At 69.7% G+C, this 57,671-nt stretch carries 50 protein-coding genes (2 of these 50 cut by a window edge); 28 read left to right on the forward strand and 22 right to left on the reverse strand.

The features are described 5' to 3' along the window. From IE325_RS05535 to IE325_RS05555, 5 genes are all read right to left on the reverse strand, one after another. Positions 1-746 carry the 5' portion of a DUF475 domain-containing protein gene (locus tag IE325_RS05535; protein WP_190068581.1) on the reverse strand. 403 nt of this gene lie to the left of the window's left edge, so the window shows 746 of its 1,149 coding nt (coding positions 1-746); it begins with the start codon at positions 744-746; its stop codon lies beyond the left edge, outside the window. Between the two features lie 126 nt (positions 747-872). Beyond that, positions 873-1,448 (reverse strand): TerD family protein, encoded by a 576-nt coding sequence (locus IE325_RS05540; protein ID WP_190068582.1) that lies wholly within the window; start codon positions 1,446-1,448, stop codon positions 873-875. A 187-nt stretch (positions 1,449-1,635) separates the two neighbouring features. Then, the gene (locus IE325_RS05545; protein WP_062724311.1) at positions 1,636-2,211 is read right to left on the reverse strand and encodes a TerD family protein; all 576 of its coding nucleotides are present in this window, start codon (positions 2,209-2,211) and stop codon (positions 1,636-1,638) included. A 113-nt stretch (positions 2,212-2,324) separates the two neighbouring features. Further along, entirely contained in the window at positions 2,325-2,783 is a 459-nt protein-coding gene (locus IE325_RS05550) for a peroxiredoxin (protein WP_190068583.1), read from the reverse strand. Positions 2,784-2,899: 116 nt separating this feature from the next. Next, the gene (locus tag IE325_RS05555) at positions 2,900-3,334 is read right to left on the reverse strand and encodes a DUF3052 domain-containing protein (RefSeq protein ID WP_190068584.1); all 435 of its coding nucleotides are present in this window, start codon (positions 3,332-3,334) and stop codon (positions 2,900-2,902) included. Positions 3,335-3,698: 364 nt separating this feature from the next. Here IE325_RS05555 and aceE point away from each other — a divergent pair, with 364 nt between their 5' ends. Continuing rightward, entirely contained in the window at positions 3,699-6,446 is a 2,748-nt protein-coding gene (gene aceE / locus IE325_RS05560; protein WP_190068585.1) for a pyruvate dehydrogenase (acetyl-transferring), homodimeric type, read from the forward strand. An 87-nt stretch (positions 6,447-6,533) separates the two neighbouring features. Beyond that, positions 6,534-7,376, forward strand: coding sequence for a potassium channel family protein (locus IE325_RS05565; protein WP_190068586.1), 843 nt, complete (start codon positions 6,534-6,536; stop codon positions 7,374-7,376). A gap of 242 nt (positions 7,377-7,618) precedes the next feature. Here IE325_RS05565 and IE325_RS05570 read toward each other — a convergent pair whose 3' ends face one another. Then, a complete protein-coding gene (locus IE325_RS05570) occupies positions 7,619-9,238 on the reverse strand; it encodes an MFS transporter (RefSeq protein WP_190068587.1) in 1,620 nt (539 codons plus the stop codon). Between the two features lie 67 nt (positions 9,239-9,305). Between IE325_RS05570 and IE325_RS05575 the strand changes: the two genes are divergently transcribed. From IE325_RS05575 to IE325_RS05585, 3 genes are all read left to right on the forward strand, one after another. Further along, on the forward strand, positions 9,306-9,932 hold the full coding sequence (locus IE325_RS05575) for a TetR family transcriptional regulator (RefSeq protein WP_190068588.1): 627 nt from the start codon (positions 9,306-9,308) through the stop codon (positions 9,930-9,932). 93 nt (positions 9,933-10,025) lie between these two features. After that, a complete protein-coding gene (locus IE325_RS05580) occupies positions 10,026-11,243 on the forward strand; it encodes an alpha/beta hydrolase (RefSeq protein ID WP_190068589.1) in 1,218 nt (405 codons plus the stop codon). Between the two features lie 57 nt (positions 11,244-11,300). Further along, positions 11,301-12,167 carry a DUF4429 domain-containing protein gene (locus tag IE325_RS05585; protein ID WP_190069192.1) on the forward strand — a complete coding sequence of 289 codons (867 nt, stop codon included), beginning with the start codon at positions 11,301-11,303 and terminating at the stop codon, positions 12,165-12,167. Positions 12,168-12,176: 9 nt separating this feature from the next. On the opposite strand, the gene IE325_RS05590 is transcribed toward IE325_RS05585, so the two are convergent. Further along, positions 12,177-13,199: an aldo/keto reductase gene (locus IE325_RS05590; RefSeq protein WP_190068590.1), complete on the reverse strand. Its 1,023-nt coding sequence runs from the start codon at positions 13,197-13,199 to the stop codon at positions 12,177-12,179. Beyond that, positions 13,196-13,669 (reverse strand): MerR family transcriptional regulator, encoded by a 474-nt coding sequence (locus tag IE325_RS05595; RefSeq protein WP_187284505.1) that lies wholly within the window; start codon positions 13,667-13,669, stop codon positions 13,196-13,198. Before IE325_RS05595 ends, IE325_RS05590 begins: the two co-directional genes overlap by 4 nt. Before the next feature lie 327 nt (positions 13,670-13,996). On the opposite strand from IE325_RS05595, the gene IE325_RS05600 reads away from it, so the two are divergent. Continuing rightward, positions 13,997-14,812 (forward strand): serine hydrolase domain-containing protein, encoded by an 816-nt coding sequence (locus tag IE325_RS05600; RefSeq protein ID WP_190068591.1) that lies wholly within the window; start codon positions 13,997-13,999, stop codon positions 14,810-14,812. Here IE325_RS05600 and IE325_RS05605 read toward each other — a convergent pair. Both IE325_RS05605 and IE325_RS05610 read right to left on the reverse strand, forming a co-directional pair. Beyond that, on the reverse strand, positions 14,784-17,030 hold the full coding sequence (locus IE325_RS05605) for an MMPL family transporter (protein ID WP_190068592.1): 2,247 nt from the start codon (positions 17,028-17,030) through the stop codon (positions 14,784-14,786). The two genes, IE325_RS05600 and IE325_RS05605, sit on opposite strands and share 29 nt — an antisense overlap. Before the next feature lie 84 nt (positions 17,031-17,114). Further along, entirely contained in the window at positions 17,115-17,768 is a 654-nt protein-coding gene (locus IE325_RS05610; RefSeq protein WP_190069193.1) for a pirin family protein, read from the reverse strand. Positions 17,769-17,952: 184 nt separating this feature from the next. On the opposite strand from IE325_RS05610, the gene fasR reads away from it, so the two are divergent. The 5 genes from fasR to fabF all read left to right on the forward strand — a co-directional run bounded on the left by fasR (position 17,953) and on the right by fabF (position 22,882). Beyond that, positions 17,953-19,158 carry a fatty acid biosynthesis transcriptional regulator FasR gene (fasR, locus tag IE325_RS05615; RefSeq protein ID WP_190068593.1) on the forward strand — a complete coding sequence of 402 codons (1,206 nt, stop codon included), beginning with the start codon at positions 17,953-17,955 and terminating at the stop codon, positions 19,156-19,158. An 89-nt stretch (positions 19,159-19,247) separates the two neighbouring features. Then, entirely contained in the window at positions 19,248-20,159 is a 912-nt protein-coding gene (locus tag IE325_RS05620) for an ACP S-malonyltransferase (protein ID WP_190069194.1), read from the forward strand. A gap of 15 nt (positions 20,160-20,174) precedes the next feature. Then, positions 20,175-21,173, forward strand: a complete 999-nt coding sequence (locus tag IE325_RS05625; RefSeq protein WP_190068594.1) for a ketoacyl-ACP synthase III — start codon at positions 20,175-20,177, stop codon at positions 21,171-21,173. 103 nt (positions 21,174-21,276) lie between these two features. Further along, the gene (locus IE325_RS05630; RefSeq protein ID WP_004001566.1) at positions 21,277-21,525 is read left to right on the forward strand and encodes an acyl carrier protein; all 249 of its coding nucleotides are present in this window, start codon (positions 21,277-21,279) and stop codon (positions 21,523-21,525) included. A gap of 85 nt (positions 21,526-21,610) precedes the next feature. Next, positions 21,611-22,882 (forward strand): beta-ketoacyl-ACP synthase II, encoded by a 1,272-nt coding sequence (gene fabF, locus IE325_RS05635; RefSeq protein ID WP_190068595.1) that lies wholly within the window; start codon positions 21,611-21,613, stop codon positions 22,880-22,882. Between the two features lie 66 nt (positions 22,883-22,948). On the opposite strand, the gene IE325_RS05640 is transcribed toward fabF, so the two are convergent. Beyond that, a complete protein-coding gene (locus tag IE325_RS05640; RefSeq protein WP_190068596.1) occupies positions 22,949-23,443 on the reverse strand; it encodes a DUF3145 domain-containing protein in 495 nt (164 codons plus the stop codon). Between the two features lie 254 nt (positions 23,444-23,697). Here IE325_RS05640 and IE325_RS05645 point away from each other — a divergent pair, with 254 nt between their 5' ends. Together IE325_RS05645 and IE325_RS05650 are read left to right on the forward strand one after the other, a co-directional pair. Continuing rightward, positions 23,698-24,573 (forward strand): SGNH/GDSL hydrolase family protein, encoded by an 876-nt coding sequence (locus tag IE325_RS05645; RefSeq protein ID WP_190068597.1) that lies wholly within the window; start codon positions 23,698-23,700, stop codon positions 24,571-24,573. Positions 24,574-24,583: 10 nt separating this feature from the next. Beyond that, positions 24,584-25,567 carry an aldose epimerase family protein gene (locus IE325_RS05650; RefSeq protein ID WP_190068598.1) on the forward strand — a complete coding sequence of 328 codons (984 nt, stop codon included), beginning with the start codon at positions 24,584-24,586 and terminating at the stop codon, positions 25,565-25,567. Between the two features lie 79 nt (positions 25,568-25,646). Here IE325_RS05650 and IE325_RS05655 read toward each other — a convergent pair whose 3' ends face one another. Next, the gene (locus tag IE325_RS05655; RefSeq protein WP_190068599.1) at positions 25,647-28,082 is read right to left on the reverse strand and encodes a beta-glucosidase family protein; all 2,436 of its coding nucleotides are present in this window, start codon (positions 28,080-28,082) and stop codon (positions 25,647-25,649) included. Between the two features lie 102 nt (positions 28,083-28,184). Here IE325_RS05655 and IE325_RS05660 point away from each other — a divergent pair, with 102 nt between their 5' ends. From IE325_RS05660 to IE325_RS05670, 3 genes are all read left to right on the forward strand, one after another. Then, positions 28,185-28,775, forward strand: a complete 591-nt coding sequence (locus IE325_RS05660) for a TetR/AcrR family transcriptional regulator (RefSeq protein WP_190068600.1) — start codon at positions 28,185-28,187, stop codon at positions 28,773-28,775. Between the two features lie 197 nt (positions 28,776-28,972). Beyond that, complete coding sequence (locus IE325_RS05665) at positions 28,973-29,887, forward strand: LysR family transcriptional regulator (protein ID WP_190069195.1); 915 nt, start codon at positions 28,973-28,975, stop codon at positions 29,885-29,887. A gap of 74 nt (positions 29,888-29,961) precedes the next feature. After that, positions 29,962-31,215: a pyroglutamyl-peptidase I gene (locus IE325_RS05670; RefSeq protein WP_190068601.1), complete on the forward strand. Its 1,254-nt coding sequence runs from the start codon at positions 29,962-29,964 to the stop codon at positions 31,213-31,215. On the opposite strand, the gene IE325_RS05675 is transcribed toward IE325_RS05670, so the two are convergent. Both IE325_RS05675 and IE325_RS05680 read right to left on the reverse strand, forming a co-directional pair. After that, a complete protein-coding gene (locus IE325_RS05675) occupies positions 31,205-32,002 on the reverse strand; it encodes an EI24 domain-containing protein (RefSeq protein ID WP_190068602.1) in 798 nt (265 codons plus the stop codon). The genes IE325_RS05670 and IE325_RS05675 overlap by 11 nt on opposite strands. 70 nt (positions 32,003-32,072) lie before the next feature. Continuing rightward, on the reverse strand, positions 32,073-32,936 hold the full coding sequence (locus IE325_RS05680) for a hypothetical protein (RefSeq protein WP_190068603.1): 864 nt from the start codon (positions 32,934-32,936) through the stop codon (positions 32,073-32,075). A 171-nt stretch (positions 32,937-33,107) separates the two neighbouring features. On the opposite strand from IE325_RS05680, the gene IE325_RS05685 reads away from it, so the two are divergent. Together IE325_RS05685 and IE325_RS05690 are read left to right on the forward strand one after the other, a co-directional pair. Continuing rightward, positions 33,108-35,669, forward strand: a complete 2,562-nt coding sequence (locus IE325_RS05685; RefSeq protein ID WP_190068604.1) for a M14 family zinc carboxypeptidase — start codon at positions 33,108-33,110, stop codon at positions 35,667-35,669. Between the two features lie 9 nt (positions 35,670-35,678). Further along, complete coding sequence (locus IE325_RS05690) at positions 35,679-36,830, forward strand: serine hydrolase domain-containing protein (protein WP_190068605.1); 1,152 nt, start codon at positions 35,679-35,681, stop codon at positions 36,828-36,830. Between the two features lie 74 nt (positions 36,831-36,904). On the opposite strand, the gene IE325_RS05695 is transcribed toward IE325_RS05690, so the two are convergent. Both IE325_RS05695 and IE325_RS05700 read right to left on the reverse strand, forming a co-directional pair. Beyond that, on the reverse strand, positions 36,905-37,324 hold the full coding sequence (locus tag IE325_RS05695) for an organic hydroperoxide resistance protein (RefSeq protein WP_190068606.1): 420 nt from the start codon (positions 37,322-37,324) through the stop codon (positions 36,905-36,907). 97 nt (positions 37,325-37,421) lie between these two features. Then, a complete protein-coding gene (locus IE325_RS05700) occupies positions 37,422-38,420 on the reverse strand; it encodes an NADP-dependent oxidoreductase (RefSeq protein ID WP_190068607.1) in 999 nt (332 codons plus the stop codon). A 91-nt stretch (positions 38,421-38,511) separates the two neighbouring features. On the opposite strand from IE325_RS05700, the gene IE325_RS05705 reads away from it, so the two are divergent. Both IE325_RS05705 and IE325_RS05710 read left to right on the forward strand, forming a co-directional pair. Then, a complete protein-coding gene (locus IE325_RS05705; RefSeq protein WP_190068608.1) occupies positions 38,512-38,961 on the forward strand; it encodes a MarR family winged helix-turn-helix transcriptional regulator in 450 nt (149 codons plus the stop codon). A gap of 210 nt (positions 38,962-39,171) precedes the next feature. After that, entirely contained in the window at positions 39,172-40,452 is a 1,281-nt protein-coding gene (locus tag IE325_RS05710; protein WP_229911672.1) for a diacylglycerol/lipid kinase family protein, read from the forward strand. A 55-nt stretch (positions 40,453-40,507) separates the two neighbouring features. On the opposite strand, the gene IE325_RS05715 is transcribed toward IE325_RS05710, so the two are convergent. From IE325_RS05715 to IE325_RS05740, 6 genes are all read right to left on the reverse strand, one after another. Next, the gene (locus IE325_RS05715; protein ID WP_190068610.1) at positions 40,508-41,485 is read right to left on the reverse strand and encodes an SCO2400 family protein; all 978 of its coding nucleotides are present in this window, start codon (positions 41,483-41,485) and stop codon (positions 40,508-40,510) included. A gap of 222 nt (positions 41,486-41,707) precedes the next feature. Beyond that, positions 41,708-42,748 (reverse strand): galactofuranose ABC transporter, permease protein YjfF, encoded by a 1,041-nt coding sequence (gene yjfF / locus IE325_RS05720; RefSeq protein ID WP_190068611.1) that lies wholly within the window; start codon positions 42,746-42,748, stop codon positions 41,708-41,710. Continuing rightward, positions 42,745-43,845 (reverse strand): ABC transporter permease, encoded by a 1,101-nt coding sequence (locus IE325_RS05725; protein ID WP_229911673.1) that lies wholly within the window; start codon positions 43,843-43,845, stop codon positions 42,745-42,747. Before IE325_RS05725 ends, yjfF begins: the two co-directional genes overlap by 4 nt. Beyond that, entirely contained in the window at positions 43,842-45,380 is a 1,539-nt protein-coding gene (locus IE325_RS05730; RefSeq protein ID WP_190068612.1) for a sugar ABC transporter ATP-binding protein, read from the reverse strand. Before IE325_RS05730 ends, IE325_RS05725 begins: the two co-directional genes overlap by 4 nt. A gap of 99 nt (positions 45,381-45,479) precedes the next feature. Continuing rightward, positions 45,480-46,481 (reverse strand): ABC transporter substrate-binding protein, encoded by a 1,002-nt coding sequence (locus IE325_RS05735; protein WP_190068613.1) that lies wholly within the window; start codon positions 46,479-46,481, stop codon positions 45,480-45,482. Between the two features lie 155 nt (positions 46,482-46,636). Further along, positions 46,637-47,683 (reverse strand): LacI family DNA-binding transcriptional regulator, encoded by a 1,047-nt coding sequence (locus tag IE325_RS05740; protein WP_190068614.1) that lies wholly within the window; start codon positions 47,681-47,683, stop codon positions 46,637-46,639. Positions 47,684-48,224: 541 nt separating this feature from the next. On the opposite strand from IE325_RS05740, the gene IE325_RS05745 reads away from it, so the two are divergent. From IE325_RS05745 to IE325_RS05780, 8 genes are all read left to right on the forward strand, one after another. After that, complete coding sequence (locus tag IE325_RS05745) at positions 48,225-49,388, forward strand: mandelate racemase/muconate lactonizing enzyme family protein (protein WP_190068615.1); 1,164 nt, start codon at positions 48,225-48,227, stop codon at positions 49,386-49,388. Positions 49,389-49,593: 205 nt separating this feature from the next. Further along, positions 49,594-50,598 carry a zinc-dependent alcohol dehydrogenase gene (locus tag IE325_RS05750; protein ID WP_190068616.1) on the forward strand — a complete coding sequence of 335 codons (1,005 nt, stop codon included), beginning with the start codon at positions 49,594-49,596 and terminating at the stop codon, positions 50,596-50,598. 121 nt (positions 50,599-50,719) lie between these two features. Then, a complete protein-coding gene (locus tag IE325_RS05755) occupies positions 50,720-51,688 on the forward strand; it encodes a glycosyltransferase family protein (protein ID WP_190068617.1) in 969 nt (322 codons plus the stop codon). Between the two features lie 137 nt (positions 51,689-51,825). Then, positions 51,826-52,938 carry a multiple monosaccharide ABC transporter substrate-binding protein gene (gene chvE, locus IE325_RS05760; protein WP_350894211.1) on the forward strand — a complete coding sequence of 371 codons (1,113 nt, stop codon included), beginning with the start codon at positions 51,826-51,828 and terminating at the stop codon, positions 52,936-52,938. Between the two features lie 32 nt (positions 52,939-52,970). Further along, positions 52,971-54,521 carry a multiple monosaccharide ABC transporter ATP-binding protein gene (gene mmsA / locus IE325_RS05765; RefSeq protein WP_190068619.1) on the forward strand — a complete coding sequence of 517 codons (1,551 nt, stop codon included), beginning with the start codon at positions 52,971-52,973 and terminating at the stop codon, positions 54,519-54,521. Then, a complete protein-coding gene (mmsB, locus tag IE325_RS05770; protein WP_190068620.1) occupies positions 54,518-55,762 on the forward strand; it encodes a multiple monosaccharide ABC transporter permease in 1,245 nt (414 codons plus the stop codon). Before mmsA ends, mmsB begins: the two co-directional genes overlap by 4 nt. Before the next feature lie 111 nt (positions 55,763-55,873). Further along, on the forward strand, positions 55,874-57,022 hold the full coding sequence (locus IE325_RS05775) for an aldose epimerase family protein (RefSeq protein WP_190068621.1): 1,149 nt from the start codon (positions 55,874-55,876) through the stop codon (positions 57,020-57,022). A gap of 172 nt (positions 57,023-57,194) precedes the next feature. Continuing rightward, a protein-coding gene (locus IE325_RS05780; RefSeq protein ID WP_190068622.1) for a pyridoxal phosphate-dependent aminotransferase crosses the window boundary here: on the forward strand, positions 57,195-57,671 show its beginning. It continues 1,128 nt past the right edge of the window; only the first 477 of its 1,605 coding nucleotides appear in the window; the start codon lies at positions 57,195-57,197; its stop codon lies off the right edge, out of view.

Below are 57,671 nucleotides of genomic sequence, written 5' to 3' on the forward strand. Positions count from 1 at the left end.
GCCTTGCCGGCCAGGGCGACCGCCGAGCGGGGCTTGCCGGTGCGCTCGGCCTCTTCCTCCGCCTCGTGCTCGCGCTCCTCCTCCTCTTCGAGCTTGTCCTCGAAGTAGCCGGAGAGTCCGCCCACGATCAGATAGGTGATCAGGCCTCCGATGCCGGAGAGCAGGACCGTCTCCGCCTTGTCGACATGCGCTCCGCCGTGCTGGTGGGCGTTGGCCGCGAAGGTCAGGGCGGAGATCAGCAGGACGATCAGGGCGATGCAGACCGACAGCATGTCGACCTTGCCGAGCTTGGCCAGCGGGCGCTCCAGCCAGCCCAGCCACTTGATGTCCCGGTCCTCGAAGATGAAGTCCAGGAAGATCATCAGCAGGAACATGCCACCGAACGCGGCGATCGCCGGGTGGGCGTCGGTGACCAGCTGCTGGTACTGGTCCTTGTCGCTGAGGGCGAGGTCGACGGCCTCGATCGGGTTCAGCGAGGCGGTGACCGCGACGATGACGACGGGGAAGACCAGCCGCATGCCGAAGACGGCGATCAGGATGCCGATGGTGAGGAAGATCTTCTGCCAGAAGGCATTCATCTTCTTCAGGATCCCGGCGTTGACCACCGCGTTGTCGAACGACAGCGAGATCTCGAGGACGGAGAGGATCGCCACGATGCCGAGGGCGGTCCACCCCCCGAAGAGGACCGCTGCAACCAGGCCGAGCGCGGTGACCGCGAACGACCAGCCGAAGGTTTTCAGAACCACTGGCTACCCAATCCTATGTGTACGGGGCTCCCGCGCGCCGCACTCGGCTTTACGAAGACTTTGAACCCGGAGTCTAGTCGGCCGCCCTTCGCCCCCCACCGGGGCCCGGGTTTTGCTCATATCGCGTTATGAGACGTTGACCCCGAAGTCGAGTGCGATGCCCCTGAGGCCGGACGCGTACCCCTGTCCCACCGCCCGGAACTTCCACTCCCCCTGGTAGCGGTAGACCTCGCCGAAGATCATCGCGGTCTCGGTGGAGGCGTCCTCGCTGAGGTCGTAGCGGGCGAGTTCCTGGCCGTCGGCCTGGTTCACGACGCGGATGAAGGCGTTGCTGACCTGGCCGAAGGTCTGGCCGCGCTCGTCGGCCATATGGATGGAGACCGGGAAGACGATCTTGTCGCACTGGGCCGGCACCTTGGACAGGTCGACCAGGAGCGACTCGTCGTCGCCGTCGCCCTCGCCGGTGAGGTTGTCGCCGGTGTGCTCCACCGAGCCGTCCGGGCTCTTGAGCTGGTTGTAGAAGACGAACCACTCATCGCCCAGCACCCGGCCTGCGCTGCACACCAGGGCGCTGGCGTCGAGGTCGAAGGGGGCTCCGGTGGTGGAGCGCGCGTCCCAGCCGAGCCCGACCATCACTTGAGTGAGGTTGGGTGCGGCCTTGGACAGGGAGACATTGCCTCCCTTGGCGAGCGTGACGCCCATGATCCTGGTCCTCCCCTTGCGGTCCTGTCTTTCGGCTCAGCCCGGGGCCTCGGGATCGGGCTGATCCGAAAGACAGGCCCGGTGATGCTCTTCTCTGGTTGTCCTGCGCAGCCGGCGCCGCACCCAAACGGTGCGGCGCCGGACTCGGCCAGTGGTGTCCTGGACTCTCACGCCACGACGGGGAACGTCAGACGTTCACACCGAAGTCCTGCGCGATGCCGCGCAGGCCGGACGCGTAGCCCTGGCCGATGGCGCGGAACTTCCACTCCGCGCCATGCCGGTACAGCTCGCCGAAGACCATCGCGGTCTCGGTGGAGGCGTCCTCCGAGAGGTCGTAGCGCGCGATCTCGGTGCCGCCGGCCTGGTTGACGACGCGGATGAAGGCGTTGCGCACCTGGCCGAAGGACTGCTGGCGGTTCTCGGCGTCGTAGATCGAGACCGGGAAGACGATCTTCTCCACGTCGGCGGGGACGCCCGCGAGGTTGATCTTGATCTGCTCGTCGTCGCCCTCGCCCTCACCGGTGAGGTTGTCGCCGGTGTGCTCGACAGAGCCGTCGGCGCTCTTGAGGTTGTTGAAGAAGACGAAGTTCGCGTCGCTGCCGACCTTGCCTTCCGGGTTCAGCAGCAGCGCGCTGGCGTCCAGGTCGAAGTCGGTGCCGGTCGTGGTGCGGATGTCCCACCCCAGACCGACGATGACCGCAGTGAGGCCCGGGGCCTCCTTGCTCAGTGATACGTTGCCGCCCTTGCTGAGGCTGACTCCCACGAGTCCTCCATTGGTGTCCAGGGGCGGGGAGCCCCGCCGTGCGTTTGATATCGGATCAACGAGTCGATCCTAGTAACGGGTTCCCGTGGCTCGCATGCCTTGGTACCGAAGAATCAGAGGGTGTCGAGCGCCTTGACGTACTCGCCCAGGTCTCGCGCGTCCGGCAGGGCGTTGACGACGGTCCAGCGGACGACGCCCTCCTTGTCGATGACGAAGGTGCCGCGCACCGCGCAGCCCTTGTCCTCGGCGAAGACACCGTAGGCGCGGCTGACCTCGCCGTGCGGCCAGAAGTCGCTGAGCAGCGGGTACTCCAGACCCTCCTGCTCGGCGAAGACGCGCAGGGTGTGGATGGAGTCGTTGGAGACGGCGAGCACCTGCGTGTCGCGGTCGGCGAACTTCGGCAGGTTGTCGCGGACCTCGCACAGCTCGCCGGTGCACACGCCGGTGAAGGCGAAGGGGTAGAAGAGCAGGACGACGTTCTTGGAGCCGCGGAAGTCGGAGAGCTTCACGGTGGCGCCGTGGTTGTCCTTGAGCTCGAAGTCGGGGGCCTTGTCGCCGACCTGGATCGCCATCTTCGTGGATGTCCCTTCGGTGGGGGCTGTTCGGGTGGCACCCACCCTATGCAGCGACCCCCCGGGCCCGTGCACGAGGCCGGGCCGGGAAGCCCGGCCCGGCCTCGTCACCGGTTCTACTTCTTGGACTTCGCGGCCTTGGGCGTCACCAGCCGGCTGCCGCTCCAGTCCTTGCCGACGCTGACGCTCTTGGACGCCGACAGCCCAGCCGTGGTCGCGGCTTCAGAGATGTCGCTGGGCTCCACGTAGCCGTCACGGCCGGTCTTCGGCGTGAGCAGCAGGATGGCACCGCCCTCTTCGATGTACGTGGTGGCATCCACCAGCGCATCCGTCAGGTCGCCGTCCTCGTCGCGGAACCACAGCACCGCGGCATCGGCGACGTCGTCGTAGTCCTCGTCCACGAGCTCTGTGCCGGTGACTGACTCAATGGCCTCGCGGAGTTCCTGGTCTACGTCGTCGTCGTAGCCGATCTCCTGGACCACCTGCTCGGGCTGGAACCCCAGCCTCTCGGCAAGGGTCCGTTCCTCCGCGTGGTCCGCGGTCGCGCTCACGGGTTGCCTCCTGATCATGTCTTGGGAATAACTCAGCCACGCGCGTGCGCGAAGCATTGGCCGTAGTCCACACGGGCGGGGCGGATCGCGCAAGTACCCGGCCGTTCAGACCGCCGAAACGGTGACGATCCTGAACGTGTCACCGCAACTCCAGGCACACCCTCATGGTCTCAAGGTGACGCGCACCACACCAATCTGCCCCCTTTGTGCGTTTGGGAACCATCAGGGAACCATCCCTGGGCGCTCCACCGTTGATCAGACGCCGGTTACCTCACAGTAGAGATGACGTTTGGCGCCCCGAGGTACACGATGGGGAGCGGTGCAGACACCCAGAAATACGGCCCTCTGACAGGTAAGGAACAGCGTGGCTTCCGGATCAGATCGCAACCCGATCATCATTGGCGGCCTTCCGAGTCAGGTTCCTGACTTCGATCCCGAGGAAACCCAGGAGTGGCTCGACTCCCTCGACGCCGCGGTGGACGAGCGCGGCCGGGAGCGGGCCCGCTATCTGATGCTGCGGCTGATCGAGCGGGCCCGCGAGAAGCGCGTGGCCGTGCCGGAGATGCGCAGCACGGACTACGTCAACACGATCGCCACCAAGGACGAGCCGTTCTTCCCGGGCAACGAGGAGATCGAGCGCAAGATCCTCAACGCGACGCGGTGGAACGCCGCGGTGATGGTGTCCAGGGCCCAGCGCCCCGGCATCGGCGTCGGCGGTCACATCGCGACCTTCGCCTCCTCCGCCTCGCTCTACGACGTGGGCTTCAACCACTTCTTCCGCGGCAAGGACGAGGGCGACGGCGGCGACCAGGTCTTCTTCCAGGGCCACGCCTCCCCGGGCATCTACGCGCGCGCGTTCCTGCTCGACCGCCTCAGCGAGCAGAACCTGGACGCGTTCCGCCAGGAGAAGTCGAAGGCGCCGTACGGCCTGTCGAGCTACCCGCACCCGCGGCTGATGCCGGACTTCTGGGAGTTCCCGACGGTGTCGATGGGCCTCGGCCCGATCGGCGCGATCTACCAGGCGCGGATGAACCGCTACATGGAGGCGCGCGGTATCGCGGATACCTCCAAGTCGCAGGTGTGGGCGTTCCTCGGCGACGGCGAGATGGACGAGCCGGAGTCGCTGGGCCAGCTGTCCATCGCCGCGCGCGAGGGCCTGGACAACCTCACCTTCGTCGTCAACTGCAACCTGCAGCGCCTGGACGGGCCGGTGCGGGGCAACGGCAAGGTCATCCAGGAGCTGGAGTCGATCTTCCGCGGCGCCGGCTGGAACGTCATCAAGCTGATCTGGGACCGCACCTGGGACCCGCTGCTCGCGCAGGACCGCGACGGCGTCCTGGTCAACCGGATGAACACCACGCCGGACGGCCAGTTCCAGACGTACGCCACCGAGACCGGCGCCTACATCCGCGACCACTTCTTCGGCGACGACCAGCGGCTGCGCGCCATGGTCGAGGGCATGACCGACGACCAGATCCTGCACCTGGGCCGCGGCGGTCACGACCACCGGAAGGTCTTCGCGGCGTTCTCGGCGGCCAAGGCGCACAAGGGCCAGCCGACGGTGATCCTGGCCAAGACGATCAAGGGCTGGACGCTCGGTCCCAACTTCGAGGGCCGCAACGCCACGCACCAGATGAAGAAGCTGACGGTCGACGACCTCAAGCGCTTCCGCGACCGGCTGCACCTGCCGATCGCCGACAAGGACCTGGAGAGCGGGGCGCCGCCGTACTACCACCCGGGGCGCGACTCCGAGGAGATCCAGTACATGCACGACCGCCGCAAGGGACTCGGCGGTTACGTCCCGACGCGCGTCGTGCGCTCCAAGCCGCTCGCCCTGCCGGACGACAAGACGTACGCGACCGTGAAGAAGGGCTCGGGCCACCAGTCCATCGCGACGACCATGGCCTTCGTGCGCCTGCTGAAAGACCTCATGCGGGACAAGGAACTCGGCCGCCGCTTCGTGCTGATCGCGCCGGACGAGTACCGCACCTTCGGCATGGACTCATTCTTCCCGAGCGCGAAGATCTACAACCCGCTCGGCCAGCAGTACGAGTCGGTGGACCGCGATCTGCTCCTCGCCTACAAGGAGTCTCCGCAGGGCCAGATGCTGCACGACGGCATCTCGGAGGCGGGCTGCACGGCGTCGCTGATCGCGGCGGGTTCGGCGTACGCGACCCACGGCGAGCCGCTCATCCCGGTCTACGTCTTCTACTCGATGTTCGGTTTCCAGCGCACCGGTGATCAGTTCTGGCAGATGTCGGACCAGCTGGCGCGCGGTTTCGTGCTGGGCGCGACCGCCGGCCGTACGACCCTGACCGGTGAGGGCCTTCAGCACGCGGACGGCCACTCGCAGCTGCTCGCCTCGACGAACCCGGGCTGTGTCGCCTACGACCCGGCGTACTCGTACGAGATCGCGCACATCGTGCAGGACGGTCTGCGCCGCATGTACGGCGGCGACGCCGAACACCCCCACGGCGAGGACGTCTTCTACTACCTCACCGTCTACAACGAGCCGATCCAGCACCCGGCCGAGCCGGAGAACGTGGACGTCGAGGGCATCCTCAAGGGCATCCACCGCCTCGGCGAAGGCCCCTCGGGCTCCATCCCCGCGCAGATCATGGCGTCCGGCGTGGCCGTCCCCTGGGCCGTCGAGGCGCAGAAGATCCTCGCCGAGGAGTGGAACGTCAAGGCGGACGTCTGGTCGGCGACCTCCTGGAACGAGCTGCGGCGCGAGGCCGTGGAGTGCGAGCGGCACAACCTGCTGCACCCGGAGGAGGAGCAGCGGGTGCCGTGGGTGACGCGGAAGCTGAACGGCGCGGAGGGCCCGTTCGTGGCCGTTTCCGACTGGATGCGATCGGTTCCGGACCAGATCGCGCGGTGGGTGCCCGGGACGTACCAGTCACTGGGCGCCGACGGCTTCGGCTTCGCCGACACCCGTGGCGCGGCCCGGCGCTTCTTCCACATCGACGCGCAGTCGATCGTGGTGGCGGTGCTGACCGAGCTGGCGAAGGAGGGCAAGGTGGACCGGTCGGTGCTGAAGCAGGCGATCGACCGTTACCAGCTGCTCGATGTGTCGGCGGCGGATCCGGGCGCGGCGGGCGGCGACGCGTAGCGCACCGGCGTCAACGGCTCGATGGGGTGGTGTGTCCGTGGGTGACCTGCGGGCACACCGCCCCTTCACATTTCCTACGATGCGCCCATGAAGCAAGCGGTGGCGCAAGTCCGTTGGGAACGGCATACCCAGCGGCCCCTGTTCGGTCTGGCCCTGGCGTTCGCCGTGGCCTATGCGGTGCCGATCGTCCAGCCGGACGCGAGCCGAGCCGTGGTGGACGTGTGTCTCGCGGTGGAGTGGGTGGTGTGGGGGGCGTTCGCGCTGGACTACGTCGTCCGGCTGGCGCTCACCAGGGACAGGCGGTTGTTCGTACGGACGCATTGGCTGGACCTGTGCGCGGTGCTGCTGCCGCTGCTGCAGCCGCTACGGCTGCTGCGGCTGGTGTCGACGCTGCTGCTCGTCGGGCAACGGGCCCGGATGGCCTCGCAGGTGCGGCTGACGACCTATGTCGCCGGGTCGGTGGTCGGGCTGCTGATGTTCGGCTCGCTGGCCGTGCTGTCCGTCGAACGGAACTCGCCCAACGGGAACATCAAGACGCTGGGTGACGCGGTGTGGTGGTCGTTCACGACGATGACGACGGTCGGGTACGGCGATCACGCGCCGACCACCGGGGTGGGGCGGATGCTCGCGGTGGGGCTGATGCTGTCCGGGATCGCGCTGCTGGGTGTGGTGACCGCGAACATCGCCGCGTGGTTCATATCGCGCTTCGAGATGGACGACGTGGAGGAGCGTCGGCAGACGGAGGCGATTCGGGTGCTGACGGAGGAGGTACGGGCCCTTCGGGCGGAGGTGGCGGAGTTGTCGGGGGAACGGGTGGGGGCTGGCACCGGGTGGGTCGCGCAGCCCGGCGCTGACGGGGTGCCGCCTGCGCCCACCCGTGCCGCCCCAGGCGGCACGCATGCCCGCAGCTTCGCTGATGAGCAGACTTGAGCGTGCCTGCGCGACCAGCCACAACGAACCCGCAGCCGAACACGAACCGCACCCCCTACGGCGCCCCCCCGCCCCCCGGCGGAGCCGCGACGCGCCATCCCCCTCCGGCGGCGCGCCGCAGGCCCCGGCTTGACCCACTGTGACCTGCGGCGAATGCACGACGGGAGGGATCTTCGGCCCTGTCACCCTGATAGGGGAACTGGGCCCTCGGATCCCTCCCGCCACAACGAACCTGGCGCGCGTCAGATGTGCGCCGCGCCCGCTCCCGCCTCCGCGTTCTCGCCCCGCTTGGTGAGGAACGCGACGCCGACGGCCACGACCGCCACCCCCGCGGCGACGAGGGACGCGAGGCTCATGCCCGAGATGAACGTGTCGTGCGCGACGTCCGTGATCTTTGTGACGACGGCCTCCGGCGTACCCGGCGCCACCGGCGCCACGCCCACCTGAACCGCCTCGGAGGCCTGGGCCTCCTGCGCCGCGGTCAGCGGCGGAAGCCCCGCGGACGTCCAGTTGCCCGCGAGATCGCTGTCGACCTTGGACGCCATGACGGCACCCAGCACGGCCGTACCCAGGCTGCCGCCGATCTGCATCGCGGCCTGCTGGAGACCGCCGGCCACACCGGACAGCTCCATGGGCGCGTTGCCGACGATGACCTCGGTGGCGCCGACCATGACCGGCGCGAGGCCGAGGCCGAGGAGGGCGAACCAGACCGACATGATGGCGCTGCCGGTGTCCGTATCCAGCGTGGACATGCCATACATGGCGATCGCGGTGAGGGCCATGCCGCCGGCCAGCGGGACCCGCGGTCCGAACTTGGTGATCATCGCGCCCGCGAGCGGGGAGCCGACGATCATCATGCCGGTGAGCGGGAGGAGGTGCAGACCCGCGTCGATCGGGCTCATCCCGTGGACGTTCTGGAGGTAGAACGTCACGAAGAACAGGCCGCCCATGAACGCGATGGCCATCAGGACCATCAGCACGACACCCGCCGACAGCGGGATCGAGCGGAACAGGGCCAGCGGGATCAGCGGCTCCCTCACCCTCGTCTCCCAGAACGCGAAGACCACGAAGCCCAGCACCGAACCGGCTATGAACAGCCATGTCTTGCCGTCGGCCCAGCCCCACTCGGGCGCCTTGATCAGCGCCCAGACCAGGCAGAACATGGCGCCAGACAGCAGGCCGATGCCGAGGATGTCGAAGGAGCGCGGCGCGTTCTCCGCGCGGTGGTCGAGCAGGATCATGACGCCGAGGACTACGGCGAGGATGCCGACCGGCACGTTGATGAAGAACACCGACTGCCAGTTGACGTGCTCGACGAGGACACCGCCGAGGATCGGGCCGCCGGCGGTCGAGGCGCCGATGACCATGCCCCAGATGCCGATGGCCATGTTGAGCTTCTCGGCCGGGAAGGTCGCCCGCAGCAGGCCGAGCGCGGCCGGCATCAGCAGCGCGCCGAACAGGCCCTGGAAGACACGGAACGTGACCACGGCGGCGATGCTGCTGGACAGGCCGATCGCACCGGACGCGGCGGCGAAGCCGACCACGCCGATCAGGAAGGTCTGGCGGTGCCCGAACCGGTCGCCGAGCTTGCCGGCGGTGATCAGGGCGACCGCGAGCGCGAGGAAGTAGCCGTTGGTGATCCACTGCACCTGGGCGAAGGTGGCGCCGAGGTCCTTCTGGATGGCCGGGTTGGCGATGGCCACGATGGTGCCGTCGAGGGCCACCATCATGACCCCGACCGCGACGGTGATGAGCGTGAACCAGGGGTGGCCGCGCAGCCCCTTGGCCGGTGTCGCGTCCGACGGGACTACTGGCGCGTCGCCCCCCGACCCCGTCTTGTCGATGGTGGTCTGACTAGTCATACTTCCGAAGGCTAATGACAGCCACTGACAATTGACAAACCAATTCACAAGTCGGTAACTGACACCTATGGAAACACTGCGCGAACGCAAGAAACAGCGCACCCGGGACGCGCTGGTGCGAACCGCGCTGGAGCTCTTCACCACCCAGGGCTACGACCGGACCACCGTCGACGACATCGCCGAGGCCGTGGACGTCTCGCAGCGCACCTTCTTCCGCTATTTCGCGGGCAAGGAGGAGGCCGCGCTCGCGATGGAGGACATGACGGTGGCGCACTTCGTGGAGACGGTGCGCGGGCGCCCGCCGCACGAGGCCCCGATGGAGGCGCTGCGGCAGTCCGTCCTGGAGGGCTGGGACACGCTCCACGACGTGATCGAGTCCGTCGTGCCTGTCGAGCTGTATCTGCGCATGTACCAGGTGATGGAATCCACACCGGTGCTGCTCGCCGCGCATCTGCGCAAGTCGGTGGAGATCGAGGAGACGATCGCCCATATCCTGGCCGAGCGCGAGGGAGTCGACCTTGACACCGATCCCCGACCGCGCCTGACGGTGGCGGTGTTCGGCGGTGTCATGCGACTGACGGAGCGTCAGTGGAGCGCCGACGGGGACTACAGCCTGGACGCCATGCGGGCACTGGTCGTCTCACATCTCGAACAGTTGGGACCCGCACTCAGCGAGAGCTGGCGAACACACTGAGGTCATGGGCGTGTTCACACGGGCGTGATCGAAACGTGATACCTGTCACTTGGTTAACGCGAGACCCTCCCGTTCTCCTAGTGTGTCCTCCCAGTGACTTCCTTCGATACCTCCCCGCAATTGAACGTCTGGCGCGCTCTGCTGGCGCTGGCCGTGGTGTTCGTGATGCTGGCGACCACCGGTTGGACCGCCCTGCGCCATCACCGCGGTGCCACTCCGCTCCAGGCGTCGATCAGCGCCTGGGAGCACGGCAGCATCGCCGGACACCGGCTGCCGGCCGCGGACTCCTCCCCCGCCAGGCTCGCCCGGTTCTTCACCTCGCTCGACGACCGCCAGCGCGCCGTCCTCGCCCACCGCTACCCGCTCGCGGTCGGCAACATGAACGGCGCCCCCGTCGAGCTGCGCTACCGGGCCAACCGTGTCGCGCTCGACGAGGCGCGCGAGGTCGAACGCAAACGCATGCACGACACCCGGCTCACGCCCGACGGGCAACGCGAGGCGGGCCGCCGTATGCATCGCTTCGAGTCGATGATGCGGACGGACCGGCACATCCTGGCCTTCGACCCGGAGGGCTCCGGGCGGGCGGCCGAGGTGTTCGGTGATCTGAGCGGGGCCGAGCGGATCTCGGTCGTCGTCCCCGGCGTCGACACCGATCTGCTCACCTTCCAGCGCACCAACCGCAAGTACTCCGCACCGGTCGGCATGGCCGAGTCCCTGTACGCGGCCGAGCGCGCGGCCGACCCCACGACGCGTACGGCCGTGATCGCCTGGGCCGACTACACCTCGCCGAACGGCCTCGGCATCGACTCGGCGACGGCGATGCGGGCCGCGGAAGGCGCCGTACGTCTGAACGCGCTGCTGCGGGCCCTGCCCGGCGGCTCCCCCATCTCTCTCTTCTGCCACAGCTACGGCTCGGTGCTGTGCGGTGTGGCCGCGTCCGAGCTGCCCGCGCGGGTGGCCGACATAGCGGTGGCCGGCAGTCCCGGGATGCGGGTCGAGAAGGCCTCCCAGCTGGGCACGTCCGCACGCGTGTGGGCGATGCGGGACGCCGACGACTGGGTGCAGGACGTGCCGTATCTGGAGGTCGGCGGGCTCGGGCACGGTGAGGACCCGGTGTCGTCGGTGTTCGGGGCGCGGGTGCTGTCGGCGCGGGAGGCGAAGGGGCACGGCGGCTATTTCGAGCCGGGCACGGACAGCGTGGCCAACTTCGCCGAGATCGGGGTTGGCGCGTACGGGTCGGTGCGCTGTGCCGACGATGCCGGGGCCTGTCGGGCGGGTTTGTCCGACAGCGCGTCGGCCGGACGCGCGTAGAGGCGCAGGAATTGCGGTGTGCGAGAGGTGGCGACGGAGGAGCACGTGCCGCATACGATGAGCCGCATGGGTGACGTACTGGCCGGATTTCATGCCGCCTGGGAGTTCGAGTCCGACTCCGTGCTCATCCGTTACGAACGGGGGATTCGAACACCTAAGCTCTTCCAGGCGCTCGGGGAGCGCCGTGTGCCCCTTGAGGCGATCGGCGGGGTGACGCTGACGCAGGGCAAGCGCGGGACCGTGGTGCTGCGCCTGGAGCTGCGGCCCGGTGCCGATCCGCTGCTGGAGGCGGCGGCCGGGCAGCTGAAGGAGAGCGGTGATCCGTATCGGCTGGTGCTGCCGGCGGAGCGGGACGTTCTCGCCGAGTACTACGCCGACGAGCTGCGGGCGCGGCTGAACGGGTCCGGGGCAGTCGATGAGTTCCTGATGGGCGCGCCCGATGTGCCGATGCAGTTCAAGGCGTACGACGCGAAGGCGTCCTTCGACGGGCGTGTCGTCCGGTTCCGGTGGTTCTGGACGGGGGCGTCGTCGGCGAAGTGGAAGGCCGGGGACCAGAACTTCCCGGTGGCCGAGCTCAGCGGGGTGGAGTGGCGGTCGCCGGAGGTGTTCGAGGGGCATCTACGGCTGCTGCGGCGGGACTTGGCCGATACGGACGCACAGCCCGCGCAGGCCGATCAGGATCCGGCGACCGTGGTGTTCGGGCTGGGGTACGGGCCGGTGCACGAGTCGCTGCCGTTCGCTGCGGCTGTTCTCTCGGCGGTTCGGGAGAGCGGGCCCGTCGCCGCTGTGCCGGCCAGGGCGCCGAGGCGCGACCCGGCCGACATCGCGGAGAGGATCCGGCATCTGGGGGAGCTGCATGAGGCCGGGTTGGTCACGGACGAGGAGTTCTCGTCCAAGAAGGCGGAGTTGTTGTCGGAGTTGTAGGGGTTTGCCCTACTCCCTGCCTGCGGATGCGAAGGACATGTCCGCGTAGCGGGTACCGGCGACCTTGCTCGCGATCGGCTCCAGCAGCGCCAGTTCCTGCTCCGTCAGGACAATCCTCGTCGCCGCCGTGTTCTCCTCCACCCTCTTCGGCCTGCGAGTGCCCGGGATCGGGACGATCGGGAGGTTGTGGACCGATGCCTGCTGCTGGACCCACGCCAGGGCGATCTGGCCCAGGCTCGCGCCATGCGACTCGGCGACCGTGCGGATCGGGTCGAGGAGGGCGGCGTTGACCGCGGCGTTCTCTCCCGTGTAGCGGGGCTGTTGGCGGCGGAAGTCGCCGTCGGTCAGATCCTCGGCCTTGGCGAAGGAGCCGGTGAGGAAGCCACGGCCCAGCGGGGAGTACGGGACGAGGGTCACGCCCAGTTCGCGGGCGGCCGGGACCACGTTCGCCTCGATGTCCCGGCTGAACAGGGACCACTCGGACTGCACGGCCGCGATCGGGTGCACGGCGTGCGCGTCACGCAGCTCGCGGGCCGTCACCTCGCTCAGGCCCAGATGCTTGACCTTGCCCTCGCTGACCAGCTCGGCCATGACACCGACGGTCTCCTCGATGGGGACGTCCACGTCCCGGCGGTGCATGTAGTAGAGGTCGATCGCCTCGACGTCCAGGCGCTTCAGGCTCGCCTCGATGCACTGCCGTATATAGGGCGTGTCGTTGCGGATGATGCGCTTGGTCGGGTCGTCGGGGTGGATCGCGAGACCGAACTTGGTGGCGATGACCACGTCATCCCGGTGCGCCTTGAAGAACGGGGAGAGGAACCGCTCGTTCTCGCCGGCGCCGTACGCGTCCGCCGTGTCGTAGAGCGTGACGCCCAGTTCCAGGGCCCGCTCCAGGGTCGCCCTGGACTCGTCCGCGTCCGAGGGGCCGTACGCGAAGCTCATGCCCATGCAGCCGAGGCCCTGGACACCGACCTCGGGGCCGTGCGTGCCGAGTCGTGCGGTGGCGATCCTGCTGATGCTGCCGTCCGTCATCCAGCCTTCTCCGTCTTCTCCTGCTCGTACAGACGCCCTGCGTCCGCGTAGAAACTGATCTTCCGGTCGAGCACGGCGAGCGTGTCCTGGAGCTCGGCGATCCGGGCGAGGACGTCGCGCCGGGTCGTCTCCAGCAGCTCGAAACGCTCACCGAAGGTGTGGTCGCCCTCGCGCACCAGCTCGGCGTACCGGACCATGTCGGCGACGGGCATGCCGGTCAGCCGCAGCTTGCCGACGAGGTCGAGCCAGTCCAGGTCCCGGTTGCTGTAGCGGCGCTGGCCCGTGTGCGAGCGGTCGACGTGCGGCATGAGGCCGATCCGCTCGTACCAGCGCAGGGTGTGGGCCGTCAGTCCGGTGAAGGCGACGACCTCGCTGATCGTGTAGCTGTCCTGGCCTGCCGGGCGCCGGTGCGGATGGGGCGGGGCGGCACAGCTGTCGGTCCTGGTACTCGTGCTCTCCATCACCGTCATGACCTCAACGCTATGGCCTTGGAGTGCGCTCCAAGCAAGCGGAAACGGTAAGAAAACCACGGGACGTGGCTCGAGGGGCGGAGTGCCACGTCTTGCCGTCGAGCGACTGCTGCGCCGTCGTGGCTGGTCGCGCAGTTCCCCGCGCCCCTTGGGGGGTTGCCGAACCGCTCGTTGAGTGTCACCGGGCTCCACACGGGCTGGCCGGATACGTCGTCGGCGTCGCCACCGATCCGCAGGCGCGCCGCCGGGGGTACGGGCGCGCATGCTTCGTCCACAAGCCGGACCCCACGATGATCCTGAAGCTCAGAGCGGCTTAGGCTCACAGGTATGTCCTTGCAGAGCCTCACGTTGATCGAGAACTGGCCCGTCCCCACCGCCGCCGCAGGTGTCGTGCGGGCGGATGGAACCGTGCTCGGCACCCACGGGCCGATCGGGCACCGCTTTCCCCTCGCCTCCGTCACCAAGCCGCTGGCGGCCTACGCAGTGCTCGTCGCGTACGAGGAGGGGGCGATCGAGCTCGACGAGCCGGCCGGGCCGGAGGGGTCGACCGTGCGGCATCTGCTGGCGCACACCTCGGGGCTGGCCTTTGACGAGCATCGGGTGATGGCGCCGGCCGGGGAGCGGCGGCTGTACTCCAATGCCGGGTTCGAGCAGCTCGGGGATCATGTGGCGAAGGCGACCGACATTCCGTTCGGGGAGTATCTGCGGCAGGCGGTGCTGGAGCCGTTGGGTATGACGGGTACGTCGTTGGAGGGTTCGCCGGCGAAGGACGGGGTGTCGACCGTCGAGGATCTGCTGCGGTTCGCGGCGGAGGTGCAGGCGCCCCGGCTGCTGGACCCGCGTACGGTCGCGGAGGCTATGACCGTGCAGTACCCGGGGACCAAGGGTGTGCTGCCGGGGTACGGGCATCAGAACCCCAACGACTGGGGGCTCGGCTTCGAGATCCGGGACGGCAAGGCGCCGCACTGGACGGGGTCGGCGTCCTCGCCGCGCGCCTTCGGGCACTTCGGGCAGTCGGGGACCTTCCTGTGGATCGACCCGGACGCCGGGGCGGCCTGCGTGGCGCTGACCGATCGCGCCTTCGGGCCGTGGGCGGTCGAGGTGTGGCCGGCGTTCACGGACGCGGTGCTCGCCCAGCTGTAGCCGGCCCCGTCCCCTCGGTGTCGATGTGGGGCAGGATCCGGTCCATCCACCTGGGCGTCCACCAGGCGTGTTTGCCCAGCAGCGTCATCACGGCGGGCACCATGAGCAGGCGTACGACGGTCGCGTCGATGAGGACGCTCACGGCGAGGCCCAGGCCCAGCATCTTGACCACGATGTTGTCGCTGATGATGAACGCCGCGAAGACGCTCACCATGATCAGCGCCGCGCAGGTGATCACACGCGCGGTGATCTCCAGGGCATGGGCCACCGAGTCCTTCGCGTCCCCGGTGCGCAGCCACGCCTCGTGCACCCGGGACAGCAGGAAGATCTCGTAGTCCATGCTCAGGCCGAAGATGATGGCGAACATCATCATCGGCACATAGCTCTCGATGGGCACCTTGCCGTGGACGCCGAGAGCCGGACCGCCCCAGCCCCACTGGAAGACGGCGACCACGACGCCGTACGAGGCCGTGATCGACAGGACGTTGAGGACGGCCGCCTTCACGGCCACCAGCAGGCCGCGGAAGACCGCGAGGACGATCAGGAAGGCGAGGCCGACGACCACGGCGATGATCAGGGGCAGGCGTTCCGCGACGATGTCGCGGAAGTCGACCTGAGCGGCCGTGGTCCCGGTGACATAGCCCTTGGCGTCGGTGCCGGAGGCGGCGTCGGGGAGGGTGTGGTCGTAGAGCCGGTTCGTGAGGTCGGTGGTGTCCTTGTTCTGCGGGGACACCGACGAGTAGACGGTGCCGACCAGCACGTCGCCGTCCTGGGTCGGCTGCAGCGGGCTGACGAAGGACGTCCCGGACTCGTCGTTCAGGGCCGTCTGGGTCTTCGAGGCCAGGTCGGAGCGCTGCGACTGCGGTACGTTCGTCTGGTCGACGACGATGGTCAGCGGTCCGTTGGAGCCCGCGCCGAACGCGTCCGTCATCAGGTCGAAGGCCCGCCGGTCCGTGAAGGACGTGGGATCGGCGCCGTCGCCGATGTGGCCGAGCTGGATCGAGAAGACCGGGATGGCCAGCACCGCGACGGTGACGACGCCGGCGGACAGATACCGCAGCGGATGGCGCTCGACGCGCTTGGCGTACCGGTGCCAGGTGCCCTGCGAGGTGTCGCCCCCGGCCTCGGCCTCGGTCTCCGCGATGGGCTTGCGCACATGCCAGCGGTCGATGTTGCGGCCGATCAGCCCCAGCAGGGCCGGCACCAGGGTCAGCGCGCCGAGGACGGCGGAGACGACCGTGACGGCCGCGGCGACGCCGAGTTTGCCGATGAAGCTCACCCCGGACACCCACAGGCCCATCAGGGCGACGATCACCGTGGTGCCGGAGACCAGCACCGCGCGCCCCGACGTGGACGCGGCGTGACCGGCGGCGCGCACCGGGTCGGCGCCGTCCATGATGCCCTGCCGGTGCCGGGTGATCAGGAACAGCGCGTAGTCGATGCCGACGCCGAGGCCGATCATCGTGGCCAGGGTCGGTGACACCGTGGCGAAGGTGAACGCGACGGCCAGCAGCCCGAGGCAGGCCAGTCCGCCGACCACCGCGATGAGCGCGGTGACCAGTGGCAGTACCGCGGCGATCAGACTGCCGAAGCCGATCAGCAGGACCACGATGGCCACGCCGAAGCCGATCGCCTCGCTGATCCGGTCGTTGCCGGCGGGCCGCTCCAGCTCGCCGAGCGAACCGCCGTACTCGACCTGGACACCGGCGTTCCTGAGCTGCTCCACGGCGTTGTCGACGCCGTTCAGATAGCTGTCTCCGAGGAGCGAGGGCTGCTCGTCGAAGCGGATGGTGATGTAGCCGGTCCGCCCGTCCGAGGACAGCGGCCCGACCTTGGAGGAGGTGGCGTCCAGCGGATTCTGCACGGACAGCACATGCGGCAGTTTCTGCAGGTCGGAGACGGCGCCCGACATCTGCGAGCCGAACGAGGTCAGGGGCTTCTCCGCGTCGTGCATGACGATCTGACTGCTGTAGCCACCCGCCTGCGGATCATGCTCCTTGAGGACGTCGAGCCCCTTCTCGGACTGCACGTCGGACAGGGCGAAGTTGTCCGAGTACTCGCCACCGTGGATGTGATTGAGAGCCTGGAGCACGCCGAGCGCCACGACCCAGGCGACGATCACGATCACGAAGTGGTGGGCACACCACTCACCGAGCCGTCGCAGTCCCCCACTTTTCGGGGCCTCGCCCCGTCCCCCTTCGGCCTTGCGTCTCGCCATGGACTCGGCCCTTCTCCGCCGGGCGGGCGTCCGACACCTCCATTGGACGTCGCACGAACCACTCCGGCATCTCGGGCCCCACCGCTACCCGGCCATCTCCCACATCAGCAGCTCCGCCCCGCTCAACCCGACCGCCTCCACATCCTTGGCGTCGGTGATGCGCGCCGCGTCCCCCGGCCCCAACTCCTCGCCCTCCAGCCGCACTTCACCCCGCACGACATGCACATACAGATACGCCCCGTCCGGCACCGCGGTCCGCTCCCCCGCCGCCAGCCGCCGCACATGGAGCATCGCGCCCGCCTCCGGAACGGCGTACGGCGTGGAGTCGGCGATGCCATGGACGATCTCGTACGCCGGGTCCCCGCCCGGCGTCAGCGGGGCCAGCCAGGTCTGGATGAAGGTCAGGGGCGTCCCGGCGTCGTTGCGCTCCACATGCCGCACGCCACCCGCCGAACTCAGCCGCTGCACATCTCCGGGCCCGACCCGCGTCTCATGCCCCGTCGAGTCCCGGTGGGTCAGCTCCCCCTCGACGACCCAGGTCACGATCTCGGTGTGGCTGTGCGGATGCTCGTCGAACCCGGCGCCGGGCGCGAGCCGCTCCTCGTTGCAGGCGATCATCGCGCCGAACCGAAGGTTGTCGGGGTCGTAGTGCGGGCCGAAGGAGAAGGCGTGCCGCGACTCGATGCCCGACCCCGGCTCCCCTCCCGGATAGCGCTCCGCGGCGCGCCGTACGTCCATCACAGGCACCAAGGTAGCCCGTGCCGACCAGCCCACACCGACGCCGGGCAGGGGCCCACCAACAGTCACTGTCCCGACGACACCGACGCGCCCCCGGAGGCGACCGACCCAGAAATCCGGCACTACACAGCCAACCGAACCCCGACAACGCACCCACCGGTCCCGATAAGGCAGTCTTGTCCCCGTGCCCGAACCCGAAGCCAGTAAGTCCCCCGCCGCCGCGCACGACGTCCACCCCCACTCCGCGACCCTGAGGCGGCTGGAGAAGTCCTCCGGTTCGCTCGCCGCTCAGGCCATCGCGCGGATGGACGAGACACTGCCGTGGTACCGGGCGATGCCACCGGAGAACCGTTCCTGGATCGGTCTCGTCGCGCAGGCCGGTATCGCCGCCTTCACCGAGTGGTTCCGGCATCCCGACGCGCCGCAGGCCATCTCCACCGATGTCTTCGGAACAGCCCCGCGCGAGCTGACCCGTGCCATCACCCTCCGTCAGACCGTGGAGATGGTGCGTACGACCATCGAGGTCATGGAGTCGGCGATCGACGAGGTCGCGGCTCCCGGCGACGAGAGCGTGCTGCGCGAGGCCCTCCTCGTCTACGCCCGCGAGATCGCCTTCGCCACCGCCCAGGTGTACGCCCAGGCCGCGGAGGCACGCGGTGCCTGGGACGCGCGGCTGGAGTCGCTCGTGGTGAACGCCGTGCTCAGCGGCGAGGCCGACGAGGGAGCCGTATCGAGGGCGGCCGCACTCGGCTGGAACTCCCCCGAGCATGTCTGCGTGGTCCTCGGCACCGCCCCCGACGGCGACAGCGAGCTCACCGTCGAGGCCATCCGACGGGCCGCCCGGCACGCGAAGCTGCAAGTCCTCACCGGCGTCCTCGGCGACCGGCTCGTCGTCATCGCCGGCGGCAGCGACAACCCGCTCGCCGTCGCCAAGTCCCTGATCGGGCCGTATGCCGCCGGGCCGGTCGTCGCGGGGCCCGTCGTACCGGATCTGCTCGCGGCCACCCGGTCCGCGCAGGCCGCGGCCGCCGGTCTGAAGGCGTGTTCCGCCTGGCAGGACGCCCCGCGCCCGGTCCTCGCCGACGATCTGCTGCCGGAACGCGCCATCGCCGGGGATCCCAGTGCGCGCGAGCAGTTGGTGGAGGAGATCTACAGACCGCTTGAGGAGGCCGGGTCGGCGCTCCTGGAGACGCTGTCCGTGTATCTCGAGCAGGCGAGCAGTCTGGAGGGCGCGGCGCGGATGCTGTTCGTGCATCCCAACACCGTGCGCTACCGGCTTCGACGTGTGACTGACGTCACCGGCTGGTCGCCGTCCGATGTACGCTCCGCGTTCACTTTGCGGATCGCGCTGATCCTGGGGCGTCTGGCCGACGGCGATCTTCAGCTCTAGGCTTTTGTCGGGGTCCCACAAAACCCCCTCGTGTTCTTCGTCCTTGTCCCCACGGGCGGCTGTGGCCGTCCCCAAGAGAGAGTGTGAGAGTGCTCGTACTCGTCGCTCCCGGCCAGGGCGCCCAGACGCCCGGCTTCCTGACCCCTTGGCTCGAACTGCCCGGTGCCGCCGACCGCCTCGGTGCCTGGTCGGACGCCATCGGCCTGGACCTCGCCCACTACGGGACGCAGGCCGACGCCGACGCCATCCGGGACACCTCCGTGGCGCAGCCGCTGCTGGTCGCGGCCGGCATCCTGTCCGCCGCGGCACTGGGTGACATCACGCCCGGTGCCGTAGCCGGCCACAGCGTCGGTGAGATCACCGCGGCCGCCTACGCGGGCGTCCTCGACGACACCGCCGCGCTGACCCTCGTACGCAAGCGGGGCCTGGCGATGGCCGAGGCCGCCGCGATCACCGAGACCGGCATGTCGGCGCTGCTCGGCGGCGACCCCGAGGTCAGCGTCGCGCATCTGGAGAAGCTGGGGCTGACCCCGGCGAACATGAACGGCGCCGGGCAGATCGTGGCCGCGGGCACCATGGAGCAGCTCGCCGCGCTGAACGAGGACAAGCCCGAGGGTGTGCGCAAGGTCGTCGCGCTGAAGGTCGCCGGCGCCTTCCACACGCATCACATGGGTCCCGCCGTCGACGCGCTGGCCGAGGCCGCCAAGGAGCTCGTCCCCGCCGACCCGAAGGTCACCTACGTCTCCAACAAGGACGGCAAGGCGGTCGCCGGCGGCGTCGAGGTGCTGGAGCGCCTCGTCGGGCAGGTCGCCAACCCGGTCCGCTGGGACCTGTGCATGGAGACCTTCAAGGAGCTCGGCGTGACGGCCCTGATCGAGGCGTGCCCGGGTGGCACGCTGACCGGTCTGGCCAAGCGCGCGCTGCCGGGTGTGAAGACCCTGGCGCTGAAGACCCCCGACGACCTCGACGCTGCTCGCGAGCTCATCGCAGAGCACGCCTGACAAGGAGCCCGGAGCATGGCGAAGCTGAAGCCCAGCAAGGGCGCCCCGTATGCGCGCATCCTCGGTGTGGGCGGTTACCGCCCGACCCGTGTGGTGCCCAACGAGGTGATCCTGGAGAAGATCGACTCGTCCGACGAGTGGATCCGTTCGCGCTCCGGCATCGAGACGCGGCACTGGGCGAACGCCGAGGAGACCGTCGCCGCGATGTCGATCGAGGCGTCCGGCAAGGCGATCGCCGACGCCGGGATCTCCGCCGAGCAGATCGGCGGCGTGATCGTCTCGACCGTCTCGCACTTCAAGCAGACCCCGGCCGTCGCGACGGAGATCGCCGACAAGCTCGGCACCAACAAGGCGGCCGCCTTCGACATCTCGGCCGGCTGCGCGGGCTTCGGCTACGGCCTGACGCTGGCCAAGGGCATGATCGTCGAGGGCTCCGCGGAGTACGTCCTCGTCATCGGCGTCGAGCGGCTGTCCGACCTGACCGACCTGGAGGACCGTGCCACGGCCTTCCTGTTCGGTGACGGCGCGGGCGCGGTCGTGGTCGGCCCCTCTCAGGAGCCGCGCATCGGCCCGACGGTGTGGGGTTCCGAGGGCGACAAGTCCGAGACGATCAAGCAGACCTTGGCGTGGAACGAGTACGACAGCTCCACGGACAAGTTCCCCGCGATCACCCAGGAGGGCCAGGCGGTCTTCCGCTGGGCCGTGTTCGAGATGGCGAAGGTCGCCCAGCAGGCGCTGGACGCGGCCGGAATCACCCCGGACGAACTGGACGTCTTCATCCCGCACCAGGCCAACGAGCGGATCATCGACTCGATGGTGAAGACTCTCAAGCTGCCGGAGCATGTCAAGGTCGCCCGCGATGTGCGCACCACCGGCAACACCTCGGCCGCCTCGATCCCGCTCGCGATGGAGCGGCTCCTGGCGACCGGCGAGGCGAAGAGCGGCGACACCGCACTGGTCATCGGATTCGGGGCGGGTCTCGTCTACGCCGCCACGGTCGTTACTCTCCCCTAGGCACTCCGTGCCGGATCATGCGGTCCGGGACGGAGAAACGCACCACCTGCCGCTCACGCGGTGGACGCCAAACCCTCTGAGATATCTACGAAGGAGCGCCAAGATGGCCGCCACTCAGGAAGAGATCGTCGCCGGTCTCGCCGACATCGTGAACGAGATCGCCGGCATCCCGGTTGAGGACGTCCAGCTGGACAAGTCCTTCACCGACGACCTGGACGTCGACTCGCTGTCCATGGTCGAGGTCGTCGTCGCCGCCGAAGAGCGCTTCGACGTCAAGATCCCCGACGAGGACGTCAAGAACCTCAAGACCGTCGGCGACGCGACCGACTACATCCTGAAGCACCAGGGCTGATCACCGATCAGACCGCTGGGCTGACTGCCCCGCCACCCGGCGGTGGCGCCGCTGAATCCTCGTATCCGTTGGAGAAAGAATTCCCGTGAGCTCGACCAATCGCACCGTGGTCGTCACCGGTATCGGCGCAACCACACCGCTGGGTGGCGACGCAGCCTCTACCTGGGAGGGCCTGGTCGCCGGACGTTCCGGCGTCAAGCCCCTGGAGCAGGACTGGGCCGCCGATCAGGCGGTCCGTATCGCCGCGCCGATCGCCGTGGAGCCGACCGAGGTCATCCCCCGGCCGCAGGCCCGCCGACTGGACCGCTCGGCGCAGTTCGCGCTGATCGCGGCCAAGGAGGCCTGGGCCGACGCCGGTTTCGAGGCCAAGGCCGGTGAGGACCCGAAGGTCGACCCCGACCGTCTGGGTGCCGTCATCGCCTCCGGCATCGGTGGCGTGACGACGCTGCTCGACCAGTACGACGTGCTGAAGGAGAAGGGCGTCCGCCGCGTCTCCCCGCACACCGTGCCCATGCTGATGCCGAACAGCCCGTCGGCCAACGTGGGCCTGCTCGTGGGCGCCCGTGCGGGCGTGCACACGCCGGTCTCCGCGTGCGCCTCGGGTGCCGAGGCCATCGGCTACGCCATCGAGATGATCCGCACCGGCCGCGCCGACGTCGTCGTCGCGGGTGGCACGGAGGCGGCGATCCACCCGCTGCCGATCGCCGCGTTCGGCAACATGATGGCGATGTCCAAGAACAACGACGACCCGCAGGGCGCGTCGCGTCCCTACGACGTCGCGCGTGACGGCTTCGTCCTCGGTGAGGGCGCCGGTGTGGTCGTCCTGGAGTCCGCCGAGCACGCCGCGAAGCGCGGGGCGCGGGTGTACGCCGAGGCGGTCGGGCAGGGCATCTCCGCCGACGCCCACGACATCGTGCAGCCGGAGCCCGAGGGCCGCGGCATCTCGCACGCGCTGCAGAACCTGCTGGACCGCAACGACCTGGACCCGGCGGAGATCGTGCACGTCAACGCGCACGCCACGTCGACGCCGGCCGGTGACATCGCCGAGCTGAAGGCGCTGCGCAAGGTGTTCGGCGACGACGCCGACCACTTCGCGGTGTCCGCGACCAAGTCGATGACCGGTCATCTGCTCGGTGGCGCCGGTGGCGTGGAGACGGTCGCGACCGTCCTCGCGCTGTACCACCGGGTCGCCCCGCCGACCATCAACGTCGAGAACCTCGACCCGGAGGCCGAGGCCAACGCCGACGTCGTCCGCGGTGAGGCCCGGAAGCTGCCCGTCGAGGGCCGTATCGCCGCGCTGAACGACTCGTTCGGGTTCGGCGGGCACAACGTGGTGCTGGCGTTCCGGACGGTCTGAGCGACCTCTGTACGTATGTGAAGGGCCCCCACCTTTCGAGGTGGGGGCCCTTCACTTGTCCAGGTCTCAGACCACTTGGTGCAGCCAGCGCACCGGCGCTCCCTCACCGGCGTACCGGAACGGCTCCAACTCGTCGTCCCACGGCTTGCCGAGGAGCTTGGCGATCTCGGCCTCCAGGTCGGTCTCGTCGCGCTGCGAGCGGGCCAGGGCGGCGCGCAGACGGTCCTCAGGGATGAGGATGTCGCCGTGGATTCCGGTCACCGCGTGGAAGATGCCCAGGTCGGGGGTGCAGCTGTAGCGCTCGCCCTCGGCGGTGGGGCAGGGCTCGGCCGTGACCTCGAAGCGCAGCAGCTGCCAGCCGCGCAGGGCGGAGGCCAGCTTGGAGGCGGTGCCCGCCTCGGCCTGCCAGGAGAACTCCGAGCGCCAGGTGCCGGGCGCGGCGGGCTGCCGGATCCAGTCGAGGTTGACGCGTGTGCCGAGCACCCCTGCCACGGCCCACTCGACGTGCGGGCACAGCGCGCGCGGCGCGGAGTGCACGTACAGAACTCCACGTGTCGTCACCGGTACCTCCGGGCAGAGCGGACATCTTGCGAACTGGCGGACGATCGTGGCCGGGCGGCCACGTTGATGGCGAGGCTACCGTGCGGCGGCGCAAGGAGTGTGACGTACCGTCCGTCCCGGTGCCGCCAAACGCCTGCCATTCACCCGGCAGGACGCTTGTACGGGTGTGAGCCGTTGCATGAGTCGGGCGGGAACCCTCATCCGTTGTTATGGGTTGGAAATCATGACAGCGTCGAACGAGGGGATGGCCGGGCATGCGGAAGTCGCGGCACGTCGTGCTCGCCGCCCTGACTGCGGCGGTTGTCGGTGTCGCCGGCTGTGACGCGGTGGGCGGTGACGAGTCGGCCCCGACGCAGTCGCGCGGCGCGCGGCCGTCGCCGAAGCCGACGCCGACCTGGGACCGCAGCCCGGCGTCCGTCGCGGCGGTCGGTGACTCCATCACCCGGGGTTTCGACGCCTGCTCGGTCCTGTCGGACTGCCCCGAGGTGTCCTGGGCGACCGGAAGCAGCGCCGAGGTCGACAGTCTGGCGGTGCGTCTGCTGGGGAAGGCGAAGGCGGCGGGGAACAGTTGGAACTACGCGGTGACGGGGGCCCGGATGGCGGACGTGCCGGGTCAGATGGCCCAGGCGGCGACCCGCAGGCCGGAGTTGGTGGCGGTGATGGCGGGCGCCAATGACGCCTGTCGTGAGACGCCCGAGGCGATGACCCCGGTGGCCGACTTCCGCGCGCAGTTCGAGGACGCCATGAGCACGCTGCGCGAGTCCCTGCCGAAGACGCAGGTGTTCGTGGCGAGCGTGCCGAATCTGAAGCGGCTGTGGGAGCAGGGCAAGGACAATCCGCTGGGCAAGCAGGTGTGGAAGCTGGGGATCTGCCCGTCGATGCTGAGCGACCCCGACTCCCTGACCACGCTGGCCAACCAGCGGCGCGACACGGTGCAGGAGCGTGTCGAGGCGTACAACAAGGTGCTGGAAGATGTCTGCGCGAAGGACCGCCGGTGTCGTTTCGACGACGGCGCGGTGTACGACTTCCGTTTCGGCGCCGAGCAGCTGAGCCGTTGGGACTGGTTCCATCCGAGTGTCGACGGTCAGGCACGGCTGGCCGAGATCGCCTACCGGACCGTGACGAACTAGTGTTCCGCTCATGAGCGAACACTTCGGCACACTTTCCGACGGCACCGAGGTCCGGCGCTGGACCCTGGAGCGTGCGGGCGTACGGGTACGGGTGCTGTCGTACGGCGGGATCGTGCAGTCGCTGGAGGTGCCGGACCGGGACGGGCATCCGGCGGACGTGGTGCTGGGGTTCGCCGATCTGGAGGGCTATCTGACCCACCCGGGGCCGTATCTGGGCGCCCTCATCGGCCGCTACGCCAACCGGATCGCGGGCGGCCGCTTCCCGCTGGACGGTCTGACGTACGCGCTGGAGCCCAACAACGCGCCCAACTCCCTGCACGGCGGAGCGCACGGCTTCGACAAGCGGGTGTGGGAGGTGACGCCGGTCGAGCACGGGGTGCGTCTGAGCCGGGTCAGCCCGCATGGCGAGGAGGGCTTCCCCGGGACGCTGGAGGTCTCGGCGACGTACACCCTGTCGTCCGAGGGCGCGCTGCGGATCGCGTACGAGGCGGTGACGGACGCACCGACGGTGGTGAATCTGACGAACCACAGCTACTTCGATCTGGCCGGTGCGAGAGCCGGTTCCGGTGACGCGGGCGGGCATGAACTGCGGCTGGCGGCCTCCCGGTTCACCCCGGTCGACGCGGACCTCATCCCGACCGGCACCCTGGACGATGTCGCGGGCACGCGCTTCGACTTCCGTCAGTCGCGCAAGGTCGGCACCGGGTACGACCACAACTTCGTGCTGGACAAGGGCGTGACGGCGAGCCCCGAGCAGGTCGCCGAGCTGTACGCCCCGTCGACCGGCCGTGCGCTGACGGTGGCGACCACCGAGCCCGGCCTCCAGCTCTACACCGCCGACCATCTGACCGAGCCCTTCGCCCCCGGCGACGGCATCGCGCTGGAGACCCAGCACTTCCCCGACTCCCCGAACCGGCCGGACTTCCCGGGGACGGTGCTGCGGCCGGGCGAGGTGTTCCGCTCGGAGACGGTGTACGGCTTCTCCGCGCGCTGAGGGCCCCGAGGCGAACGCACGAGCCCCGGTCCAGGTGTCAGGGCCTGAACCGGGGCTGTTCCTGGGTACTTCTCCCGCGTCAGACGTTAATCGTCGCCGTCACCCGACGGTCCGCGATCGAGCGCCCCACCTGGATCTCGTACGAACCCTTCACAAAGGTCCACGAATTGGCCGTCTCGTCCCACACCTCGAAGGCCCGGCGCGGCAGCTCGATCACGGCCTCGCCCCGCTCCCCCGGCCCCGCCTCGACGCCCGCGAACCCGGCGAGCCAGCGTGCCGGACGGTCGGTGTCCGGCTCGCTCGGCGCGACGTAGATCTGCACGACCTCACGCCCCGCGCGCTCGCCGGAGTTGCGGACGCGGACGGTGACGGTCGTGCCCCGGACCTCGGCGGACTCGTAGGTCCAGTCGGTGTAGCCGAGGCCGTGTCCGAAGGGGTACGAGGGGATGGCGCGCTCCTTCTCCCAGGCGCGGTAGCCGATGAAGACGCCCTCGGTGTACGGGAGTCGGCCGTCCGACGGCACGACCTCGGTGACCGGGGCGGCGGTGAGGGAGCCCCAGGTGGTGGGGAGCCGCCCGCCCGGCTCATGGGCGCCTGTGAGGACGTCGGCCAGGGCCGCGCCGCCCTCCTGTCCGGGGAACCAGCTGAGCAGCACGGCGGCTACGTCCTCGCGCCAGGGCAGTTCCACCGGGGAGCCGGAGTTGACGACCACGACGGTGTGGGGGTTGGCGGCGGCGACGGCCCGGACCAGCTCGTCCTGGCGGCCGGGCAACCCGAGGTCGGTGCGGTCGTAGCCCTCGGACTCGACGCGGTCGGTGGTGGCGACCACGACGACGGCCGTGTCGGCGGCCCGGGCGGCCTCGACGGCCTCGGCGATCAGCTCGTCGGGGTCGCGCTGCGGCTCCTGGTGGGCGAGGGTGAACCCGACGACCTTCATGGGCGCGTCCTCGGGGAACTCGACGACATGGGTGAGGGAGACCTCGACCGGTTCACCGGCGGTGAGTTCGGGCTGGGCGCGTGGGACGGGGGCGCCGAAGAAGGTGATGAAGGGGTCGTCCTTGGCGGGCCGCTGGACGTCGTCGTAGTACGCCGTCCCGTCGATGACGAGGGTGAAGGCGCCGATGCCCTTGATGCCGAAGGTGTGCGGGCCGGTGGCGCGCGGGGTGAAGGTACCGGTCAGTTCGACGGTGTGCAGGGTGTCGTGGGTGACGCCGTCGGGGAGGTCGGCGCCCATCCACTGGATCTGTCCGTTGGGGGCGGACCCGGTGCCGATGACCTGGCCGTCCTTGTCCCGGCACACGGCTCGCAGCTCGAAGCCCTTGTCGGCGACGGCGAGTTCGGTGTTCGGGTCGGCTCCGACTGCGTAGGTGAGGGTGCCCTCGGGGAGGGCGGCGGTGAGGCCGTCGAGCGGGGAGACGACCCGGGCCGGGAAGACCGTCGCCGAGCCCCCGCCGAGGACGCGGGCGTCGCGGGCGGCGGCGCCGATGAGGGCGACCGTGCCGTTCGGCCTGAGGGGGAGGGCGCCCTGGTTGCGGACCAGGACGAAGGAGCGGCGGGCGATCTCGCGGGCGAGTTCCGTGCCGTCGATCTGCTCGGGGGGCTCGGCGACGACCGGTTCGGCGCCGTCCAGGATGCCGACGCGGGCGGCGAGCCGCAGGACGTTGCGCACGGCGTCGTCGACCTTGCCCTCGGCGGCCTTCCCGTCCCGCACGGCCCGGGCGAGGGCGTCGCCGTAGACGGTCCGGGGGCCGGGCATGGCGACGTCGAGGCCGCCCTCGATGGCGGCGACGGTGTCGCGGGCGGCCATCCAGTCGGAGACGTTGTAGCCGTCGAAGCCCCACTCGCCGCGCAGGACCTCGTTGACGAGGTGGTGGTGCTCGGTCATCGTCGTGCCGTTGACCGTGTTGTAGGCGGTCATGATGCCCCAGGGGTGGGCGTTCTCGACGATGATCTCGAAGGGCGCCAGATAAAGCTCGCGCAGGGCGCGTGCGGAGACGACGTTGTCGACGGTGAAGCGGTCGGTCTCGGCGTCGTTGGCGACGAAGTGCTTGACGGTGGTGCCGACGCCGCCGGACTGCACACCACTGACATACCCGGCGCCGATCACGCCCGTCAGATACGGGTCCTCGCTGTACGCCTCGAAGTGCCGCCCGCCGAGCGGTGAGCGATGCAGGTTGACGGTCGGGGCGAGCAGCACATGGACGCCCTTGCGGCGGGCCTCCTGGGCGAGGAGGGTGCCGGCGCGGCGGGCGAGACCCGGGTCCCAGGCGGCGGCGAGGGCGGTGGGCGAGGGCAGCGCGACGGAGGGGTCGTCCGCGGTCCAGCGCACACCCCGGACGCCGATCGGGCCGTCGGACATCACGAGCGACTTCAGGCCGATCTCGGGGAGCGCGGGCAGGGTCCACATGTCCTGGCCGGCGAGCAGTCGCGCCTTCGCGTCGAGGTCGAGCCGGGCGAGGGCCGCCTCGACGACCGCCTCGCGTGCTTCATCGGCCTGGGTGCGGGTTCCCGCCATCGCGGCGCCTCCTCGTTGAGTCCGGGCAGTGCCTCCATCCTGCATCGGTCACCTGTAGATCGGTAGGTTTCGTTATCTTGCTGTTATTTTCCGGGTACGTCGATGTCGTACGGTGACGCCATGAACGCGAGGGTCAGGAGCGAGGAGCGCCGCGCCGAGATCGTGCGGGCGGCCCTGGAGGTGATCGCCGAGCGCGGTTACCGGGGGGCGAGTCTGGGCGCGGTCGCCGAGCGGGTCGGGCTCACCCAGCAGGGGCTGCTGCACTACTTCCCGACCAAGGACGCGCTGCTCGTCGCCGTGCTCCAGGAGCGGGACCAGTGGGACGCGGTGCCCAACACCCGGTGGCGCATGGACCTGCTGGCCTCACTGGTCGAGTACAACGCGATGCGCCCCGGCATCATCCAGACCTTCTCGGCCCTGCTCGGCGAGAGCGTGACGGAGGGGCATCCGGCGCGCGCCTACTTCACCGACCGTTACGTCCAGGTCCGCGCGAACATGGCGGAGATGCTGCGCGCCGAGTACGGCGACCACCTCCCGAACGGCCTCACCCCGGAACGCACGGCCCCCCTGCTGGTCGCCGTGATGGACGGCCTCCAGTACCAGTGGCTCCTGGACCCGGAGTCGGTGGACATGCCGGGCGCGTTCCGGGACTTCCTCACGCTGCTGGGCGAGAACCGGGAAGACGCGGGCTGACCACGGCGACGACCTCCACCTCCACGCGGGCCTCCGGCCGGAACAGCTTCGGCACCTCGACGTCCGCGAGGCCCGCGCCGTGCGCGGGGAGAAGCGCGGCGATCAAACCAGCCCGTCCGGCGTTTGAGGACGAGGCCGTTCAGGCCGAAAGGGGGTCTGGGGGCTCTGCCCCCAGGGCGGCGGCACCAACGTCAGGGCTGGCAGTCCACGGTGCCAGGTGCCCCGGCCGAGCGAGCGGCAGCCCTTGGCAGGGCTCGTTCACCGGTGCCGCCCGGGCCCTCGGGTGGACGCAGTCGGCGGTGTCCCGTCAGATCGCCACGCTGGAGGGGGCGTTGGGCGGTGCGCCGCTGTTCGACCGGATGCCGCGCGGGGTGCGGCTGACCGAGGCCGGGCGGGTGCTCGTGCCGTATGCCGAGGCGGTGGCGGAGTCGTTGCACGGGGCCGTGCGGGAGCTGGCCGCGCTGCGGGAGGTGGCCGGAGGGCGGCTGCGGTTCGGGGCGTTCGCCACGGCGGACGCGGCGCTCGTACCGCTCGCCCTCGGCGCCTTCCGCGCCCGGCACCCAGGGGTCCTGGTCAGCCGCGAGGAGGGCTTCACCCCGGGCCTCCTGGACCGGCTCGGCGCGGGGCATCTCGATCTGGCGGTGGTCTCGACGACGGGCAGTGCGCCCTTGGAAACGTTCGAACTCCACCACCTCCTCGACGAGTGTCTGTACGTCGCCGTCCCCGCCGGCCATCCGCTGGCCGGAAACGGCCCCGTCCGGCTCGGCCGGCTGGCCGACGCCGACTGGATCTCCGGCAGCTCCCGACCCGAGGGCACCCTCCTGGACGCGGCCCTGCGGCAGGGGTTCAGCCCGCGGGTGGCGCATGTCGTCGGTGAGTGGACCGCCAAGCAGGGGTACGTCGCCGCCGGCCTCGGGGTGACCCTGGTCCCGGCGCTGGCCGCGACCTCCGTACGACCGGACGTCACGCTGCTGCCGGTACGGGACGAAGGCGCCCCGGCGCGGGCGGTGTACGCGGCGACGGCGCGGGGGCGGTCGCTGACGCCGACCGTGGAGGCGTTCGTGGGAGCCCTGCGGGAGGCGGCGGCGAAGATTCCCCGCACCATGGCGTAGACCACTCCCGCCACGCGATACTTCCGGCGTCCCACACCACGCACCCCCACCGTGACGGAAGGACCGGAATCGCCTTGAATTCCCTACGTGTTCGGATCGGCGTCCTCGGCCTCGCCCTGCTGGCCGGGCTCTCGGCCCCGACGGCGGGAGCCTCCGCCGCGCCCGGTACGGCGGTCGCGCCGACCGTCGAGGAGCAGCGGCTCGACAAGGCGGTGCCGCAGGAGATCCTGCGCCGCTCCGGATTCGACGCGGCGGCGCAGGAGTTCACCCGTGACCTTCGCGCCGCTCACTCCTACGCACAGGCCCGTCGTGTCGTCGTACGCGAAGGGTCGGCGCTGTGGCGGAGGGCGGTCGACCGGGCGCAGGGGCGGGGGCCGGTCGGGGGTGATCTGAGCCGGGACGACGACCGGCCGCTGTACTGGGCGCGGTTGTCGATGACACGGGAGGTGCGGGGCTGGGAGTCAGGGTTCGGCTTGAGTGACGCGCAACGATCGGATCTGCTGGGTGAGTTGGAGCGTGCCTCACGTGGGCAGGCGGACATCCGCTACCGACACGGGGGCCGGCGGGTCCTCGTCACCGGGTTCGATCCCTTCACCCTCGACCGTGACATCCGTATCTCCAACCCGTCCGGGGCCACCGCGCTCGCTCTCGACGGGACGGTGATCGAGACGGCGGACGGGCCGGCGCGGGTGGAGACCGCCGTGTTCCCGGTGCGGTGGCAGGACTTCGCCGACGGGACGGTGGAGCGGACGCTGCGGCCGTATCTGAAGCAGGTCGACCTGTTCACGACCGTGAGCCAGGGGCGGGTCGGGCGGTTCGACGTCGAGCGGACCAACGGGGCCTGGCGGGGCGGCTTCCCGGACAACGACAACGTCTCCCGCACCGAGACCGTGCCGGTCTCCGATCCGGCCTCGCAGCCGCAGTGGACGACCACGACACTGCCGTACGCGGCGATCGTCGCCGCGAACACCGGGCGGTTCCCCGTGTACGACAACACCAGCGTGACCGAGATCCCGGCGGGCGGGACGCAGGCCGTCGTGCGGCCGGACGGGCCCACGCCGGGTTCGACCGCGCGGGCCGGGGGCGGTGGGGACTATCTGTCCAACGAGATCGCCTACCGGGCCACGCTGCTGCGGGACCGGCTCGGCCTGCACGACACCCTGCCGGGCGGGCATGTGCACACGCCGGTGCTGCAGTTCGGGGCGGGGAACACGGATCCGGCGACGGGGGCGGTGACGGATCCGGAGTTCGTGCGGAACCGGCTGGACATCATCGCCCAGGTACGGACGATCCTGAAGGTGGCGGCGGAGAGCCCGGTCACCAGCTGACGTGCTCGCCCTCGGGCACGGGCGCCGCGGCCTCCTCCACCGTCTCCTCCCCCATCAGCTCCCGAGCCATCAGCGTCGCCCCCGCCACCGCCCCCGGCATCAGGAACACCGCCACGAACGGCACCAGGAAGGCTGCGGCGAGGGGGGTGCCGAAGCCCCAGACGAGGGTCTTGCGGGAGCGGAGGCGGGTGAGGCGGTCGCGGAGTTCCACGCGGCGGCGCTGGAGGGCCACGGCCGTGAGTTCCTCGGTGAGGAAGAAGCCGGTGACGACGACGCCGATGACCGGTACGACCGTCTGGCCGACGACCGGGATGAAGCCGAGGGCGAAGAGCAGGACGCCCCAGAGGGCGGCGCGCAGCACCACGCGCAGGCTGTCCCGGCCCGAGATCAGCAGTTCGCGCCAGAGCGCGAGGCCGGACCCGGGTGCCGTGCCGTCGGGGGACACGTCGCGGTCGACCTTCTCGGAGAGGCTCTCGTAGAAGGGCTGGCCGATCAGAAGGGTGACCGCGGTGAAGGTGACCACGGACAGAAGGAGGCCGAGGGCGAAGAGGACGGCGGTGAGGAAGCCGCGGAACAGGCCCTGCCACGGGCTCGACCAGTCGTCGGCGAACGGCGTCGACCAGGACACGAAGTCCTCGCCCCAGAGCGCGAGGGCCACCAGTGCCGCGGCGTAGAGCACCAGGGTGATCAGACCCGGGATCAGGCCGAAACCGTACTGCTTGCCGTGCCGGGCCACCCATCGCTGGCCCTTGAGGAGATACCTGAAACCGGTCCCGAGATCGCGCATGGACCGAACTCTAGTCGGGGCTTGTCACACCGCAGTCACAGCCGCTTCGGGGCGCCGTCACCGCGACCGCTCACACGGGTGTGACGGCCACCGTCACCCCGGGTTCGGCGGCCGGGCTCACCGCCGCCGAGACCCGTACCGCCACCTCCCGTGCAACATGGCCCGCGCGTGACGCCCCGGCGAGCAGCATCGGCTGGAGGCGTTCCAGGCCCGTGACGAGGAGTTCCTCGCCGGCGATGAGCACCGGGCGGGCCGCCTTGGCCGTCGCCGCCGCCGCTTCGGCGAGGTCGGCGAGGGGCGGGAGGGTGGCGCGTACGGCGTTCGCCCCGGCGGTGGCCGCCCGTTCGGCCAGGGCGACCTGGAGCGGCATCAGGGGTGCGAGCGCGGCCGTCAGCGCGTCGGCGATACGGCGGAGTTCGGGGGACTGCTCGCGCAGGACCTCCGCGGTGGTGCGCAGAAGGGGGGTCAGGGCGAGCAGTGCGCCCGCGGCCACGCCCGCCGTCGCCGGGAGCAGGGGCGAGGTCGCCTCGACGAGTTCGCCGAGCGCCGCCGCGAACTCCTCGACGGCCGGCTCCACCGCGTCCAGCACCGGCAGCAGGCTGTCGCCGAGGGCGGCCAGCAGCGCCTGGGCGGGTTCGCTCACGGGGTGGACGGCGAGGGGTGCCCCGCTGGTGCCGAGGCGGGTGAGAGTCTCGACGATGCGGTAGAAGGCCTCCTGGGCCTCGGGGGTGGCGCTGGCCTCGGCGAGTTCGGCGGTGGTCTGCCGCAGCACGCGCAGGACCTCGGCGCCCGATCCGTCCCTGGGGTCGAAGGTGTTGAGCGCGATCCGGGTGATGTTCCCCGCCGTGTCGAGGAGTTGGCCGGTGATGTCGGTGGTGCTGCGTGCCATGCGGAGTACGTCGTCCCTGGTCGGGAGCGTGGGGATCGGTGCCATGGGACTCTCCTCGCGTCCTGCCGCCGCCGGTGCCGCTCACAGGATGCCCTCTGCGGACGGCCCGGCAGGGGCCGTACGGGACATCCGTGGCGGCAACTCCCTCTTGTTGCCGTTGAGTCGAACGGGTACACCTCGCCGTACCGATCTTTGGACGTTCCGGAGGAGGTACACGTGCGCAACACGAGAACCGTTCCTGCGAGACCCGTTCTGTTCACCGCCCTGGCCGTCACCGCGGCGGGCTCCCTGCTGCTCGGCCCGAACACCGCCGTGGCGAAGCCCGAACCGCCGGTCCACCGCGAGGCCGCGGCCGACGGGACCGCCGCCGCGCGCACACCCGCGAGCACGGCCCGGCGCGCCCTCGCCGCGACCGGCGCACCCCTCGCCGACGACAGCCGCGGCTACCCGCGCCGGCAGGTCCTCACCCCGGACCCGGAGAACCCGGCCGACAAGTCCATCAAGCTCGGCCTCACCCCGTACCACGGCATCGCGCCGAAGCTGAACGCCCTGCAAGCCCTGGGCGACCGGGTGAGCGTCGAGGTCACGGGCCGGTCGGCCGGCGGGCACCGGCTGTATCTCGTCACCGTGACCGCGCCGGAGAACGCGCGCCAGGCCCGTGCCCAGGCGCGGATGCGGGAGCTGATCGAGAAGGCGCCCGCCGTCGCCGCCAAGTCCCCCGAGATCAAGCGGGCCTACAAGGCGCCGGTGTTCGTCAACAACAACATCCACGGTGACGAGTGGGAGGGCACCGACGCCTCCCTGAAGCTGATCGAGCGGCTCGCGAGGGCCGGGGACGGCCGCACGCGTGACCTTCTCGCCCACAGCCGCCTCTACTTCAACATCACCGCCAACCCGGACGGCCGTATCGCCGGGACCCGCGCCAACGCGGGCGGCTTCGACATGAACCGGGACTTCGTCACCGCCTCGCAGCCCGAGGTGCGGGCGATGCGGCAGATCATGGTCGACAAGCAGCCCGCCGTGATGCTCGATCTGCACGGCTATGTCAACGGCACCCTCATCGAGCCCACCACTCCCCCGCACGGCGAGAACTACGAATACGACCTGTTCCTGAAGAACACCTACGCCAACGCCCTCGGCATGGAGGCCGCCGTCAACGGCCTCGGCTACACACCCGCCAAGGACGGCGTCGAGTCCGCGCAGATCCCGTTCCGGGACCAGGAGGAGGGCTGGGACGACTGGCCGCCGATCTTCACCCCGCAGTACGCGGCCTTCCACGGCACCGTCGCCGCGCACACGGTGGAGATCCCGCTGGAGGTGAACGGCTCCGTCTACGACACCCTCCCCGTCGCCGAACTGCGCCGCCGCTCCGCCATCAACGTCGATGTCGCCGGGGCCGCCCTGCGCGCCACCCTCGACTTCGTCCAGGCCCGGCGCACCTCGCTGGTCGCCGACCAGATCGAGGTCTTCCGGCGGGGCGCGGCCGGCGCGGCACAGGTGCCGGTGTCCGCGGAGACCGTCCCGGGCGTCCCCGGCATCGGCCCCGAGGACGTCTACACCACGACCTTCCCCCGCGCCTACGTCATCCCGGCCGGGCCCGGCGCCCAGCGCTCGGCACCCGCCGCCGCCCGCCTCGTCGACCATCTCCTCGCCAATGACGTCCGCGTCACCCGCGCGCTCCACTCCTTCCGGCTGGGCGGACGGACGTATGCGAAGGGCTCGTACGTCGTCGACATGCGGCAGGCCAAGCGCGGCCTGGCGAATGTGCTGCTCGCCGACGGGCGGGACATCAGTGGCAAGGTATCGGTGATGTACGACATCTCGGGCTGGAGTCTGGGGCGGCTGTGGGGCGCCACGGTCGAGCCGGTGACGCGCGGGAGCCTGCTCGGCGCCCCGCTGTGGCCGGTGTCGGGCGCGGCGCGGGTCGGGTATGTCGCCCCGCGCGGCGATCTGCGGCTGCGTCTCGACGACCCGCGTGAGATCGCGGCGCTCAACTCCCTGCTGCGGCAGGGGGTTCCGGTGCGCCGGGCCGCCGACGGGAGCGCGATCGTGCCGGGGTCGGCGCGCGCGAGGGCGGAGCGCGCGGCGAAGACGTACGACGTCGCCTTCGACGCGACGAGGGCCAAGGGCACGGTGCCGCTGCACCGCACCCGGGTCGCCGCCGCCGTCACACCGGGTGAGCTGCTGGCGCTGAGGGAAATGGACTTCGAGGTGACGCCGGTCTCGACGGCGGTGCTGAACGCCGGGTTCGACTGGTCGTCGGTGGATGTGCTGTTCGTGTCGGCGGGGCTGGAGTACGAGGAACTGGACGCCGGGGCCCGTACGGCGCTCGACGGTTTCCTGGACCGGCACGGGCTCGTCGGGCGGGGTGCCACGGGTGCCGCGCTGAACTCGGCGGCGGGGCTGCTGGCCGTGAAGCCGGTCGAGGGCAACGGGGACGCCAACGGCGTGGTGCGGGTGGTGAACGCGGGCGGCGCCCTGATGAGCGGCGCCCCCTCGCACGGCTTCGTCTACGCACCCGTGTGGTTCACCGACCTCGGTCCCGGCGTCCGGGTCGAGCAGGCGTACGCGGCCGGGAACCCGCTGCTCTCCGGGCACTGGCGGCCGGCGCCGGACGGCTCCGGCGGGCCCGGGGACGCGGCGGGGCGGGCCGCGGTGGTCAGTGGCCCGCGGGCGGTGCTGTTCGGCACCGAGCCCCTGTTCCGGGATCATCCCAAGGGAGAATTCGCCCAGGTGGGACGGTCGTTGTTCGGCATGGCCCAGGCCAGTGGCAGATGAGGAGAGCGGATGACGCAAGGGATCCACGGCACCGTCGCGGACGGCTTCGAGCCGGTGCGCGAGGACTTCGCCGCGTTCGTGGCGGGTGAACTCCCCGACTACGAAGGACAGTTGTGCGCCTACGTGCACGGCCGCAAGGTCGTCGACCTGTGGGCCGGTGAGGGCTGTGAGGCCAGCTCCCTCTACGGCGTGTTCTCCTCCACCAAGGGCGCCGCGTTCATGGTGGCCGCGCTGCTCGTGCAGGAGGGCACGCTGGAGCCGGACCGGAAGGTGACGTACTACTGGCCGGAGTTCGGGGCCGAGGGCAAGGCCGGGCTGACCGTGCGTGATCTGTTCACGCACCGGGCCGGGCTGGTCGGCCTGGACGCCGGGTTCACCGGGGCCGAGCTGGCCGACGACCGCGCGATCGCCGAGCGGCTCGCCGACCAGCGGCCGTTCTGGCGGCCGGGCACGGCCTTCGGGTACCACGCGTTCGTCATCGGCGCGCTCGTCGGCGAGGTCGTACGCCGGGCCACCGGCCGCACGCTCCAGGAGGTGTACGAGGAGCGGATCCGGGCGCCGTACGGCCTGGACTTCCACCTCGGGCTCCCCGAGGAGCTGGAGCCGCGCTACCGCTCCGTACAGCCGATGCTGCCGACACCGGAGCAGCAGGCGGAGCTGGACGCGACACCGACGGGGCCGCACACCCTCGCGTCGATCGCCTTCAACACGCATGTGCCGGGGGCGGGCGAGCTCGCGGACTACCCCAACTCCCGTGCCGTGCGCGCGAACGGGCCCGCCTCGGCGGGCGGGGTGGCCTCCGCGCGAGGGCTGGCCGGGATGTACGCGGCGGCGATCAGCGAGGTGGGCGAGCGTCCGCCGCTGCTGAAGCCCGACACCATCGCCGAGGTGGGTCAGATCCACTCCACCGGGTACGACCTGGTGGCCCGGTTCCACAAGTCGTTCGGCCTGGGCTTCCAGGCGATCGCCGACTATGTGTATCCGTATCTGGGCGCGGGCTCCTTCGGCCACAGCGGCGCGGGCGGCTCCCAGGCCTTCGCGGATCCCCGCTGCGGTCTGGCCTACGGCTACACCCGGCGCCGTATCGCCTATCCGGGCGGAGCGGGGCCGGAGAACGAGCGGTTCGTCAGGACGGTGCACCGGGCGGCGCTGGCCGCCTGAGACCGCGGATCCGCAGGACGGAGGCCGCACCCCACGTCCAGGGGTGCGGCCTCCGTGCTGTGCAACGAGCGGTGTCAGACCAGCGTCACGCTGATGTTGCCGCGCGTCGCCTTCGAGTACGGGCAGACCTGGTGGGCCTTCTCAAGCAGGTCCCGGGCCGTTGCCGCGTCGACGTTCGGGATGGCCGCCGAGATCTCGACGATGATCCCGAAGCCGTCCTCGTTCTTGCCGATGCCGACCTTCGCGGTGACGGTCGAGCCGGTGATGTCGGCCTTCTCCTGGCGGGCGACGACGCCGAGGGCGCCCTGGAAGCAGGCGCTGTAGCCGGCCGCGAACAGCTGCTCCGGGTTGGTGCCGGCGCCGCTGCCGCCCATCTCCTTGGGCGGGTTCACCACGACGTCGAGCTTGCCGTCGTCGGTGGCGACCCGGCCGTCGCGGCCGTTCTCCGCGGTCGCGACGGCGGTGTACAGAACCTCGGTCTGCTGGATGGACATGCGGTGTCTTCTCCTCCTCGGTCCGCCGTGACTCGCGCCCACGATCGACGACGGTTTCGGAAAGAAGTTACCGCATGCCGGAAATCCAGTGAAGGCGTCAGAGCTTGACGATCATCTTTCCGGTGTTGTCGCCACGGAGAACCCCGAGGAACGCCTCCAGGTTGTTCTCGATGCCCTCGACGACGGTCTCGCGGTACTTCAGCTGCCCGGAGGCGACCCAGGGGCCGACCTCGGAGACGAACTGCTGCTGGAGGTCGTAGTGGTCGCCGACCAGGATGCCCTCGACGCGGAGCCGGTTCTGGAGGATCTTGACCATGTTGCGCGGGCCGGGGGTCGGCTCGGTCGAGTTGTACTGGGAGATCATGCCGCAGACCACGGCCCGGCCCTTGAGGTTGAGGGCGCCGATCGCGGCCTCCAGGTGCTCACCGCCGACATTGTCGAAGTAGACGTCGATGCCGTCCGGGGCGGCCTCCGTGAGCTGCTCCCAGACCGGGCCGTTCTTGTAGTTGAAGGCGGCGTCGAAGCCGTACTCCTCGACCAGCAGCTTGACCTTCTCGTCGGAGCCGGCCGACCCGATGACCCGGGACGCACCCTTGAGCTTGGCGATCTGCCCGACCTGGCCGCCTACCGCACCCGCGGCGCCGGACACGAAGACCGCGTCGCCCTCCTTGAAGGAGCCGACCCGCAGCAGACCGGCGTAGGCGGTGAGGCCGGTCATGCCGAGGACGCCGAGGTACGTGGAGAGGGGCGCGGCCTGGGCGTCGACCTTGACGGCGGTCTTCGCGTCCACCGCGGCGTACTCGCGCCAGCCGAAGAAGTGCAGGACGTGGTCGCCGACCTCGATGCCCTCGGCGTTGGAGGCGATGACCTCGCCGACGGCGCCGCCCTGCATGACCTTGCCGAGCTCGAAGGGGGCGGCGTAGGACTTGGCCGCCGACATGCGTCCGCGCATGTACGGGTCCACGGAGAGGTACTTGTTCCGTACGAGCACCTGGCCCTCACCCGGCGTCGGCACCTCGGTCTCGACGAGGGCGAAGTCGTCGGCCTTGGGCCAGCCGACGGGACGGGAGAGGAGGTGCCATTCGCGGTTGCTCATGGGGGGTGCCTTTCACAATTTACTTCAGCATCTGAAACAACCATGCTCCTGAATATTTCAGGATGTCAAGTAACGGGGTTACCCTGAGACCATGGCCACTCCACACCAGACCCGCCGCCCCGATGAGCTGACCCTCGAGGTCGTCGACCTGATCGGCGCGGTCGTGGCCCGCTACCACGAGGAGTACGAGGAGGCCGCCGCCGAGCATGCCCTGACCGGGGCGCAGGCGCGGCTGCTGAGCCTGCTGTCGCTGGAGCCGCTGCCGATGCGGAAGCTGGCACAGCGGTTGCGGTGCGAGCCGTCGAATGTGACCGGGATCGTCGATCGGCTGGAGGCTCGGGGGCTGGTGGAGCGACGGCCGGATCCTGCGGATCGGCGGGTGAAGCTGGCCGCTGTCACCGAGGAGGGGCGGGGGGTGGCTCGGGGGTTGCGGGAGTCTTTGCGGTTCGCTCGGGAGCCGCTTGCCGGGTTGTCGGAGGAGGAGCGGGTTTCCCTGCGGGGGTTGTTGCGGCGGATGTTGGGTGACGTTGTGCCGCGGTAGGTCGTCTGCCGTGTGCCGGTTCGTTGTGGCTGGCCGCGCCCGCGCGGCGGAGCCGCATATCGATACAGCCCCGCGCCCCTGGGAGCAGGGCCGCCTGTCGATCAGCCCCGCGCCGTATCACCCCGCACAGGTGATGCGACGCCCCGGCGTCGGCGATGAGATGCCCTTGTGGGCGGTGGGCGGAGCCTTGATCGAGCGGCCGGGGCGTGGGTGGCGCGGCTGGCGCTGCTCGTCGCCGCCGGGGCCGTCGCGCTGTTGTTGACGGTGGCCGGAGTCGAGAGCATCACGCTGCTCGTCGTCGGACTTGTCGGGGTCGGTGTCACCGTCGCCGCGTTGTGGTGGACCCTTTCCCGGCGTGGGCTCCTGCGTGCGCTCGCCGCCGTCCTCGCCCTGCTGGCGCCGATGGCGGTGCTGATGGCGTACTCGGCGGTGGGCATGCTGTGGGCCGTGCTGTCGGTTCTCGCGCTGTGGGCCGTGGCGGCGCTGATCGGGCAGGCCGCGCTCGCGGCGCACGTACGGCGGCCGGCGCCACGGCAGCGGTCGGCGCCGCCGGCCAGGGCGCCGTTCTTCATCATGAATCCGCGCTCGGGCGGCGGGAAGGTCGGCAGGTTCGACCTCGTGGCCAAGGCGCGGGCCCGGGGTGCCGAGGTCGCCGTACTGGATCCGGAGCATCCGCAGGACGTCGAGGGGCTCGCGCGCCGGGCCGTGGCCGAGGGGGCCGACCTGCTGGGGGTCGCGGGCGGGGACGGGACGCAGGCGCTGGTGGCGGGGGTGGCGGCCGGGCACGGGCTGCCGTTCGTCGTGGTCTCCGCCGGTACCCGCAATCACTTCGCCATGGATCTCGGGCTGGACCGGGACGACCCGTCGACCTGCCTCGACGCCCTCACCGACGGCGTCGAACTCCTCGTCGACCTCGGGCTGATCGGTGACCGGGTGTTCGTGAACACGGCGTCCTTCGGCGCGTACGCGACGGTTGTGCAGAGCCCCGCCTACCGGGACGACAAGGTGCGCACCATCATGCGGGAGCTGCCGGACCTGCTGACCCATCATGCCGGTCCACGGCTGACCGTGCGGGCCGGGGAGGTGGCCATCGACGACCCTCAAGGGGTGCTGATCAGCAACAACCCGTACCGGATGGGCGACGCGGCCGGTCTGGGACGGCGTCCACGGCTGGACACCGGTGCCCTCGGCGTCCTCGGGGTCAGCGTCGACAGCGCCGCGCAGGCGGCCGGGCTGCTGCGGGGCCAGCAGGCACGGGGCCTGACCTCGCTGGCCTCCCACGAGGTCGTCGTCGACGCCGACGCGCCCGACATCCCGGTCGGCGTCGACGGCGAGGCCATCCGCCTGCCCACACCGGTCGTCTGCCATGTCATGCCGGGGGCACTGCGCGTCCGCGTACCGCGCGACCGCCCGGGAGTCCCCGCCGCGAGACCGCCGGTCGACTGGCGGGCCCTGGGCAGGCTGGCGTTCGCACGGCGGGGCGCGGGGTGAGGTTCACTGCCGCGAACGGCGACCGCCCAGGTGCACCCTCGCGAACCGCGGCCTCTCAGGTGCACCACCACAGGAACCGATTGCACGTCTCCGACGGCGAAGGATCCGGCGTCGGGTCCGAGGTGGTCGGTTCCGTCGTGGGGGTCGGGTCCTCGGCGGAGGTGGGGGCGGGGGCCGGGTTCGAGGTGGAGGTGCCGGAGCCGCCGCCCGTCGTTCCGGACTGGGGGTCCTTGGACGGGCTCTCGTCCTTGTCCTCGTCCTTCTTCTCGTCCTTGCCCTTGGCGGACTTGGAGGCCGAGGGGGACGCTGAGGGATCCTTCGACGACTCGTCGGGGTCGGTCCGGGTGGCGCCGTCCGTGGCGTCCGGCGACGGTGAGACCTCCGCCTCCGCCGCGCCCTCGGCCGACTCGTCCCCGGCCGCGGCCGGCGTGGGGTTCTTGCCCGGGGCGTCCAGGCCGAGTTCGGCGAGGCTCAGGCCACCGGCGGCCAGGACGAAGCCGGCCGCTATCAGCAGGGTCCGGCGACGGCGGCGCCGATGCGCGGCGGCCTTGCGATCGCGGCGGCTGGCGCCGCCCGACTCGCCCTCCTCGTCCGGGTCGTCGTCGTACTCGTCCTCGTACTCGTACTCGTACTCGGCCTGATCGTCGCGCTCGTCGTGACCGCGCCTGCGGCCACGCCGCTGCGCCGCCCGCCGCGCGGCCCGTCCACCAACCGGCGCGACCGACGCGACCTCGGCCACCTCACCGGTGTCCGTGCCCGCGGCCTCTCCGGAGTGACCGGCGTCGACATAGCGGTCGCTGTACTCGCCACCGCCGTACTGCCCCGCGCCGCCCCCGTACTGCCCGTCGTACGCGACGTACGAGCCCTGGCCGCCCACAGCCCCCGCAGGCGCCTGTACGGCCCGCTCGGCCAGCTGCGGGTACGCCTCGTCCGGCGCGCCCGCGTGCACGCGCAGCTCTTCGATCGCGGCACCGCACCCCGGGCAGGCGAGGGCGCCGTTGAGGTGCCTGCGGCACGGGTGGCAGTAGTCCATGACGCGGGAAGACTAGGGAACCGACCCATACCTTTCCTAGCGGCTGCTGTGAAGGTTGTGTGCGGAACTGGCCTTTCCGGTTTGGTCGGTGGGGGTCAAGTCCGACCATTCGGCGCGATCCTCCGCGCCGGGTCCGTATGACAGCCCGTACGACAACATCACGCGGCCCGCCGCACGTACGCCGCGCGACGGGCCGCGTCGGCCCAAGTGCCCAGGTCCGGCCTATGTTTGCTTGCGCGCCGTCATCGCCCGCTGGATCAGGATGAACGCGCACAGCAGCACACCCGTGGCGATCTTCGTCCACCAGGAGCTGAGCGTGCCCTCGAACTGGATGATGCTCTTGATCAGGCCCAGCACGAGGACGCCGAACAGGGTGCCCAGGACGTAACCGGAGCCGCCCGTCAGCAGCGTGCCGCCGATGACGACCGCGGCGATCGCGTCGAGTTCCATGCCGACGGCGTGCAGCGGGTCACCGGCCTGGATGTACAGCATGAACAGCAGGCCGGCCAGCGCCGAGCAGAAGCCGCTCACCGTGTACACGGCGATCTTGGTGCCGCCCAGCGGAAGCCCCATCAGCAGCGCGGATTGCTCGTTGCCGCCGATGGCGTACACCCGGCGGCCGAAGCGCGTGTAGTGGAGGATGTAGAAGGCGGCGGCGACGACGACCAGGGCGACGAGGGCGCCGATCGACAGCTCCCCCAGTCCGAGCGACACCCGGGTCTGGGCCATGCTGCTCACCGTGGAGTCGCTGATGGAGATGGACTCCTTGCTGATGACCAGGCACAGGCCCCGGAAGAGGAAGAGGCCGGCGAGGGTCACGATGAACGGCTGGATCTCGAAGTTGTGGATCACATAGCCCATGAGGAAGCCGCCGAACGCGCCCACGCCCAGGGCGAGCGGGATGACCAGCAGCAGCGGCAGGCCCTGCCGCTCCACCAGCCACGCCGTGAACATGGTGGTGAAGCCGATCAGCGAGCCGACGGACAGGTCGATGCCGCCGGACATGATGACGAAGGTGGCGCCGACGGCGGCGACCAGCAGATAGCCGTTGTCGATGAACAGGTTGAGGAAGACCTGCGGTTCGCCGAAACCGTAGTTCTGGTAGCGGCTGAGACCGCCGATGTACATCGCGAGGAACAGGCCGGCCGTGACCAGGACGGGCAGCCGCCGGTCGCCGAGCAGACGCGCGGCCGCGGACGCCTGTGCCGGCTTGGACGCCGTACGGCCTCTCGCTGCCGCAGGGGTCTTGGTGGTCGCGCTCATCGCGACACCTCCATCTTCGGGGCGGCGTCGGCCGGGGTGGTGGGCTCCGCCGGGGCGGTGGTCCGGGCGCGTCCCTTCGCGCCGAGGACCTTGGCCCGGAACTTCGGGGACTGCAGCAGGCAGACGACGATGACGACGGCGGCCTTGAAGACCAGGTTGGTCTGGGTGGGTACGCCGATGGTGTAGATCGTGGTGGTCAGGGTCTGGATGACGAGGGCGCCGATCACGGTGCCGCCGATGGAGAACCGGCCGCCGAGCAGCGAGGTGCCGCCGATGACGACCGCGAGGATCGCGTCCAGTTCGATCCACAGGCCGGCGTTGTTGCCGTCCGCGGCCGAGGTGTTGGAGCTGATCATCAGGCCGGCGATGCCCGCGCACAGAGCGCAGAACATGTACACCATGATCTTGATGCGCCGGGAGCGGATGCCGACCAGGCGGCTGGCCTCGGCGTTGCCGCCGACCGACTCGACGAGCAGGCCGAGCGCCGTACGGCGGGTCAGGGCCACGGTGACGGCCACGACGGCGGCGACGATGAAGATGGAGAAGGGCAGGGTCAGCCAGTAGCCGCCGCCGATGAGCTTGTACGGCTCGCTGTTGATGGTGATGATCTGGCCGTCGGTGATCAGCTGGGCGACACCGCGTCCGGCGACCATGATGATGAGGGTCGCGATAATGGGCTGGATGCCCATCCGGGCGACCAGGAAGCCGTTCCACAGGCCGCAGACCACGGCCGCCACCAGGCCGATGCCCATGGCGAGGAAGACCCCCGCCAGCGCGTTCTGGTCGGCCTGGTCGCTGATGTACGAACAGGTCAGGGCGCCGGTGATGGCGACCACGGCGCCGACGGAGAGGTCGATGCCGCCGGTGGCGATGACCAGGGTCATGCCGACCGCCACCAGGATCAGCGGCGAGCCGAACAGCACGATCGAGACGAGGTTGCCGTAGAGGTGGCCGTCGGTCATCCGGATCGCGAAGAAGTCGGGTGTGAAGGGAACGTTGACGAGCAGCAGGGCGATCAGGACCGCGACCGGCCAGAACAGGTGGTGGTGCGTCAGTGCTCGCCAGCGGGAGGGGGTGGTCACTGCCGGGGTACTCACTGGTGCTCTCCGCTCGCGATGGTCTCCAGGATCTTGCTGGTGGTGATCTCCGGCCCGTTGGTCAGCTGTGCCACGAGCTTGCGGTCGCGCAGCACTCCGATGGTGTGGCTGAGCCGGAGCACCTCCTCCAGTTCGGCCGCGATGTACAGCACGGACATGCCGTCCTCGGAGAGGGAGACCACGAGCTTCTGGATCTCGGCCTTGGCGCCGACGTCGATGCCGCGCGTGGGCTCGTCAAGGATCAGCAGTTTCGGCTGGGTGATCAGCCAGCGGGCGAGCAGCACCTTCTGCTGGTTGCCGCCGCTCAGCTGGCCGACGCGGGCCTCGGGGTTGGCGGGGCGGATGTCGAGGGCCTTGATGTACTTGGCGACGAGTTCGTCGCGCTGGGAGGCCGGGATGGGCCGGGTCCAGCCGCGGGACGCCTGGAGGGCGAGGATGATGTTCTCGCGCACCGTGAGGTCGGGGACGAGGCCCTCGGTCTTGCGGTTCTCCGAGCAGAACGCGACACCGGCGCCGATGGCGTCGTTGGGGGCGCTCATCGAGACCTGCTTGCCGGCGACGGTCACCTTGCCGCTGTCGGGCTGGTCGGCGCCGAACAGCAGCCGGGCCAGTTCGGTGCGGCCGGAGCCGAGCAGTCCGGCGAGGCCGAGCACCTCGCCCTTCTTGATCTCCAGGTCGAAGGGGGCGATACCGCCGGTGCGGCCGAGGCCCTCGGCCTTGACGAGCGTCTCGCCGACGTCGGAGCGCAGCTGGTGCTCGTGCAGCTCCTCCAGCTGGTCCAGGGCCTTGCCGATCATCAGCTCGATCAGCCCGACCTGGTCGAGGTCGGCCACCATGTGCTCGCCGACCAGGGTGCCGTTGCGCAGCACGGTCATGCGGTCGCAGATCTCGTAGATCTGGTCGAGGAAGTGCGACACGAAGAGGATCGCGACGCCCTCGTCCCGCAGCCGCCGCATCAGGCGGAACAGTTCGAGGACCTCGTCGCGGTCGAGGCTGGAGGTGGGCTCGTCCAGGACGAGCACCTTGGTGCCGGAGCCCTCGCCGTCGCTGTCGCCGTGGCCCACCGACCGTACGATCGCGACCAGTTGCTGCACGGCCAGCGGGTACGAGGACAGCGGTGCCGTCACGTCGATGTCGAGGCCGAGGCGGTCGACCATCTCCGCGGCCTGCTTGCGGATCTGCTTCCACTGGATGCGGCCCGCGCGGGTGGGTTCACGGCCGATGAAGATGTTCTCCGCCACCGAGAGGTTGGGGCAGAGGTTGACCTCCTGGTAGACCGTGCTGACGCCGGCGTGCTGCGCCTCCAGCGGGCTGCCGATCCGTACGGCCTTGCCATCGAGGGTGATCGTGCCGCCGTCCAGGGAATGGACCCCGGTCAGCACCTTGATGAGGGTGGACTTCCCGGCCCCGTTCTCGCCCATGAGGGCGTGGATCTCGCCGGGGAAGAGCCGGAAGTCGACGCCCGACAGAGCCCGTACCCCCGGAAATTCTTTGACTATGCCCGTCATCTCCAGGACGGGCCGCGGCTCTGCCATGGCAGCGCTCCTCTTGAAATGCGTTCAGGCCCGCAGGGAGCCTTCCGGGCCGGATGGTCGCCGGTCGGCCGGAGGCTCCCTGCCGGTGGGTGCGGTCGGTCAGTACTTACGGGTGGGGAGCGCGTCCTTGGCCTGGTCCTGCATGAAGTCGCTCTCCTCGGTCTTGATCCAGCGCTCGACCTTGCCGCCCTCGTGGACCGTCTTCACGACCTCCATCAGCTGGGGGCCGAGCAGCGGGTTGCACTCGACGATCGCGTTGATCTTGCCTTCGGACATGGCGACGAAGCCGTCCTTCACACCGTCGACCGTGACGATGAGGATGTCCTTGCCGGGCTTCTTGCCGGCCGCCTCGATGGCCTGGATGGCGCCGAGACCCATGTCGTCGTTGTGCGCGAACAGCACGTCGATGTCCGGGTTGGACTGCAGGAAGGCCTGCATGACCTGCTTGCCGCCGGCGCGGGTGAAGTCACCGGTCTGGCTGGCGACGATCTCCCAGTCGTCCTTGTGCTCGGCGTCCATGACCTCCTTGAAGCCCTTGGCGCGCTCGATCGCGGGGGCGGCACCGGTGGTGCCCTCCAGCTGGGCGATCTTCACCTTGCCCTTGTGGCCGGCCTGCTCCAGAACCTTCTCCAGGATCTTGGCGGCGCGGCGGCCCTCGTCGGTGAAGTCGGAGCCGACCAGGGTGACGAACAGGGACTCGTCGCTGTCGACGGACCGGTCGGTCAGGACGACCGGGATCTTCGCGGCCTGGGCCTCCTTGAGCACGGCGTCCCAGCCGGTGACGACGACCGGCGAGAAGGCGATGACGTCCACCTTCTGCGCGATGAAGCTGCGGATCGCGGAGATCTGGTTCTCCGGCTTCTGCTGCGCGTCGGAGAACTGCAGCTTGAAGCCCGCCTCCTTGGCGGACGCCTTCACCGAGTCGGTGTTGGCGGTGCGCCAGCCGCTCTCGGAGCCGACCTGGGCGAAGCCGAGGGTGATCGCCTTGCTGCCGCCACCGGAGGAATCGGAGGAGGAGCCGTCCTCCTTGGCGCAGGCCGCCAGACCGGCCGTGGCCGCCACGCCGACCGCCGCAGTGAGGAAGTTCCGTCTGTTGAGCATGTTCTTCTCCTTTGAAGAGCCGGCCCGGGGATGGACCGCTGGCACTCGTTTGGTACTCGTGGGGACCGGCCGCACTGCGTCCAGCCTGTCGATCATTGTTCGAAATATCGGTCACGCTCGTCACGAAGGACGAAAGGCGACCGGGTGGTGCGGCGTCAGCCGGGAGCGGCTCCCGGTAGAGGCAGATACGGGAACGTGCTTGCGCGGACGACGAGTTGGGGTTCGATCGAGACCTGGGACGTCCCGGAGGGGGTACGGCCCTCGATCAGGTCCAGCAGCAGGGCGATGCTTCGCTTGCCCACCGTCGCGAAGTCCTGCCGGACGGTGGTGAGCGGCGGGGCGAAGAACTCCGACTCCGGGATGTCGTCGAAGCCGGCCACCGCGACGTCCTGGGGAGTACGTACGCCCGCCTCGCGCAGCGCCCGCAACACCCCCAGTGCCATCTGGTCGTTGGCCACGAAGACGGCGGTCAGGCCGCGTCCCACCCAGCCCGCCAGTTCCTGGCCGGCCCGGTAGCCCGACAGCGGGCTCCAGTCCCCCCGCAGCAGCATCGGTGGTTCCACGTCCGCCGCTTCGAGGGTCGCCCGCCAGCCGTCGACCCGGTCCACCGCCTCCTGCCAGTCCTCGGGCCCGGCGAGATGCCAGACCCTGCGGTGGCCGGCGGCGAGCAGATGGCCGGTGGCCAGCCGTGCGCCCAGATTCTGATCCACGTTGACGCTGGGGACCTCGGCGCCCGAGCCGGTGCCCACGGCCACCACCGGGAACGGGTGGCGGAGTTCGGCGAGGGCCTCGACCGCCGACCGCTGCGGGGCGATGGCGATGACCCCCTCCACTCCGCCCTCGCTGAGGCGGTCCAGGGCCTCGGACAGCGTCTCCATCGTCAGCCTGCGCAGACTGACCGTCGAGACCAGATAGCCCTCGGCACGCGCCGCCTCCTCCAGCGCGAACAACGTACTGGCCGGGCCGTAGAGCGTGGTGTTGGAGGCGACCACACCCAGGGTCCGGGTGCGCCGGGTGGCCAGGGCCCGTGCGGAGAAGTTACGGCGGTAGCCCATCTCCTCGATCGCGCGCAGCACCCTGGCCCGTGTCTCGTCCCGCACATTGGGGTGGTCCCCCAGCACTCGGGACACGGTCTGGTGGGACACGCCGGCCTGGCGTGCCACGTCCGCCATGGTGGGCGGCCGGAGCTGCGAGTGGGTCACGGCCGCACCTCCTTGGCGGTCGTCTGCCGATAAAACCTGCGCCGAAGGCCGACGGTTCGGCGCCGGCGGCGTCATGCCGGTGTTCCGGAAGGACCAACGGCACTGGACGGAAAGGCGAGTTGGAGCACTGCTGACACGACGCTCATACCTCCTTGGATGCCGCCGGGGCCGACTCGTGGCCGACTGGTGAATGCGGACGTCATTGTGAGCGCTAACAATTCACGGCGGTCAAGAGGGCTGCGTCAGTGAAGTCGTCACGGTTGAATAACGCGACGAGCGGCGGGGGTTGGGGGACCCAGGGCGTTCTGCCTGGTCAGGAGCGCCCCGAGGGCCACCGGGGGAGGCACGCGCACACCCTCGAAGACCCCGGCGACCCTCGTGGCGCACCCCGTCGCATCCTCCCCGTCGGCCACCTGGGCCGCCGCATTGAAACCGTTGTTTGTAGACCCATTGACACTCGCACCGGGCCGTCCTTACTGTCGCGACAGCATTTCGAACGAGTGCCGAGATTTCGAACAAGCCGAAGAGGACAGGGAGTACCGTGCGCATCACGGGAATCAGCACACACGTGGTCGGAACGCCGTGGCGAAACCTGACCTACGTCCAGGTGCACACCGACGAGGGACTCACCGGCGTCGGCGAGACCCGCATGCTGGGCCACACCGACGCGCTGCTCGGCTATCTGCACGAGGCGAAGACCAACCACATTCTCGGCTCCGATCCGTTCGCTGTCGAGGATCTCGTCAAGCGGATGAAGTACGGCGACTACGGGCGGGCCGGCGAGATCGTGATGTCCGGCATCGCCGTGATCGAGATGGCCTGCTGGGACATCAAGGGCAAGGCGCTCGGCGTGCCGGTCTGGCAGCTGCTCGGCGGCAAGGTCACCGACAAGGTCAAGGCGTACGCCAACGGCTGGTACACCACCGAGCGGACGCCCGAGGCGTACCACAAGGCGGCCCAGAAGGTCATGGAGCGCGGCTACCGGGCGCTCAAGATCGACCCGTTCGGGACCGGCCACTTCGAGCTGGACCACGAGCAGAGCCTCTACGCGGTCTCCCTGATCGAGGCCGTGCGCGACGCCATCGGCCCGGACGCCGAGCTGATGCTGGAGATGCACGGCCGGTTCTCCCCCGCCACCGCCGTCCGCCTGGCCAAGGAGCTGGCGCCCTTCAAGCCCGCGTGGCTGGAGGAGCCGGTGCCGCCGGAGAACCTGAAGGCGCTGGAGAAGGTCGCCGCCAAGGTCGACATGCCGGTCGCCACGGGTGAGCGCATCCACGACCGCATCGAGTTCCGGGAGCTCTTCGAGAGCCAGGCCGTGGACATCATCCAGCCGGACGTCGGCCACATCGGCGGTATCTGGGAGACCCGTAAGCTGGCCGCCACCGCCGAGACGCACTACATGCTGGTCGCGCCGCACAACGTGGGCGGGCCCGTGCTGACCTCCGCCTCCCTCCAGGTCGGCTTCACGGCCCCCAACTTCAAGATCCTTGAGCACTTCAACGACTTCGCGGACGCGGAGATCAAGAAGGTCATCAAGGGCGCGCCCCAGGTGAACCCCGAGGACGGCTGCTTCCACCTCTCCCACGAGCCCGGTCTCGGTGTGGAGCTGGACGTCGACGCCGCCGCGGAGTTCCCGCAGCAGCAGGCCCGGTTCGACCTGTGGGCCGACGGCTGGGAGCAGCGCAAGCCCAAGGGCACCGAGTGAGCGCCCACACCCACCCCGGCACCGGGGCCCGGGTCGGAAGTGGCGCCTGCCAGGCGACGCCTGGCAGGCTCCCCCAGAGGGGGCACCCCCATCACGCTCCCCCACGCTCGAACCCGAGCTCGCGCGGGGGGACCCCCATCGCCGTCGCCCGGCCCGCCCTCCGGGCGAACGACGCCACTTCCGACCCAGGCCCCGGGAGGACCCAGTGAGCACCGCCGTCGTGATCGAGGCTCCGGGCGAGCACCGGCTCGTCCCGCACGAGCCCCGGCAGCCGGAAGCGGGCGAGGCCCTGGTCCGAGTGCACGCCTCGGGGATCTGCGGCTCTGACCGCGAGGTCTTCCAGGGCAACCGGCCGGAGGGGTACGTCCGCTATCCGCTCACGCCGGGCCACGAGTGGTCCGGGACGGTGGCGGCGGTCGGTGACGGCGTCCCTTCGAGTCTGGTGGGCCGCAAGGTCGTGGGCGAGGGCTTCCGGAACTGCCAGGTCTGCGACCGCTGCCACGCGGGCGAGACCACGCTGTGCACGGCGGGCTATGAGGAGACCGGTTTCACCCAGCCGGGCGCCATGGCCCCCACACTCACGCTTCCGGCCCGGCTGCTGCACGTGCTGCCGGACGACGCGGACCTCACGGCGGCGGCGCTGCTGGAGCCGGCCGCGTGCATCGCGGCCGCCGCGCTCAAGGCGAACGCGGTGCCGGGCGAGCGGGTGGCCGTGGTGGGCACGGGCACGCTCGGGATGTTCGCCGTTCAGTTCCTGAAGGCGGGCTCGCCGGCCGAGCTGCTCGTCGTGGGGACGCGTCGGGACCGGGCCGAGCTGTCGAAGCGGTTCGGGGCCACGGACTTCCGCACCAAGGACGAGCCACTGCCTGACGACTTCGACGTCGTCATCGAGACCGCCGGGTCCGCGGACGCGGCGCGCACCGCCGCCGCCCTGCTGCGCCGCGGTGGACGGCTGGTCCTGACGGGCATCCCGGCGCCGGGCGCGGACGGGCTGGACCCGACCGATCTCGTCGTACGGCAGCTGGAGGTGCACACCGTGTTCGGCGCGGCGCCGGACGCCTGGGCGCACACCGTGCGGGTCTTCGGCGCCGGACTCCTCGACCCGCTGCCGCTGGTCACGCACGAGCTGCCGCTGGAGGAGTTCCCGCAGGCCATCGAGCTGGTCGGGTCCGGCGATCCGAAGGTCGGAAAGGTCCTGCTGCGGCCATGACACACCCCTGAGCCGTACGCCGGTACGGGGTACCTGACGACTTCGTACCGGCGTACACCCAAAGCCCCGCACGACCAGAGTCGCGACCCTCGTCCGAAATATCGAACACGAAGGACCACTTGTGACCGACACCACCGCTCCGACACCGCGCCGACCCGGCGAGCAGGCGCTCGCCGCACTCGGCCTGGGGGCGCCCGCCCTCGACCCCTCCGACGCCTCTCCGCACACCTTCCCCGGCGGGGGCCGTTGGCGCACCGAGGTTCCCTCCGTGGAGGGCCCCGAGGCGCTCGCCGTGGTCCTCAAGGAGTCCTCGCGGCTCGATGTGCCGATCCACCGGATCAGCCAGGGCAGCGGCATCTGGATGCTCAGCGACGCCGAGATCACCGAGATGGTGGAGGCGACCGCCGAGCGCGACATCGAGCTCTGCCTGTTCACCGGCCCGCGCGGCACCTGGGACATCGGCGGCTCCACCCGTACCGACTCCAAGGGCGGCGGGCTGCGCGCCCGGGGCCACGACGCGGTCGCCGGGTGCGTCGAGGACGCCGTACGCGCCACCGAGCTGGGCGTGAAGTGCCTCCTCGTCGCCGACGAGGGTGTGCTGTGGACGCTTCACCGGGCGCGGGTCGCGGGGATCCTGCCGGCCGACACGACGCTCAAGGTGTCGGCGCTGATCGGTCCGGTCAACCCGACGGCGTACGCCGTGTACGAGAACCTCGGCGGCGACTCGATCAACGTGCCCAGCGACCTGACGCTGGATCACCTCACCGAGATCCGCCGGGTCTCGGCCGCCCCCATGGACATGTACATCGAGGCCCCCGACGATCTGGGCGGTTACATCCGGATGTACGAGGTCGCCGAGCTGATCCGGCGCGGCGCCCCGCTGTACCTGAAGTTCGGGCTCTCCAAGGCCCCCGGCATCTATCCCTACGGCCACCACATGCGGGACCTGACGCTGGCCACCGCCAAGGAACGCGTACGGCGCGGCCGGCTGGCGCTGGACCTGCTCGCACGGCACGGAGCTGACGGCGACATGGCGCCTCTCGGTTCACGGCTGCCCGGGACGCTGACGCGATTCGAAACTCCCGCATAACGTTCCGGACAAACCCCCTTCACAGAAGAAGACGCAGTCGAACACAATCCCACACACCATCGGTGGAGCGTTCAGCTCTCGAAAGCGTCTCCCCTTCGCCAGACCGAGCCCTGCTCACAACATCAAGGATGATGACCATGCGTACTCGCAGAGCCGCACTCGCCGCCATAGCCTCCGCCGCCTCCCTCGCCCTGACCCTGTCCGCCTGCGGCCAGAGCGGCGAGGGCGGGTCCAAGGACGAGGGCGGCGACACCAAGGGAGCCACCATCGGCATCGCGATGCCGACCAAGTCCTCCGAGCGCTGGATCGCCGACGGCAACAACGTCAAGAAGGACCTGGAGTCCAAGGGCTACAAGACCAGGCTGGTCTACGGCGAGGACGACCCGGACCAGCAGGTCTCGCAGATCGAGAACCTGATCACGCAGGGCGTCAAGGCGCTGATCGTCGCGGCCATCGACAACAAGTCGATGAACAACGTGCTCCAGCAGGCCAAGGACGCCGACATCCCGGTGATCTCCTACGACCGCCTGATCCTCGGCACCGAGAACGTCGACTACTACGCGTCGTTCGACAACGAGAAGGTCGGCGAGCTCCAGGCCAACTACATCGTCGAGAAGCTCGGTCTGAAGGACGGCTCCAAGAAGGGCCCGTTCAACATCGAGCTGTTCGCCGGCTCCAACGACGACAACAACACCCGCTACTTCTTCGGCGGGGCGATGAAGGTCCTGCAGCCCTACATCGACAAGAAGCAGCTCGTCGTCCGCTCCGGCCAGACCAAGCTGACCCAGGTCACCACCCTGCGCTGGGACGGCGGCACCGCCCAGAAGCGCATGGACGACATCCTGACCTCGGCCTACAAGAGCGAGCGCGTCGACGCGGTCCTCTCGCCGTACGACGGCATCTCCATCGGCATCCTCTCGGCGCTGAAGTCGGACGACTACGGCTCCAAGGCCAAGCCGCTGCCGGTCGTCACCGGTCAGGACGCCGAGGTCGCCTCGGTGAAGTCGATCATCGCCGCCCAGCAGTCGATGACCGTCTACAAGGACACCCGTGAGCTCGCCAAGGTCGCCTCGGGCATGGTCGACGCCCTGCTCAACGACAAGAAGCCGGAGGTCAACGACACCAAGACGTACGACAACGGCGCGAAGGTCGTCCCCGCCTTCCTGCTGGAGCCGGTCGCGGTCGACAAGACCAACTACCAGAAGGAAGTCGTGGACTCCGGCTACATCAAGGCGAGCGACCTCAAGTAAGCGCCGGATCCTACTGATTGGAAGGCACGACCATGGCGGGACCCGTCCTGGAAATGCGCTCGATCGTCAAGACCTTTCCCGGCGTCAAGGCGCTGTCGGACGTCACACTGACCGTCCAGCAGGGCGAGGTCCACGCCATCTGCGGGGAGAACGGGGCCGGTAAGTCGACCCTGATGAAGGTCCTCTCCGGCGTCCACCCGCACGGCACCTACGAGGGGGACATCCTCTTCGAGGGCGAAGTCTGCGAGTTCAAGGACATCCGGGCGAGCGAGCAGCGCGGCATCGTCATCATCCACCAGGAGCTGGCGCTGTCGCCGTTCCTCTCCCTCGCGGAGAACATCTTCCTCGGCAACGAGCACGCCAAGGGCGGGTTCATCGACTGGCGGGAGACGCTGCGGCACGCCACCGAACTGCTGCGCCGGGTCGGTCTGACCGACCACCCGGACACCCGCGTCGCCGACATCGGCGTGGGCAAGCAGCAGCTGGTGGAGATCGCGAAGGCGCTGTCGAAGAAGGTGAAGCTGCTCATCCTGGATGAGCCGACCGCAGCCCTGAACGACGAGGACAGCGGCAAACTCCTGGATCTGATCCGGGAGTTGAAGAAGCAGGGCATCACCTCGATCATCATCTCCCACAAGCTCAACGAGATCCGCAAGGTCGCCGACTCGGTGACCATCCTCCGCGACGGCAAGACCATCGAGACCCTCGATGTGAAGGCCCCGGAGACCACCGAGGACCGGATCATCAGCGGCATGGTCGGCCGGGACCTGGAGCACCGCTTCCCCGACCGCACCCCGCACGAGCCGGAGGAGGGCGCCGCCCCGGCGCTCGAGATCCGCAACTGGACCGTGCACCACCCGATCGACCAGCAGCGCAAGGTCGTCGACGACGTGTCGATCCAGGTGCGGCGCGGCGAGATCGTCGGCATCGCCGGGCTGATGGGCGCCGGCCGCACCGAGCTCGCGATGAGCATCTTCGGGCGGACGTACGGCCGTTACCACGGCGGCACCGTCCTCAAGGACGGCACGGAGATCCGCACCAAGACCGTCCCCGAGGCGGTCAGGAACGGCATCGCGTACGTCACCGAGGACCGCAAGCACTACGGCCTGAACCTCATCGACACCATCAACCGCAACATCTCGCTCAGCGCGCTGGGCAAGGTCGCCAAGCGGGGCGTGGTGGACGAGCACGAGGAGCGGCAGGTCGCCGAGGGCTTCCGCAAATCCATGAACATCAAGGCGCCGACCGTCTTCGAGCCGGTGGGCAAGCTGTCCGGCGGCAACCAGCAGAAGGTCGTCCTCAGTAAGTGGATCTTCGCGGGTCCGGATGTACTGATCCTGGACGAGCCCACGCGTGGCATCGACGTCGGTGCCAAGTACGAGATCTACACGGTCATCGACCAGCTGGCCGCCCAGGGCAAGGCGGTCGTCTTCATCTCCTCCGAGCTGCCGGAGCTGCTCGGGATGTGTGACCGCATCTACACGATGGCCGCGGGGCGGCTGACCGGTGAGTTCTCGCGGGCCGAGGCCTCGCAGGAATCGCTGATGCGCCAGATGACGAAGGACAAAGAGGTAACCCGATGAGCACGGATGTGACCGCCAAGACCCCGGCCCCCGCGCCGCCGGGGAAGAGCGGAGGGGCCGCGGGCGACGGCCTGCTCCAGCTGGTGCTGGACGGCATGCGCCGCAACATGCGGCAGTACGGCATGCTGATCGCCCTCGGCCTGATCGTGGCGCTGTTCGCCGTGTGGACCGACGGTGACCTGCTGCTGCCGCGCAACGTCTCCAACCTGGTGCTGCAGAACAGCTACATCCTGATCCTCGCGATCGGCATGATGCTGGTGATCATCGCGGGCCATATCGACCTGTCGGTCGGCTCGCTGACAGCGTTCATCGGCTCGATGGCCGCCGTCTTCATGGTCAAGAACGATCTGCCATGGCCGGTCGCCGTCATCCTCTGCCTCGCCATGGGCGCCGTCGCGGGCGCGGCACAAGGGTTCTTCATCGCCTACGGCGGCATACCATCCTTCATCGTGACCCTCGCGGGCATGCTGATCTTCCGCGGTCTGACCGAGATCTTCCTTGAGGGCCAGACGCTCGGCCCGTTCCCGGAGGGTCTGCAGAAGGTCGCCAACGGCTTCATGCCGGAGGTCGGCCCGAACACCAACTACCACAACCTGACACTTCTGCTCGGCTTCGGAATGATCGCGTTCGTGGTCTTCCAGGAGTTCCGCGACCGCCGCCGTCAGCAGGAGTTCCACCTCGATGTCCCGCCCTTCAACCTGTTCCTGCTGAAGCTGGTCGCGCTCGGCGCCGCCATCCTCACGCTGACGATGCTGCTGGCCAGCTACAAGGGCGCCCCGATCGTGCTGCTCATCCTGGGCGTGCTGCTCGTCGGCTTCGGCTATGTGATGCGCAACGCGATCATCGGCCGTCACATCTACGCGATCGGCGGCAACCTCCCGGCCGCCAAGCTGTCGGGTGTGAAGGACAAGAAGGTCACGTTCCTGATCTTCATGAACATGGGCATGCTCGCGGCCCTGGCGGGTCTGGTCTTCGCCGCCCGCTTCAACGCGGCCTCTCCCAAGGCCGGCCTCAACTTCGAGCTGGAGGCCATCGCCGCCTCGTTCATCGGCGGCGCGTCGATGAGCGGCGGCGTCGGCACGGTCCTCGGCGCGATCATCGGTGGCCTGGTCCTGGGCGTGCTGAACAACGGTATGAACCTCGTCGGCATCGGCACCGACTGGCAGCAGGTCATCAAGGGCCTGGTGCTGCTGGCGGCGGTCGGGTTCGACGTGTGGAACAAGCGCAAGGTCGGTTCGTAAGACCGAGCAGGGCCCTGCCAGAACGGCGGGGCCCGGTTCTTTCCCAGCAGTTCCCAGCAGTTCTCGGACTACTCAGAGTTTCAGCAGCTTCCCAAAGGAGTGGAGCCGCACATGGATATGAGGAGACGAACGGTCATAGCAGGGGCTGCGGCGGCGGGGATCACCGCCGCGACCGTCGGCAGCGCAAGCGCACACGCCACGGGAGGCAGGACGCCGGTGAAGTCGCTCTTCGGCAAGCTCGCCGACGGCACGGAGGTCTACAGCTGGTCGCTGGCCAACGGCGGCACGCGGATGAAGGTCCTCTCCTACGGCGGCGTGCAGTCCCTGGAGGTCCCGGACCGCCGCGGCCGGTACGCCAACATCTCGCTGGGCTTCGACAACATCGAGGACTACGTCGCCAAGAGCCCGTACTTCGGCGCGCTGATCGGCCGCTACGGCAACCGCATCGGCAAGGGCAAGTTCACGCTCGACGGCAAGGCCTACCAGGTCAACGTCAACGACGGCGAGAACAGCCTGCACGGCGGCGCCAAGGGCTTCGACAAGCGGGTCTGGGACGTCGAGCCGTTCACCAAGGGCACGGACGTCGGCCTGCGCCTGTACTACACCTCCGTCGACGGCGAGATGGGCTACCCGGGCACGCTCAAGGTCAAGGTGACGTACACCCTCACCAGGCACGGCGACTGGCGCATCGACTACGAGGCCACCACCGACAAGGCCACCGTCGTCAACCTCACCAGCCACGTGTACTGGAACCTCGCCGGCGAGGGAAGCGGCACGATCGAGAACCACCAGCTGAAGATCGACGCCTCCCGCTACACCCCCGTCGACTCGGGCCTCATCCCCACCGGTGAGCTGGCCCGCGTCGCGGGCACCCCCTTCGACTTCCGCCGTACGAAGGCGATCGGCGAGGACCTGCGCGAGCCGCACCAGCAGCTCCTCTACGGCAAGGGCATCGACCACAACTGGGTCCTCGACAAGGGCATCTCGCCCCGCCCCGAGTGGATCGCGACCCTGAAGGACCCGTCGTCCGGCCGCACCCTGCGCATGGCGACCACCGAGCCCGGCCTGCAGTTCTACTCCGGCAACTTCCTCGACGGCACCCTCGTCGGTTCGGGCGGCAACGTCTACCGGCAGGGCGACGCCCTGTGCCTGGAGACGCAGCACTTCCCGGACTCCCCGAACAAGCCGTCGTTCCCGTCGACGGTACTGCGCCCGGGGCAGACGTACCGTTCGACGACGGTGCACTCGTTCACCTGCTGAGCGAGTTCGTCCGTTCTTCACAGGTGGCACACAAGTTCTCACCGATTTCTCAGCGGGTGAACAGCGCCACCCCAGCCTCCGTATGTATGGGCGGCCCGTGCTCCCCCGCGCGGGCCACCCAAAGACGACGGGCCCGGTCGTCCCCGCCGGGCCCGCCCCATACGGAGGTTCCATGGCCGACAACGTCACCTCGCTGTTCCGCAGTACGGCGGCACACAGCCCGTCGATGGCGGCGCTGACGCGTGAGGGCGGCGACGGAGCCGGTCCGGTCGACTTCTGTATCCCCTGCAACCCGTACTTCCCCACCCCCGAGATGTTCCAGGACATGGGGGCACGGTTGCGGGACATCATCACCTACTACCCGAGCAGCGCCGACACGATCACGGCCGAACTGTGCAGCCTGCTCCAGCTTCCGCCGCAGTGCGTGGCGATGGGCAACGGATCCACCGAACTGATCACCTGGATCGATCACTTGATGGTCCGTGAGTCCCTCGCCATCCCCGTCCCCACGTTCGGCCGCTGGACCGACCAGCCGATGGAGACCGGCAAGCGGGTCGACATGTTCCCGCTCCAGGAGTCCAGCGGCTTCGCCCTGGACCTGGCCCAGTACGCCGAGTTCATACGGGCCCGGGGGACACGGGTCGCGGTC

This window comes from Streptomyces lanatus (assembly GCF_014655715.1).
GTDB lineage: Bacteria > Actinomycetota > Actinomycetes > Streptomycetales > Streptomycetaceae > Streptomyces > Streptomyces lanatus.

Excerpts from the sequence above, each read along its gene's own strand:
- IE325_RS05540 (WP_190068582.1), bottom strand. The coding sequence starts at position 1,448 with ATGGGCGTCACGCTCGCCAAGGGAGGCAATGTCTCCCTGTCCAAGGCC.
- IE325_RS05550 (WP_190068583.1), bottom strand. The coding sequence starts at position 2,783 with ATGGCGATCCAGGTCGGCGACAAGGCCCCCGACTTCGAGCTCAAGGAC.
- IE325_RS05565 (WP_190068586.1), top strand. The coding sequence starts at position 6,534 with ATGAAGCAAGCGGTGGCGCAAGTCCGTTGGGAACGGCATACCCAGCGG.
- IE325_RS05570 (WP_190068587.1), bottom strand. The coding sequence starts at position 9,238 with ATGACTAGTCAGACCACCATCGACAAGACGGGGTCGGGGGGCGACGCG.
- IE325_RS05575 (WP_190068588.1), top strand. The coding sequence starts at position 9,306 with ATGGAAACACTGCGCGAACGCAAGAAACAGCGCACCCGGGACGCGCTG.
- IE325_RS05585 (WP_190069192.1), top strand. The coding sequence starts at position 11,301 with ATGAGCCGCATGGGTGACGTACTGGCCGGATTTCATGCCGCCTGGGAG.
- IE325_RS05590 (WP_190068590.1), bottom strand. The coding sequence starts at position 13,199 with ATGACGGACGGCAGCATCAGCAGGATCGCCACCGCACGACTCGGCACG.
- IE325_RS05595 (WP_187284505.1), bottom strand. The coding sequence starts at position 13,669 with ATGACGGTGATGGAGAGCACGAGTACCAGGACCGACAGCTGTGCCGCC.
- IE325_RS05600 (WP_190068591.1), top strand. The coding sequence starts at position 13,997 with ATGTCCTTGCAGAGCCTCACGTTGATCGAGAACTGGCCCGTCCCCACC.
- IE325_RS05605 (WP_190068592.1), bottom strand. The coding sequence starts at position 17,030 with ATGGCGAGACGCAAGGCCGAAGGGGGACGGGGCGAGGCCCCGAAAAGT.
- IE325_RS05610 (WP_190069193.1), bottom strand. The coding sequence starts at position 17,768 with ATGGACGTACGGCGCGCCGCGGAGCGCTATCCGGGAGGGGAGCCGGGG.
- IE325_RS05625 (WP_190068594.1), top strand. The coding sequence starts at position 20,175 with ATGGCGAAGCTGAAGCCCAGCAAGGGCGCCCCGTATGCGCGCATCCTC.
- IE325_RS05630 (WP_004001566.1), top strand. The coding sequence starts at position 21,277 with ATGGCCGCCACTCAGGAAGAGATCGTCGCCGGTCTCGCCGACATCGTG.
- IE325_RS05645 (WP_190068597.1), top strand. The coding sequence starts at position 23,698 with ATGCGGAAGTCGCGGCACGTCGTGCTCGCCGCCCTGACTGCGGCGGTT.
- IE325_RS05650 (WP_190068598.1), top strand. The coding sequence starts at position 24,584 with ATGAGCGAACACTTCGGCACACTTTCCGACGGCACCGAGGTCCGGCGC.
- IE325_RS05655 (WP_190068599.1), bottom strand. The coding sequence starts at position 28,082 with ATGGCGGGAACCCGCACCCAGGCCGATGAAGCACGCGAGGCGGTCGTC.
- IE325_RS05660 (WP_190068600.1), top strand. The coding sequence starts at position 28,185 with ATGTCGTACGGTGACGCCATGAACGCGAGGGTCAGGAGCGAGGAGCGC.
- IE325_RS05675 (WP_190068602.1), bottom strand. The coding sequence starts at position 32,002 with ATGCGCGATCTCGGGACCGGTTTCAGGTATCTCCTCAAGGGCCAGCGA.
- IE325_RS05680 (WP_190068603.1), bottom strand. The coding sequence starts at position 32,936 with ATGGCACCGATCCCCACGCTCCCGACCAGGGACGACGTACTCCGCATG.
- IE325_RS05690 (WP_190068605.1), top strand. The coding sequence starts at position 35,679 with ATGACGCAAGGGATCCACGGCACCGTCGCGGACGGCTTCGAGCCGGTG.
- IE325_RS05695 (WP_190068606.1), bottom strand. The coding sequence starts at position 37,324 with ATGTCCATCCAGCAGACCGAGGTTCTGTACACCGCCGTCGCGACCGCG.
- IE325_RS05700 (WP_190068607.1), bottom strand. The coding sequence starts at position 38,420 with ATGAGCAACCGCGAATGGCACCTCCTCTCCCGTCCCGTCGGCTGGCCC.
- IE325_RS05705 (WP_190068608.1), top strand. The coding sequence starts at position 38,512 with ATGGCCACTCCACACCAGACCCGCCGCCCCGATGAGCTGACCCTCGAG.
- IE325_RS05715 (WP_190068610.1), bottom strand. The coding sequence starts at position 41,485 with ATGGACTACTGCCACCCGTGCCGCAGGCACCTCAACGGCGCCCTCGCC.
- yjfF (WP_190068611.1), bottom strand. The coding sequence starts at position 42,748 with ATGAGCGCGACCACCAAGACCCCTGCGGCAGCGAGAGGCCGTACGGCG.
- IE325_RS05730 (WP_190068612.1), bottom strand. The coding sequence starts at position 45,380 with ATGGCAGAGCCGCGGCCCGTCCTGGAGATGACGGGCATAGTCAAAGAA.
- IE325_RS05735 (WP_190068613.1), bottom strand. The coding sequence starts at position 46,481 with ATGCTCAACAGACGGAACTTCCTCACTGCGGCGGTCGGCGTGGCGGCC.
- chvE (WP_350894211.1), top strand. The coding sequence starts at position 51,826 with ATGCGTACTCGCAGAGCCGCACTCGCCGCCATAGCCTCCGCCGCCTCC.
- mmsA (WP_190068619.1), top strand. The coding sequence starts at position 52,971 with ATGGCGGGACCCGTCCTGGAAATGCGCTCGATCGTCAAGACCTTTCCC.
- mmsB (WP_190068620.1), top strand. The coding sequence starts at position 54,518 with ATGAGCACGGATGTGACCGCCAAGACCCCGGCCCCCGCGCCGCCGGGG.
- IE325_RS05775 (WP_190068621.1), top strand. The coding sequence starts at position 55,874 with ATGGATATGAGGAGACGAACGGTCATAGCAGGGGCTGCGGCGGCGGGG.